Annotated in this window: 31 protein-coding genes; 20 read left to right on the top strand and 11 right to left on the bottom strand. The window is 72.4% G+C overall.

Features of this window, described 5'->3' with window-relative positions:
- The 4 genes from OO54_RS48430 to OO54_RS35260 all read left to right on the top strand — a co-directional run.
- Positions 1-99 (top strand): acyl-CoA dehydrogenase family protein (locus tag OO54_RS48430; RefSeq protein ID WP_155525297.1); only part of this gene is annotated, 99 nt, incomplete at its 5' end.
- Positions 100-227: 128 nt separating this feature from the next.
- Complete coding sequence (manB, locus tag OO54_RS35270) at positions 228-1,310, top strand: mannose-1-phosphate guanylyltransferase (protein WP_033210845.1); 1,083 nt, start codon at positions 228-230, stop codon at positions 1,308-1,310.
- A 136-nt stretch (positions 1,311-1,446) separates the two neighbouring features.
- Entirely contained in the window at positions 1,447-2,259 is an 813-nt protein-coding gene (locus tag OO54_RS35265) for a polyprenol monophosphomannose synthase (RefSeq protein ID WP_033210844.1), read from the top strand.
- Positions 2,260-2,294: 35 nt separating this feature from the next.
- Positions 2,295-3,848, top strand: coding sequence for a hypothetical protein (locus OO54_RS35260; protein WP_033210839.1), 1,554 nt, complete (start codon positions 2,295-2,297; stop codon positions 3,846-3,848).
- 80 nt (positions 3,849-3,928) lie between these two features.
- On the opposite strand, the gene OO54_RS35255 is transcribed toward OO54_RS35260, so the two are convergent.
- Positions 3,929-5,224, bottom strand: coding sequence for an LCP family protein (locus OO54_RS35255; RefSeq protein ID WP_033210836.1), 1,296 nt, complete (start codon positions 5,222-5,224; stop codon positions 3,929-3,931).
- Between the two features lie 130 nt (positions 5,225-5,354).
- Here OO54_RS35255 and OO54_RS35250 point away from each other — a divergent pair, with 130 nt between their 5' ends.
- Positions 5,355-5,900, top strand: a complete 546-nt coding sequence (locus tag OO54_RS35250; protein ID WP_033210853.1) for an acyl-CoA thioesterase — start codon at positions 5,355-5,357, stop codon at positions 5,898-5,900.
- Positions 5,901-6,219: 319 nt separating this feature from the next.
- Here OO54_RS35250 and OO54_RS35245 read toward each other — a convergent pair whose 3' ends face one another.
- Entirely contained in the window at positions 6,220-7,689 is a 1,470-nt protein-coding gene (locus OO54_RS35245) for an LCP family protein (protein ID WP_483414694.1), read from the bottom strand.
- Between the two features lie 126 nt (positions 7,690-7,815).
- Here OO54_RS35245 and OO54_RS35240 point away from each other — a divergent pair, with 126 nt between their 5' ends.
- A complete protein-coding gene (locus OO54_RS35240) occupies positions 7,816-8,853 on the top strand; it encodes a glycosyltransferase family 2 protein (protein ID WP_033210832.1) in 1,038 nt (345 codons plus the stop codon).
- 75 nt (positions 8,854-8,928) lie between these two features.
- Here OO54_RS35240 and OO54_RS35235 read toward each other — a convergent pair whose 3' ends face one another.
- The 4 genes from OO54_RS35235 to OO54_RS35220 all read right to left on the bottom strand — a co-directional run bounded on the left by OO54_RS35235 (position 8,929) and on the right by OO54_RS35220 (position 14,879).
- Complete coding sequence (locus tag OO54_RS35235) at positions 8,929-10,704, bottom strand: LCP family protein (protein WP_200146627.1); 1,776 nt, start codon at positions 10,702-10,704, stop codon at positions 8,929-8,931.
- A 50-nt stretch (positions 10,705-10,754) separates the two neighbouring features.
- A complete protein-coding gene (locus tag OO54_RS35230) occupies positions 10,755-12,473 on the bottom strand; it encodes an LCP family protein (RefSeq protein ID WP_033210831.1) in 1,719 nt (572 codons plus the stop codon).
- A gap of 258 nt (positions 12,474-12,731) precedes the next feature.
- Positions 12,732-13,937 (bottom strand): LCP family protein, encoded by a 1,206-nt coding sequence (locus OO54_RS35225; RefSeq protein WP_033210829.1) that lies wholly within the window; start codon positions 13,935-13,937, stop codon positions 12,732-12,734.
- Between the two features lie 189 nt (positions 13,938-14,126).
- The gene (locus OO54_RS35220; RefSeq protein WP_033210826.1) at positions 14,127-14,879 is read right to left on the bottom strand and encodes a TIGR03089 family protein; all 753 of its coding nucleotides are present in this window, start codon (positions 14,877-14,879) and stop codon (positions 14,127-14,129) included.
- Positions 14,880-15,015: 136 nt separating this feature from the next.
- On the opposite strand from OO54_RS35220, the gene OO54_RS35215 reads away from it, so the two are divergent.
- Both OO54_RS35215 and OO54_RS35210 read left to right on the top strand, forming a co-directional pair.
- The gene (locus OO54_RS35215; RefSeq protein WP_033210823.1) at positions 15,016-16,737 is read left to right on the top strand and encodes a peptidoglycan recognition protein family protein; all 1,722 of its coding nucleotides are present in this window, start codon (positions 15,016-15,018) and stop codon (positions 16,735-16,737) included.
- Positions 16,738-17,333: 596 nt separating this feature from the next.
- Positions 17,334-18,377 carry a DNA-3-methyladenine glycosylase family protein gene (locus OO54_RS35210; RefSeq protein ID WP_033210821.1) on the top strand — a complete coding sequence of 348 codons (1,044 nt, stop codon included), beginning with the start codon at positions 17,334-17,336 and terminating at the stop codon, positions 18,375-18,377.
- A gap of 139 nt (positions 18,378-18,516) precedes the next feature.
- Here OO54_RS35210 and OO54_RS35205 read toward each other — a convergent pair whose 3' ends face one another.
- The 3 genes from OO54_RS35205 to OO54_RS35195 all read right to left on the bottom strand — a co-directional run bounded on the left by OO54_RS35205 (position 18,517) and on the right by OO54_RS35195 (position 21,492).
- Entirely contained in the window at positions 18,517-19,824 is a 1,308-nt protein-coding gene (locus tag OO54_RS35205; protein ID WP_033210819.1) for a coenzyme F420-0:L-glutamate ligase, read from the bottom strand.
- Positions 19,825-19,879: 55 nt separating this feature from the next.
- Positions 19,880-20,836: a 2-phospho-L-lactate transferase gene (gene cofD, locus OO54_RS35200; RefSeq protein WP_017238347.1), complete on the bottom strand. Its 957-nt coding sequence runs from the start codon at positions 20,834-20,836 to the stop codon at positions 19,880-19,882.
- Between the two features lie 131 nt (positions 20,837-20,967).
- A complete protein-coding gene (locus tag OO54_RS35195; protein ID WP_033210817.1) occupies positions 20,968-21,492 on the bottom strand; it encodes a cysteine dioxygenase in 525 nt (174 codons plus the stop codon).
- Between the two features lie 757 nt (positions 21,493-22,249).
- Here OO54_RS35195 and OO54_RS35190 point away from each other — a divergent pair.
- The 3 genes from OO54_RS35190 to OO54_RS35180 all read left to right on the top strand — a co-directional run bounded on the left by OO54_RS35190 (position 22,250) and on the right by OO54_RS35180 (position 28,049).
- The gene (locus tag OO54_RS35190; RefSeq protein ID WP_015033978.1) at positions 22,250-22,513 is read left to right on the top strand and encodes a WhiB family transcriptional regulator; all 264 of its coding nucleotides are present in this window, start codon (positions 22,250-22,252) and stop codon (positions 22,511-22,513) included.
- Between the two features lie 239 nt (positions 22,514-22,752).
- A complete protein-coding gene (locus OO54_RS35185) occupies positions 22,753-26,493 on the top strand; it encodes a glycosyltransferase family 2 protein (protein ID WP_033210814.1) in 3,741 nt (1,246 codons plus the stop codon).
- Positions 26,490-28,049 (top strand): DUF5719 family protein, encoded by a 1,560-nt coding sequence (locus tag OO54_RS35180; RefSeq protein ID WP_033210811.1) that lies wholly within the window; start codon positions 26,490-26,492, stop codon positions 28,047-28,049. The genes OO54_RS35185 and OO54_RS35180 overlap by 4 nt, the downstream gene beginning before the upstream one ends.
- 273 nt (positions 28,050-28,322) lie before the next feature.
- On the opposite strand, the gene OO54_RS35175 is transcribed toward OO54_RS35180, so the two are convergent.
- Entirely contained in the window at positions 28,323-28,790 is a 468-nt protein-coding gene (locus OO54_RS35175) for a metallopeptidase family protein (protein WP_033210808.1), read from the bottom strand.
- Between the two features lie 299 nt (positions 28,791-29,089).
- On the opposite strand from OO54_RS35175, the gene OO54_RS35170 reads away from it, so the two are divergent.
- The 8 genes from OO54_RS35170 to OO54_RS35135 all read left to right on the top strand — a co-directional run bounded on the left by OO54_RS35170 (position 29,090) and on the right by OO54_RS35135 (position 38,628).
- On the top strand, positions 29,090-29,524 hold the full coding sequence (locus tag OO54_RS35170; protein WP_193384173.1) for a DUF3499 domain-containing protein: 435 nt from the start codon (positions 29,090-29,092) through the stop codon (positions 29,522-29,524).
- Between the two features lie 320 nt (positions 29,525-29,844).
- Complete coding sequence (locus OO54_RS35165) at positions 29,845-31,206, top strand: phosphomannomutase/phosphoglucomutase (protein ID WP_033210804.1); 1,362 nt, start codon at positions 29,845-29,847, stop codon at positions 31,204-31,206.
- Positions 31,207-31,822: 616 nt separating this feature from the next.
- A complete protein-coding gene (locus OO54_RS35160; protein WP_017238341.1) occupies positions 31,823-32,005 on the top strand; it encodes a Trm112 family protein in 183 nt (60 codons plus the stop codon).
- Positions 32,006-32,687: 682 nt separating this feature from the next.
- Positions 32,688-33,851, top strand: a complete 1,164-nt coding sequence (locus OO54_RS35155) for an SIS domain-containing protein (protein ID WP_033210801.1) — start codon at positions 32,688-32,690, stop codon at positions 33,849-33,851.
- A gap of 56 nt (positions 33,852-33,907) precedes the next feature.
- Entirely contained in the window at positions 33,908-35,059 is a 1,152-nt protein-coding gene (gene manA, locus OO54_RS35150; RefSeq protein WP_033210798.1) for a mannose-6-phosphate isomerase, class I, read from the top strand.
- Between the two features lie 66 nt (positions 35,060-35,125).
- Positions 35,126-36,091, top strand: coding sequence for a cation diffusion facilitator family transporter (locus OO54_RS35145; RefSeq protein WP_033210795.1), 966 nt, complete (start codon positions 35,126-35,128; stop codon positions 36,089-36,091).
- A gap of 309 nt (positions 36,092-36,400) precedes the next feature.
- Positions 36,401-37,858: an adenosylhomocysteinase gene (ahcY, locus tag OO54_RS35140; protein ID WP_033210793.1), complete on the top strand. Its 1,458-nt coding sequence runs from the start codon at positions 36,401-36,403 to the stop codon at positions 37,856-37,858.
- A 155-nt stretch (positions 37,859-38,013) separates the two neighbouring features.
- Positions 38,014-38,628, top strand: a complete 615-nt coding sequence (locus tag OO54_RS35135) for a hypothetical protein (RefSeq protein WP_017238336.1) — start codon at positions 38,014-38,016, stop codon at positions 38,626-38,628.
- Between the two features lie 28 nt (positions 38,629-38,656).
- Here OO54_RS35135 and OO54_RS35130 read toward each other — a convergent pair whose 3' ends face one another.
- Positions 38,657-39,622 (bottom strand): RDD family protein, encoded by a 966-nt coding sequence (locus OO54_RS35130; protein WP_106970160.1) that lies wholly within the window; start codon positions 39,620-39,622, stop codon positions 38,657-38,659.
- Between the two features lie 110 nt (positions 39,623-39,732).
- Between OO54_RS35130 and OO54_RS35125 the strand changes: the two genes are divergently transcribed.
- The gene (locus OO54_RS35125; protein WP_033210790.1) at positions 39,733-40,740 is read left to right on the top strand and encodes a stage II sporulation protein M; all 1,008 of its coding nucleotides are present in this window, start codon (positions 39,733-39,735) and stop codon (positions 40,738-40,740) included.
- The last annotated feature ends 328 nt before the right edge of the window (positions 40,741-41,068 follow it).

The raw sequence follows: 41,068 nt of genomic DNA, 5'->3' as shown, positions 1-41,068 counted from the left end.
TACCCCGTGGAGCGCATGATGCGCGACGCCAAGATCACCCAGATCTACGAGGGAACCAACCAGGTTCAGCGCATCGTGATGGCCCGCAACCTCCCGTAATCACCGGGCGCGGGAACGCGAACAGAAGTGTCGCCGGAGGCGGTCATCCGTGCTCGCCTCCGGTCCGCACGGACGCGCGATTGGGCTAGATTTAGCGCTTCGTACACCCGATCGTGTTAGGGAAGACAATGACGGAAGCGGTGCTGCTGGTCGGCGGACAGGGGACGCGCCTGCGACCCGTCACGGTCAACACCCCCAAGCCGATGGTTCCAGCGGCGGGAGTCCCCTTCCTGGCCCACCAGATAGCCAGGGCCGCCGACGCGGGTGTGACCCACATCGTCATGGCGACCTGCTACCTCGCCGAGGTCTTCGAGCCGTACTTCGGTGACGGCTCCGCGTTCGGCGTCCACCTGGAATACGTCATCGAGGACGAGCCGCTCGGCACCGGCGGCGCCATCCGCAACGCCGCCCGCCGCCTCACCAGCGGCCCCGACGAGCCCGTCCTCGTCTTCAACGGCGACATCCTCACCGGCCTGGACATCCGCGGCCTCGTCGAGTCCCACCAGGCCGCCGAGGCCGACGTCTCCCTCCACCTGGTGCGCGTCTCCGACCCCCGCGCCTTCGGCCTGGTCCCCACCGACGCCGAGAGCCGCGTGCTGGCCTTCACGGAGAAGCCCCAGACGCCCGAGGAGATCGTCACCGACCAGATCAACGCCGGCTGCTACGTCTTCCGCCGCTCTGTGATCGACACCATCCCCGAGGGCCGCCCCGTCTCCGTCGAGCGCGAGACCTTCCCCGGCCTGCTGGCCTCCGGCGCCAAGCTGTACGGCAAGACCGAGGACACGTACTGGCTCGACCTGGGCAAGCCCGAGTCCTTCGTCCAGGCCTCCGCCGACCTGGTGCGCGGCGTCGTCGCCTCCCCGGCCGTGCCCGGCCCCCGCGGCGAGTCCCTGGTGCTCCCCGGGGCCCAGGTGGATCCCGGCGCGAAGCTCGGGGACGGTACCGTGGTAGGAGCCGGTGCGCGGATCGAGGCCGGCGCCGTCGTCCAGGGCTCCATCGTGCTCGACGGCGCGACCGTCCGGGCCGGTGCCCAGGTGAGCGCCAGCCTCATCGGCGCGCGCTCGGTCATCGGTGAGCGCACCGTCGTCGACGGCTCGGTCGTCGGTGACGGGGCACGGGTCGGCGCGGACAACGAAGTGCGCGCCGGTGCGCGTGTGTGGTGCGAGGCAGAGCTGCCCGACGCCGCGCTCCGCTTCTCCTCGGACCGCTGACCCGGCCCTGAGTCTTCACGTGTCCCCGGGTCCGTCGGATCCGGGGGCGTCCCCCGGGCCCGGAGGGGCCCTCAGGTCCGCTCCACCGGATCTCCAACCTTTCAGTCGTCAGTGAGGCAGCAATCCAGTGACAGGTGTGTACCAGAACCCCGGTGCGGATGACGTCGCGACCGGCCGCGCGGGCTCTCTCCCCGAGTCGTGGGGCATGACCCCGCTGACCGTGGTCATGCCCACGTACAACGAGGCCGGAAACGTGCCGCGCATGGCCGAACTGCTCATGGATCTCGACATACCCGGCCTGCGGCTGCTCATCGTCGACGACTCCTCCCCGGACGGCACCGGCCAGATAGCCGAGGAGCTCGCCCAGAAGTTCCACGCCGAGGACGGCACCCCGCGCATGTCGGTCATGCACCGCACCGCGAAGGACGGCCTCGGCCGCGCCTACGCCGCCGGCATGAGCAAGGCCGTCGAGGACGGCGCGCGCTACGTCCTCCAGATGGACGCCGACGGCTCCCACCCCGAGGGCAAGATCGCCGAGATGCTCGGCGTCGCCCTCTCCACCGACGCCGGTCTGGTCGTCGGCAGCCGGTACGTCCCCGGCGGCACCCTCTCCGACGCCTGGGGCGCCCACCGCAAGCTCCTCTCCCGCTGGGCCAACGCCTACGCCAGCACCATCCTCGGCACCCGTGTGCGCGACATCACGGGCGGCTTCAACCTGTGGAGCGCCGACGCGCTGCGCGCCATCGACCTCGGCTCCGTCGGCAGCGCCGGCTACAGCTTCCAGGTCGAGATGAAGTACGCCGCGCTCCGCCAGGGCTTCCAGGTCATGGAGGTGCCGATCCACTTCGAGGACCGCACCGTGGGCGAGTCCAAGATGAACCTGGCCGTGCAGCTGGAGTCCATCGCGATGCCGTGGAAGCTGCGTGTGCGCTCCCGGGGCCGTAAGTGAGCGTCTCCTCCATACGCAGGGACTCCCCGGGGGACGTGGCCCGGGCAACGGCCGACAGGCCCGCCCGCCCGTCCTCCGAGGGGTCCTCGTGGCGCACCCGGCTCTTCTCCGAGAGCCGGGTGCTCGCGGCGGTGCACGGCGCGCTCCTCCTGGTCGTGACCGCGTTCGTCTTCATGGTGATACGCCTGCCCTGGACCGGTGACCTCGGCGTGCACGCCGCCACCATCCAGCGGCTGCGCCACGACCTGGTCCACCCGGGCAACCCGATGGTGGACTCCGCCACGGACAGCCCGTACTACTCGCCGTGGATGGTCTTCCTGAGCCTGGTCGCCAAGGCGACCAACCTCGACACCTTCCACATCCTGCGCCTCGCGGCCGTCCTGAGCCTCGTCCTGCTCTTCACGGGCGTCTGGTTCTTCACGAGGACCTTCACCGACCGGCGCGTCGCACCGCCGCTCGCGGTCCTCTGCGTGCTGTTCCTCTGGGGCACCAAGGGCTTCGCCTGGAGCGGCTTCCTCGGCTTCGGCTCGCTCGGCCTGATCATGTCCTACCCGAGCGTCTTCACGCTCGCCCTCGGCATGCACTTCCTGGCCCTGCTCCGGCTCGCCCTGCGGCGCGGCTCGGCCACCGGCTGGCAGTCGTACCTGGGACTCGGCGTGCTGTGGGCCGTCCTGATGCTCAGTCACCAGTTCTCCGGCGTCGTGATCACGCTCGGCGCGATCGGCGTCCTCGGCGGTGCCCGCCCGTGGCCCGTCAAGGAGACCTGGTTCAAGCTGATCGGCGCGGTCGTCGCCGGCCTCGCGGTGCTGGCCCTGTGGCCGTACTACTCGTTCTTCTCGCTGTTCGGCATCGGTGGCCTCGAGGACATCCACAAGGTCCTCTACAACAACCTCTTCCCGGTCTACGGCCTGGTCATGGTCGTGGGCGTCGTCGCCCTCGGCATGCGCTTCGCGCGCGACCGGCGGGACCCGCTGGTCCTGTGGTTCCTCGTCGCGCTCGCGATGGTCACGGCCGGCTGGTTCCTCGACAAGTGGTCGTACGGCCGCGTGCTGCCGGCCGTCGTCATCCCCGCGCAGATCGCCGCCGCGATCGCCGCCGCCGAGGCGGGCCGCAAGCTCGTCAAGGTCCTCTTCGGCACCGCCCTCGCCGTGGCCCTGGCCATGGGCCTGTGGGGGCAGCGCTCCGGCCTCGGCTTCATCCTCCGTCAGGACGCCCTGTCCACCACGATCACCGAGGGCACCTGGCAGCCGCCGCGCACGTACCACTGGGTCGCGGAGCACGCCAAGTACGGCGACGTCTTCATGACCGACTGGAAGGCCGCCCAGAAGCTGCCCGCCTTCGGCTTCTACACGGTGACCGTCCCCTACCCGGACTTCTTCCTGCCGGACGAGGACGAGCGCGTCGCCGACACGAAGCGGTACTTCACCGAGGGCACGTCCCGCGAGGAGAGGCTGGAACTCCTCCAGGAGTACGACGTGAAGTGGGTCCTCCAGTGGAAGGACCAGCCCGGCCTCCCGGAGGGCGACCCGGCGCTCCGCAAGGTGGAGACCGGCCCCAACGGCCAGACCCTGTACCGGGTCGTCGGCTGACGGACCACCGGACACCACGCACCGGACAAGCGGAGGCGCCCCTCACGATCGCTCGTGAGGGGCGCCTCCGCGTGCGCCGGTCAGCGGTTCGACGTCACCGTGACCTTCTCGTCGTTCTTGATCTGCTGGACCAGCTGCTTCACCTTCGGCATGTCCCACTTCAGGGAGCCCTGCGGCGCGCTGCCCGCGATCGGCATGTTCATCGACTTGCCGTCGCCGCTGTTGATGCCCTTCATCGCGAAGAACATCTGCCCGAGGTCGTACAGCGACATGTCCTCGTCCACGATCAGCGTGTCCAGACCGGCGCCGAGCGTCGGGTACAGCGCGAACGGGTTGAGGATCGTGCCCGGCGTCGCCGCCTGGTTGGCCAGGGCGGAGAGGAACTTCTGCTGGTTCTTCGTCCGCTGGAGGTCGGAGTCGGCGAACGCGTACCGGGTGCGGACGAACGCCAGCGCCTGCTCGCCGTTGAGGGTCTGCTTGCCGGCCTGGAAGTCGGCACCGGACTTCTTGTCCTTGAAGCCCTTGTCGATGTTCAGCTCGACGCCGCCGAGCGCGTCCACGATGTTGGCGAAGCCGGCGAAGCCGATCTCCGCGTAGTGGTCGATGCGCAGCCCGGTGTTGAACTCGACGGTCCGCACCAGCAGCTCGGGGCCGTCCATCGCGTACGCCGCGTTCAGCTTGGAGCCGCCGCGCGCCGGGTACGCCTTGCCGGACTCGGATCCGACGAAGTTCGGGATCGTCACCCAGGAGTCACGGGGCAGCGAGACCATCGTGTTCCCGCTGGAGCAGGCCGCGAGGATCATCATCGAGTCGGTCCGCTTGCCCTCCGCGGAGCCGGTGTGCAGCTTCTTCTTCTCCTCGGCCGACATGCCCTCGCGGCTGTCGGAGCCGACGATCAGGTACGTCGTGCAGTCGCCCTCCTCGGGCCGCTCGATGACCTTGGAGAGGTCGACCTCGTTCCGCATCTGTGAACTGGCCCACGCGTAGGTGCCGATGCCCCAGGCGAGGACGCCGACGACCAGCACGATCGAGCCCACCTTGGCGCGCTTGCGCCAGTCCGGCGCGGGCCGCCCGGGCCCCTGGGGCGTGTACGGCGGAGGCGTGCCGCGGCCGCCGCCCTGGGCCCCGCCCTGGGGCCCTCCGTAGACCTGGCCCGTGCTGTAGCCGGAGTCGTAGCCCTCGTTACGGGCCTGCGTGTAGTTCGGGTTGTAGCCCTGGCCCTGCCCCTGGGCGTGGCCCTGCCCCTGCCCCTGGCCGTAGCGGGGCTGCTGCTGCGGCGCCTGCTGGCGCTGCACATGGCTCATCCGGCGGGGTCCCTCGGGCTGGGAGTTCGCGTTACCGCGGCCGTACCCGCCGTCTTCAGGCCAGTCATTCATACGGACCAGTGTGCCGGGCAGGGCTTTCCGGGCGACAGCCCGGGTAGAAGATCGGACCGCTGCTGTTGCCAAGCTGATGCAAACCGGACCGAACGACGACCGCGACCAGACCCGGCATATGGTGGAGGGCATGACAGATCAGGGCGATATCCCGGACGAGATCCCGGGCAAGCCGACCTCCGCCTCCCGCACCACTCTCAGCCACATCATGACCAGCCACGACACCAACCTCCTCGGCACGGTGCACGGCGGCGTGATCATGAAGCTGGTCGACGACGCCGCCGGCGCCGTCGCGGGCCGGCACTCGGGCGGCCCCGCCGTCACCGCCTCCATGGACGAGATGGCCTTCCTCGAACCCGTCCGCGTCGGCGACCTCCTCCACGTGAAGGCCCAGGTCAACTGGACCGGCCGGTCCTCCATGGAGGTCGGCGTCCGCGTCATGGCCGAGCGCTGGAACGAGTCCACGCCCGCCACCCAGGTCGGCTCCGCCTACCTCGTCTTCGCCGCCGTCGACGCCGACGGCAAGCCCCGCCGCGTCCCCCAGGTCATCCCCGAGACCGAACAGGACAAGCGCCGCAACCAGGAAGCGCAGATCCGCCGCACCCACCGCCTCGCCCGCCGCCAGGCCATCAAGGCCCTCCGCGAACGCCGAGCCGCCGAAGGCTACGAGGACTAGAACCCCGCCCACCCCACCCCGTTGTGGGCAACCGCCCCGCAGAGCGGGCCCACCCCCACCCCCCGCCCGCCCACCTCGTTGTGGGCAATCGTTCCGCTGGGGCGGAACGGGTGGGCACAACGGAACGGCGCCCCTGCCGGGCCCAGGCTTCCGCGCCCGAGCCCGGCCCCAGCGCCCCGGCCCGCAAAAGGCTCCGGCCCCCAGCGGCCCCGGCCCCCCCCACGCCCCGGCCCGCAACAGGCCCCGGCCCCCAGCGGCCCAGGGGCCCCCACGCCCCGGCCCGCAAAAGGCTCCGGCCCCCAGGCACGGCCGCCCGCGGCTAAGGGCACACCACCTGGTCCCCGGTCACCGCCTCGAACGGCCCGCCCCGCCCCGCGTCCTCCGCCCGAACCCCCCGCACTCCCCGGTAGTCCCCGCCCACCGTCACCCGCAGTGTCCCGCCCCGACCCGCCACCGCCCGCAGCTCCGCCCCCGGCAGCGCCGCCGCGAGGGACTTCGCCGAGCGGTCCCAGCGGGGGTCGTACTCGATGACCGTGCGGGCGTGTTCCCGGCCGGCCCCCGTCATCGGGGTGCGGGTGGTGTCGAAGCCGCCGGCGCGCAGCGCGTCGTCGACCTTGCGGCCGAGCCCGTCCGTCCGCGTCCCGTTGTAGACCTGGACGCGGATCGTCCGCGGCGGCACGTCCACGACCGCGGCCTTCGGGGCCTTCGACGAGCTCGCCGCCTTCTGCGGGGCGAGCGGTTGGTCCTCCCGCAGCGCCTGGAAGAGCTTCTGGGCCTTGGCCGCGTCCCACTTCACCGTCGACCCGATGCCCTTCACGGGGAAGCTCATGTCCCCGATCGGCACGGACACGAACTCCGAGGAGGCCGGGGTGAACCCGCGCATCGCCTTCGCGAGGGCGAGCAGCTGGTCCGTGCCGAAGTCCTCGTCGGCCCGTACGGAGCTCAGCATCGTCGTGGCGACCTCGCGGAACCGCACCGGGTTGAGCAGCACCCCGCCGCTGGTGGTCCGCTCGATGAGCGCCGCCAGGAACCGCTGCTGACGCTGCATGCGCCCGATGTCGGCGGCGCCGTCGATGTGCCGGGAGCGGACGTACTGGAGGGCCTGCCCGCCGTCGAGTTCGTGGGTGCCGGCCGCGAGGTCGAGCCCGGTGTACGCGTCCTTGACCGCCCGGGTCGTGCAGATCTGCACGCCGCCGACGGCGTCGACGGTCTTCATGAAGCTGGTGAAGTCGACCTCCAGATAGTGGTCGATCTTGACGCCGGTCATCGACTCGACGGTCCGCACGGTCAGCGCGGGCCCGCCCTCCGCGTAGGCCGCGTTCAGCTTCACCGGGTGGGCGCGGTGCTTCCTGCCGCTGTTGAGGTCGGTGTGCTCGGGCATCTCGGCGTACGAGTCGCGGGGCAGGCTCACCACGCTGGCCCGTTCCCGGTCCTCGGAGATGTGGACGAGCATCACCGTGTCGGTGCAGTGGCAGGGCGCGCCGCCGAGCCGGTACTTCGCCCTCTCCTCCGGGGTGATCCGGTCGCGGCCGTCGGTGCCGACGACCAGCACGTTCATCCCGTGCCCGGCCTGCGGCCGGTTCTTCATGTCCTTGAACGGGTCGACCCGGGTGATCCCGGTGTCCAGACCGGTCACCACGGCGTGCCCGATGCCCCCCGCGGCGAGGACCGCCACGGACAGCGCCGTCGCCATCCGCATCCCCCACCGGGGGCGCCTCCGCCGCCGCCGGCGGACCGGTACGGGGCGGGCGGGGGACCGGGGACGGGGCGTGCGGGGCGGTGTGGGCACGGACGGACACCTCCGCGGGTGTGACAAGGGGAACCGTGAGCACCGTAGGCCCATACGATCAGCGTCAGGGCGCCCGGACCGCTCGGCGCGCACCGCTGTCCCCCATTCGCGGTAACGTGGCGGGCAATGAACGCCACGCCCCCCGTCTCCGTGATCATGCCGGTCCTCAACGAGGAGCGGTACCTGCGCACCTCCGTTCGTCACATCCTGGAGCAGGAGTACGACGGCGAGATGGAGGTGGTGATCGCCCTCGGCCCGTCCACGGACCGCACGGACGAGATCGCCGCCGAGCTCGTGCGCGAAACCGCCTCGGACAAGCGCCGCGTCCACACGGTGCCGAACCCGACCGGTCGTACGCCCGCCGCCCTCAACGCGGCGATCCAGGCCTCCCATCACCCGATCGTGGTGCGCGTCGACGGCCACGGCATGCTCTCCCCGAACTACATCGCCACCGCCGTCCGGCTCCTGGAGGAGACCGGCGCGCAGAACGTCGGCGGTGTGATGCACGCCGAGGGCGAGAACGCCTGGGAGGACGCGGTCGCCGCCGCGATGACCTCGAAGATCGGTGTCGGCAACGCCGCCTTCCACACGGGCGGCGAGGCGGGCCCCGCCGAGACCGTGTACCTGGGCGTCTTCCGGCGCGAGGCCCTCGAACAGCAGGGCGGCTACAACGTCGAGTTCATCCGCGCCCAGGACTGGGAGCTGAACTTCCGCATCCGCGAGGCCGGCGGCCTGATCTGGTTCTCGCCCGAGCTCCGCGTCCAGTACCGCCCGCGGCCCTCCGTGAAGGCCCTCGCCAAGCAGTACAAGGACTACGGCCGCTGGCGCCACGTGGTGGCCCGCTACCACCAGGGCTCCATCAACCTCCGCTACCTGGCCCCGCCGACCGCCGTCTGCGCCATCGCCGCCGGTCTCGTCGTGGGCGCCACGCTCACCCCGCTCGGCTTCGTGATCCCGGCCGGCTACCTCGCCGCCATCGCCGTCGGCTCCGTCCCGGCCGGCAAGGGCCTGCCCCTCAAGGCCCGCCTCCGGATCCCGGTGGCCCTCGCCACCATGCACATGTCCTGGGGCTACGGCTTCCTCACCAGCCCGCGCTCCCTCGCCAGGAAGGTCATCGCCAGCCGCCGCCCGGCGGTGAAGACCGGCGAGACCGAGTCGGTCTGACGACCGCCCCGCACACACGCCGACGGCCGGACCCCGGAAGGGGACCGGCCGTCGCGCGTTCGGCGGGGGAGCGGATCAGCTCTTTCCGTCCCACTTGTACGGGTCGAAGATGTACATGCAGTCCTTCGTGTCGGCCCGCAGCACCTCCGCGCCGTCCGGGATGTCGCCGGCCTCGCCGGCCGGCTTCTTGTAGACCGTTCCCTCGCGCCAGTCGGAGCCGACGATCAGCGTGATGCCCTCGGCCTGCGCGTCGGCCCGGACCGCCGAGTCGGGCAGCCCGAGCGCCTTGGCCACGGACAGGGCGTTCGCCTTGCCCTGGTCGGCTTCGGCCTTCGGGTAGGTGACCACGGTGTCGGCGCGGCTGCCGCCCTCCTTGGAGGAATCGGCCCGCGTGAAGCCCTTGCCCTGGAGGAGCTCGGCGACGGTGCGGGCACGGCCCTCGACGGCCGGCTCGGCGTCGCCGCCGGTGCCGTTGACGACCGTCACGCCGAGCGTGCCGGGCGACTCGGCCGTGGCCTTCGGCTTGGCGGAGGCGGTCGGCTTCGGCTTCGTACCGGCCGGGTCGCCGTTCTTGTCGAACGCGACGTCGTCGCGGAGCATCGCGAACATCTTGTCGGCCGACTTCTTGACCAGGACGTTCTTGTTCTTGTCCTGCGACCACTCGGTCGTCGGGATGTTCGCCGTGGTGAGGCGGTCCAGCTTCACGTTCTTGAGCTGCATCGACAGGTCGAAGAGACCCGAGACCGACTTGATCTCGTCGGAGACCTGGAGCGCCTGGGTGGCGGTCTCGGCCAGGCCCATGAGGCGTCCGGTGTCGGTCCAGGCGTTCTGCTTCTGGAGCTTCTCGACCATGCCGTTCATGTACATGTGCTGGGCCTTGGCCCGCATCTGGTCGCTGCCGAACGCGTGCCGGGTGCGCAGCCACTGGAGTGCCTGCTTGCCCTTGATCTCGTGCGTCCCCACCGGCAGTTTCAGGCCCGAGCCGCCGGGCTGAAGCTTGGTCGGGTGGTCGCTGACGCCGGACTTCACGCAGACCGGGACGCCGCCGACCTCGTCGGCCATCGCCACCACACCGGCGAAGTCGACCATGATCCAGTGATCGACGTAGACCCCGGTGAGGCTCTCCCACGTGGTGAGCGTGCAGCCCGGACCGCCGCGCCCCAGCGTCTCGTTGATCGGCTGGTTGGTGGTGGCCGGGAAGGTCTCCTTGCCGTCCGCGGACCTGCACTCGGGGATCGGCACGATCGTGTCGCGCGGGATGGAGACCACCGACGCGTTCTTACGGTCGGCCGAGACGTGCAGCAGCATCTGCACGTCGGCCAGCGGCTTGTTCTCCCGGAGGTTCTTCCCGCCGCCCAGGGCCACGTTCTTCGCGTCCGCCCGGCTGTCGGAGCCGATCAGCAGGATGTTCAGCGGGGTGTCGCCCAGCGCGTTCGGCGCGGCCTTCTTCACGCCGCTGTCGCCGCCGGCCCGCGCCCCGCCGCGGATGTTGTCGTTCAGGTGCTCGTAGTACAGGTATCCGGCGCCGGCCGTGCCGAGTATCAGCAACGACAGGGTGATCGCCGTCCAGCGCAGCACCTTGCGCTTGCCGGTCTTCTTGGCGCGCCGCCGTGCCGCGGCACGGCCCCCCGCGCCCTCACCGCCGCCCGTACCGCCGGCGGCGCCGTCACCGCGACGGCGCGCGGCCCGGCCCGAAGCGGGCGCGTCGGCGTCCGCCACCTCCTCGTCGGAAGGCTCGCGACCCGCGCCGGTCGCCTCACCGGCGCCGTACAGGTCGTCGTCCCAGCCCAGTTCACGGGCGCGCGGAACGCGTCCCCGCGTTCCCTCCCCACGCACGCTGTTCTGTCCCACCCCAGGTCCCCTCGTCAGTCAGGAGTGCGTCAAGCCCCGGTGTTTCCGGATCACTTGGCGCACACCTGCTTGTCAGCTGCTAGCTTCTCCAGATCCTTCGGCGCCTTTGCCGGTCCGGTGACGGGCACCCCCGCGCCCTTGAAGTCGGCGCCGAGGACGAGCGTCATGGGCTCGCGTACCCCGGCGTCCTGTGTGCCCGGCTTGAGAGCCGAGGCGGGCAGACCCATCATGTCCGCGAGTTTGCGGGCCTGGTCTGCCTGGTTCGGTGCGTAGGTGAGCGTGGTCTTCGCCGCCTTCTCGGGGGCGTTGCTCCGGTTGGTGGAGCGGCTCACTCCCTGCTCGTTCTGAAGCCAGTTGATCGTCGACTGGGCCGCGCCGCGGACGCCGCTGCCGTTGTAGACGTCGACGCGCACCTCGGAGGCGGTGGAGCGGGTGCCCTTGAGGAGCGCCGCCTCCGCCTGCGTCTGCGCGTTCTTGGCTTCCTGCTGCTGCTTCTTCACCTCGGTGAGCGAGGTGTCGGACTGGAGCATCGCGAACAGCTGCTGTGCCTGCGTCGGATGAGGCACGACGGTGACCGGGGTGGGCTCGTCCGGATTGTCGACCACGGGGATCGTCGTGAACGCGATGTTCTTCGTGTCGATCCCGGAGAGCTCCTTGGCCAGGTCCTGGAGCTTGCCGAGGGACCCTATGCCCTTGTCGACGGTGAGCGCGTTCGTCGCGGCCTGGGCGAGGTCGTACAGCTTCGACGGGCTGGTGAGCGTCTCGTCCGACTTCATCTGCCGGATCATCGAACTCAGGAACTGCTGCTGGATCTTGATCCGGTCCAGGTCGCTCTTGTTGCCGAAGCTGGAGCGGGTGCGGACGAAGGCGAGCGCCTGCTCGCCCTGGATCGTCGATTCACCGGCCGGCAGTTTCAGATGCGACTTCTTGTCGTTCACCGGCTTCTCCACGCAGACCTTCACACCGCCGACGGCCGTGGTCAGCTCCTTGACGGCGTTGAAGTCGACCATCATGAAGTGGTCGACGGTCAGGCCGGTCAGCTCCTTGACCGTGCGCATGGTGCAGCCGGGGTCGCGGCCGTCCTGGCCGAGGCTCACGTTGAAGCGGGCCTGCCGCTGGCCGGGGATGGTCAGGATCGTCCCGTCGGGCTGCTTCGACTGGCACTCGGGGATCGTCGTCATCAGGTCGCGCGGGATGGAGAGCGCCGTGGCGTTCGTCCGGTCCTTGGAGACGTGGAAGAGGATCGTGGTGTCGGCGTGGCCGGGACTGTTCTTGTCGCCGTAGCCGCTGTTGCCCTCGCCGGTCCGCTTGTCGGTGCCGATGATCAGGACGTTGAAGGCCGCGCCCTCGCGGAAGCCCGCGCTCTGGGCGCCGACGGGGTCGACGACGTGGATGTTGTCGTCGAGCTCCTTGTAGAGCATGTACCCCCAGGTCGCGCCGCCCACCAGGACGAGCGCCATCGTTCCGCCGGTCCACAGGAGGACCTTCTTCTTGCGGGACGTGCCCTGCTTGCGCTTGCGGCGGCTCTGGGGCGGGATCTGGCCAGTGCCGGTCTGTTCGGGGGCGCGGCGGCGGCGCTGACCGGGAACGGGCGCCTCGGTCGGCGCGGGCGCCGGTGCGGCGGAGGAGGGTCTGCGGGTGCGGGAAGGCGCCTGCGGATGCCCAGCGGAGCGGTCCAGTCGCAGTTCGTAATTGCCCGTCTGCGGGTTGAGAACCCACTGGTCGGCGGGGTCGATCTCGTCCGCCCGTCCACGGCTGTGCGCGTCCACGGTTACTCGAGTCCTCCGTCGGTGCCACGCGAGGCGCCTCCCCCACAGGGCGCCGCTCTCTCGGTCGTTCGATCCTTGGTGAGTGCGACCACGCGGTCGGGGTGCACCGGATCGCGTCACACTATCCGCCCAGTTCAGCGTGGGGCGACGTCCGTGACAAATTCCACGCCGCTTACAACTGGACAATTTGCCCAAACCTCATCGCAGCCCACCCTCCCCTTGAGTTGCCCTTTACTCGCCGTCCCCGTCGGTCACCCGCTATGAGCACACCGCTTCCGCCGCGTTCCGTCCCGTGAAGGTGGGGGTGGGCGACGGTGCCTGGGCGTCCGCGTCGTCGGGCTTCCCGTCCGCGTCGGGCTTCCGGTCGTCGTCCTCGGTGCTCGGCGCCACCACGACGGGCCGGTCCTCCCGCAGCTGCTTGAAGAGTTGACTCGCCGCCGGTTGCACCAGTTCGTCACGGTTCGCGTCATACGAGTACGAGCGCCGCGGCACCGTGAGGAACTGGACCTTCTCGGTCGGCACGGACCGCATGGCGCGCGCGAGGTCGTACAGGTCCCGCAGCGAGTCCAGTCCAGGGTCCGTGGTGATCGCCTTGGTCGCCGCGTCCAGGACCGGGTACAGCTTGGTCGGGTTGAGCAGCACCCCGTCGCTCTGCACCTTGTTGACGAGCGCGCCGAGGAACTGCTGCTGGCGGTCCATGCGTTCGGTGTCGCTGCCGTTGCCGAGCGACTTCCGGGCCCGTACGAAGCCGAGCGCCTGCTCGCCGTGGAGCGTCTGGCGCCCCGCGGGCAGCTTCAGATGGGCGTCGGCGTCGTTCACCGGCTCCTTGAGGCAGATCTCCACCCCGTCCACGGCGTCCACCATCTTCTTGAAGCCCCGGAAGTCGATCACCATGTGGTGGTCCACCCGGATCCCGGTCAGCTTCTCGACCGTACGGATCGTGCACGCCGTACCGCCGAACTCGAAGGCCCAGTTGAACTGGGCGAACTGCTCGCGGGTCCGGGTCCCGTCGGGTTTGCGGCAGCTCGGGATCGTCACCATCAGGTCGCGGGGGAGGGAGACGGCGGTCGCGCTCGCGTTCCCCGCCGACAGGTGCAGCAGGATCGTCGTGTCGGAACGCTGGGTGCCCTTGTCCCGGCCGTACTTCCGGTTCCCCTCACCGGCCCGGGTGTCCGAACCGATGAGCAGGATGTTCCGGGCCGTCGAGGTGCCCGCGGGCGGGCGCTCCTTCTCGTACCTCCGGAGCTCGTCGGCGGCCGTGGTGTCGGTGGTGATGTTGCCGTCGAGCTTCCGGTAGAACCACCAGCCGGCACCGGCCGCCGCCAGCACGACGACCGAGACGCCGAGCGCCGTCCACCGCAGCCAGTGGCGCTTGCGCCGCGGCTCCTCAGGCGCACCGGACACCGCCTCTTCTTCCGCTGCCGCCGGGTCCGGTTCGGCGGGCGTGCCTGCACGGTCCGTCACGTCTGGGTCCGTCCTTCATGGCGTCGGCGGCGCGACGGGCGGCCACCGGTCGTGAAAGGAGACGGCCGAGCCCGACGCATGGTTGTGCGGAAGGGGGCGAACCCCCCCTCGCCGATCATGTACCGGACTCGGCGTGCGGACCCGGGGACTCGGCGCGGTGCTGGTCCGACCGAGTGAACCGGCACCCGGTCAGAGCGCGCTGTGCGTGACGCGCTCGCTCTCCACGCGCTTCTCCAGGCCCTCGGCACCCAGCTGATCCAGGTTCCGGCACAGCACCACGGAGCCGCCCGCCGCCAGCGGGGCGTACAGCCCGGCCGCGAGGCCCTGCCAGTCGCCGTAGCCGAGACCGGACAGCAGCCGCGAACCCGGCGCGAGGCCCAGGGTCGCCGCCTCCGTGCGGGCCTGCTCGACAAGCTGCGCGCCGCTGCGTTCCGTACCGTCGACGACGAGGGCCGGAGCATCCGGATCGACCGGCGCGAACGGGGCGAAGCGGTCGCCCTGGCTCGGCACCTCGACCGCGTAGTCCGCGTACCCGGCGGGCGCGGCGGGGAACCGGCGGCCCAGCGGGGCCAGGGAGAGCGCGATCCGCTCCCCGGAACAGGCCAGGCCCGCCTCAAGGGTGTCGGGACCCGCGACCACCAGGTCGGCGTCCGCCGGATCGCCGCCGATCTCCACGGTCACCCCGACGGACGAGCAGGCCAGCAGCCACACGGCCGTCTGCCAGTGCGCCGGCACCAGCAGCGCGAGCCGGTCGCCCGGCTCGGCGGACAACTCGCCCTGGAGCAGGTTCGCCGTCTTGGCCACCCAATTGGCGAAGGTGGCGACGGACAATTCCACGCGCTCACCGGTGGCGTCGTCGTAGAAAGTGATCAAAGGGCGCCCTGGGTCCGCGGCGAGCGCGGATCGCAGCAGGTCGGCGGGGGTGCGGTCGCTGGCGTTCACGCCGGACAGCGTACGCGGACGGGCGCGCGCGGTCCGCCGTACCGGTGACGCCGTCCACCGGTCGGCCCGACGGCCCGTCAGTTTCCGGGCGGATTCCCGGCGCGCGGAACCACCCCGCGATACGGACGATCGGCCCATGCGTGCCTCACTCGCCTCCTCGATCGCCGTCACCTGCGCGGCGGCGCTCGCCCTGCCGGTCTCCCTCGCCGCCCCCGCGGCCGCGGTGCCCTCGGCACTCGGGCTGCCCCAGGCGGTCTCCGCGCTCCCGTCGACGACCCCGGCAGGGCCACAGCCGCTCTCCGCACCACCGCCGACGGCGCCCCACACGACCGGCGAGCTCCCGCCGACGCCCCCGGTGGCGCCACGACCGCTCCCCGAACTGCCGTCGACCTCCCAGGCCGCGCCACCGGCGGTCTCCGAGCTGCCGCCGACGTCCGATGCCGCGCCACCGGCGCTCCCCGAACTGCCGTCGACGACCCAGGCCGCGCCACCGGTGGCAGGGGGCTCGGCCGGTGAGCAGGCGTCGACGCGGCCCGCCGCGCCACAGGCGGCCGGCGCCCTGCCGCCCGCGCCCGACCTGCCGGGCTCCACCCAGTCCCTGCCGCTCGGGCCGCTGGCCGGTTCCACGCGTGCCGCGGGGGACGGGACGATCGGCGAGGGCGAGCAGGGGCTCACCCGACGCGACGTCAGGCCCTTCTCGCTCGTCGGCGTCGTCTGGGACGACCCGGCCGCCCCCCTGCACGGCACCGTTCAGGTCCGCACCCGGGCCACCGGCGGCGCCGACTGGTCGGCGTGGCAGGACGTGGAGACCCACAACGAGGAACACGGAGCCGACCCGGACACCCCGGAGGGCACCACCCGGACCCTCCGGGGCTCCACGGCACCCCTGTGGGTGGGCGACTCGGACGGCGTCGAGATCCGCGTACACGGTGAGGAACCGCTCCCCACCGGCCTGCGCCTCGAACTCGTCGACCCCGGCGAGGACCCGGCACCCGAGGCCCCCGCCGCCGGGGCCCCGCGGAACCGTACCGCCGCGGCACCCGCCGCCCCCGCCACTCCCGGCCTCCCGGCGGTCCTGGCCGGTCTGAGCGCGGCGGAGGCGGCGGCCAGCGGGGTCAACTCCCAGCTGGCGGCGTTCGGCGCGACCTGGATCCCCGCCCTGTCGAAGGAGAAGACGGAGCTCGCGATCCGACAGGCGCCGCCCCGGACCGTCGCGCACGCCCCCGTCGCGAACGCCGCCGCCAAGCCGTACATCGGCCCCCGCCCCAAGATCATCACCCGCAAGGGCTGGGGAGCCGACGAACGGCTCCGCGAGAAGGGCTTCGTCTACACGAAGACCATCAAGGCCGCCTTCGTCCACCACAGCGCCACCGGCAACAACTACAGCTGCCGCCAGGCCCCCTCCGTCCTCCGCAGCATCTACCGCTACCACGTCAAGAGCAGCGGCTGGCGGGACTTCGGCTACAACTTCGCCGTCGACAAGTGCGGCAACATCTACGAAGGCCGTGCCGGCGGCGTCGCCAAGCCGGTCCTCGGCGCCCACACCCTCGGCTTCAACACCAACAGCATGGGCATCGCCGTCCTCGGCACCTACAGCCGCAGCGCACCCCCGGCCGCCGCCGTCACCGCCATCGCCCGCCTCACCGCCTGGAAGCTCGGCCTCCACGGCGTCAACCCCAAGGGACCCGCCTACCTCGTCTCCGGCGGCGGCAACCGCTACCGCAAGGGCAAGACCGTCCGCTTCAACGCCATCGCCGGCCACCGCGACGGCTTCGCCACCGAATGCCCCGGCGTCCGCCTCTACAACAAACTCCCCACCACCCGCACCACCTCAGCCAAATACCAGGGCCGCCTCTAACCGCCCCCCCCACCCATCGTGGGCAATCGTTCCGCCGGGGCGGTGCCCACCCGTAACCCCGCCCACCCCGTTGTGGGCAATCGTTCCGCCGGGGCGGAACGGGTGGGCACAACGGACGGCGCCCCTTGCCGGGCCCAGGCTTCCGCGCCCGAACCCGCACCCATGCTCGGCGCACAACTCGGTGCGGGTCCAGGCGACAGGGGCGGAGGCGCCGCCAAGCGCGCCGTCCCGTGTGCCCACCCGTCCCGCCCCAGCGGGACGATTGCCCACACGGGGCGGGGCGCAGGCCCCCACGCGCGGGGGCCCATACGGAGGCGGAGGCGGGTGCAAGCCCCCACGCGCGCGGGCCCACACGGAGGCGGCTGCAGGCCCCCACGCGCGCGGGCCCACACACCGTCTGAGGGCGACAGCCCAGGAAGCCGCAGGCCCCACGGGGCGGGGCGCCACACGGCCCGCGCTCACACGAGGCAGGGCGACAGCCCACGCCGCGGGCCAACGAGGCACGGGGCGCAAGCCCCTATGGCGCGGGCCCCACGGGCCCGACCACAGGCCCGCACAGCCGCTTCCCACCCAAGCCGGCGAGCTACGCTCATCCCATGGCCGGCCGCTTCCACCCCAAACCCACCCGCACCACCATCCGCGGCGGCCACATTCCCGTACCCACCCCCCAGCCCCCCGCCCAGGGACAGGCCCAGCCCGAGGGACACACCCAAGCCGCGCGGCAGCCCCGGTGGCAGGCCCAGACCCAGCCGCACCCCACCGACCCGGACCTGGCCCTCACCCTCGGCCCCCTCCGCCGCGGCCCCTCCGACCCCACCTTCCGAACCACCCCCGACGGCTCGATCTGGAGGGCGACCCGCACCCCGGACGGCCCGGGCACGCTGCGCGTGCGTACCGCGCCGGGCGGCGGGATCGAGGCGGAGGCGTGGGGCCCGGGAGCGGAATGGCTCCGGGAAACCCTGCCGGCGCTCTTGGGCGCGGAGGACGACCCGACGGCCTTCGTTCCCCGGCACAAGCTGCTGCTGGCGACGCACCGCCGTCGTCCGGGGCTGCGTCTGACGAGGACCGGCCTGGTCCTGGAGTCGCTGATCCCGTCGATCCTGGAGCAGAAGGTCACCACGCACGAGGCGTACGGAGCGTGGCGCGTCCTGGTGCGGAAGTACGGGGAGCCGGCGCCGGGCCCCGCGCCGGAGGGCATGTTCGCGATGCCCGATGCCCGGACGTGGACGCAGATCCCGTCCTGGGAGTGGCACCGGGCGAACGTCGACGGCAAGCGCTCGGCCACGATCGTCCGGGCGGCGCGGGTGGCGGCCCGCCTGGAGGAGGCCGCGCAGATGGACGGACCGGCGGCACGCACGCGCCTGGAACTGATCCCGGGTATCGGGCCGTGGACGAGCGCCGAGACGATTCAGCGGAGCAACGGCGCCGCCGACGAGGTCACCACGGGAGACCTGCACCTGCCGGGCATCGTCGGCTGGGCCCTCGCGGGCGACCGTACCGCCGACGACGCGACGATGCTCGCCCTCCTGGAGCCATACGCGGGCCAGCGCCACCGCGCCGCCCGCCTCATCCTCCTCAGTGGCCGCGTCCCACCCCGCAGGGCGCCCCGCATGACCCCGGGCGACATCACCGCCCTCTGAAAGAGCCGCCGACCACCGGCCTCAGGCCGACCACCGCGGCTACCGACCACCGGCCTCCGACCACGGAACGCCACCACGCGCTTCGACGCCCCGCCCCGCCCGCCCTGCACCGCCCTGCCCTGCACCGCCCCGCCCGCGCTCAGCGCACCTCCAGGAACTCCGTGGCCACCCGTGCCGGCCGTTCCTTGGGCGGGGCCGCCGGGTGGCCGATGGCCACGGCGCCGAGCGGGTCCCAGTGGGCGGGGAGGTCGAGGACCTCGCGGACGACGTCGCGGCAGAACATGGTCGAGGAGACCCAGGCGGAGCCGAGCCGCTCGCCGGCGAGGGCGACGAGGAAGTTCTGGACGCCCGCGCCCGCGGCGACGACGAACATCTCGCGCTCGGCGGCGTCGCGGCGCGGGTCGCCGTAGTGGTGGGAGCCGTCCATGACGAGGCAGGGGACGGCCAGGTAGGGGGCGTTGCGCAGGACGTCCCCGCGCCGCACCCGCTTGGCGATGGAGTCCTCGGACTTGCCGTCCCGGCGGAGGTCGGCGATCCAGGCGTCCCGCATGGCGTCGAGCAGCCGTGTCCGGGACTCGGGGGACTCCAGGAGCACGAACCGCCAGGGCGTGGTGTGGTGCGGGGCGGGCGCGGTCACGGCCGCGGCGACGGCCCGCCGTACGGAGCCGGGGTCGACGGGGTCGGCGGTGAACTCCCGCACCGTCCGGCGCAGCGTCAGCGCCTCCCGTACGGCCTCCGAGGTCCCGAGCCGGAACATGTCGTCGGCGGGGTCGCGTACGAGGGCCCGGGCGCCCGGCTGTTCGTCGTCGGCGACGACGTGCGGCAGGCCGCGGACGACGGCGACGGGGAGACCGGACGCCTTGCCCTTCACGAGGTCGCCGGCGGCGGCGAGTTCGTCGGCGGTGGCGACGACGGTCGCGCTCAGCGGGTTGCCGTGCGCGTCGGTGCCGCCGCGCAGGTCGTCGAGGACCCGCACGCCGGCCGCGCCGATGGCGACGTCGGTGAGTCCGGCGCGCCAGGGCCGGCCGAAGGTGTCCGTGACGACGACGCCCACGTCGACGCCGAGCGCGTCGCGCAGGCCGGTCCGGATGCGGCGGGCCGAGGCGTCGGGGTCCTCGGGCAGCAACAGCACTGTTCCGGAGGGGGTGTTGGAGGCGTCGACCCCGGCGGCGGCCATGACGAGCCCCTGCCGGTTCTCGACGATCCGCAGCGGGCCGCGCCGCGCCACCACGCGTACCGTCTCGGCGTCTATCGCCGCCTCGCGGTCCTCGGCGGCGATCACCCGCCCCTCGGCCTTGCTCACGATCTTGGAGGTGACGAGGAGGACGTCCCCGTCGACGAGTTCGGGCGCCGCGGAGGCGATCAGCTTGGCCAGATCGTCCCCGGCGGAAACCTCCGGCAGCCCGGCGAGCGCCCAGACCCGGTACGAGGGGGGTGCGGCGGTCACGCGCGCACCTCCCCGGCGAGCGCCCGGACCCGGCACGACGAGGGGGATATGGCGGTCACGCGCGCACCTCCTCGGCGAGCCGCAGGGCTTCCCGCGCCATCGCGGCGGTGGCGTCCACGTCGGTCATCATCAGCGGTACGGCGCGGCAGCGGATGCCCGCCTCCTCGACGTCCGCGACGGCGCCCGCGTCCACGGTGTCGACGAGCCAGCCGTCGATCAGCTCGGAGCCGTAGTGCCGGGCGACCGCCGCGGCCGTGGACTCCACGCCCACCGCCGCGAGCACCTTGTCGGCCATGCCGCGCACGGGCGCGTCGCCGACGATGGGGGAGAGGCCCACGACCGGTGCCCCGGCCGCGACGACTGCGTCGCGGATCCCGGGCACGGCCAGGATCGTCCCGACGCTCACCACGGGGTTGGACGGCGGGAAGAGGATGACGTCCGCCGCGGCGATCGCGTCGAGGACGCCCGGCGCGGGCTTCGCGGTCTCCGCGCCGACGGGCACGATCGCCTTCGCGTCCACGGAGGCGCGCAGCTTCACCCAGTACTCCTGGAAGTGCACCGCGCGCTGCTCGCCGTCGACCTCGATCGCCACGTGCGTCTCGACGCGGTCGTCGGACATGGGGAGGAGGCGTACGCCGGGCTGCCAGCGGGCGCACAGCGCCTCGGTGACGGCGCTCAGCGGGTAGCCCGCGCCGAGCATCTGCGTACGGACGATGTGGGTCGCGAAGTCACGGTCGCCCAGGCCGAACCACTCGGGTCCGACGCCGTACGCCGCGAGTTCCTCCTTGACCGTGAAGGACTCGTCGAGGCGGCCCCAGCCCTGTTCCTCGTTGATGCCACCGCCGAGGGTGTACATCACCGTGTCCAGGTCGGGGCAGACCTTCAGCCCGAAGAGATGGATGTCGTCACCGGTGTTGCCGATGACCGTGATCTCCGCGTCCGGAGCGGCCTGCTTGAGGCCGCGAAGGAAGCGAGCACCACCGATACCACCGGCCAGAGCCACAATGCGCATGCGGACAGTCTGTCAGCCGCGGGCCGATCGTATGAGCGGTGGCACTCGGGTCTCGGACGAGTCCGCCGGTCCGCGGCTGCTCCGGAGCCCGCCGGGACGCGCGAGCCCGCTGCCGGTCACGGACGAGTCCGTCAGACCGCGCTCGCTCCGAAGCCGGCCGGGGCGAGGGAGGCCGGGGCGCAGCGGGCCTGGAGCGACTCGTGCATCGGCATCTCCGTGAGGCCGGGGAAGTAGACGTGCAGGCTCACGGCCGGTTCGAGGGAGTCGTTGACGACCTCGTGGATGTACCCGGGCGCGAAAACGCGCTGCGCGCCCCCGGTGAGCGTCCGCACGCCCCGGTCCGTACGCTCCGTCAACTCGCCCTGCAGGACGGTCAGGACGCCGGAGGAGACGCCGTGGTCGTGGAGGCCGCTGCCCTGGCCGGGCACCCAGGAGAGCAGCCACACCTCGTAGCCGGGTCCGGTGCGCAGCCGGTGGTACCAGCGGGTGGTGGCGTCGTACTCGACGTACGGGGCCCACTGGGAGCGGTCGTCGGCGATCGAGCGTGCGAGGCCGGCGAACTCGGCCACGGTGACGGGGTGGGCGCGCTCGGGCTGGAGGAGGTGCGGGACCTCGAGGATGTCGCCGGCGATCTGAAGGTCGCTGTCCATGTTCATGGGATGGGGAGGTTCCTCAGCAGAAACAGAAGCGGTGGAGGGCCACGGGAAGACGTGACGCGAGTGACGCAGGGTGACGCTGGGAGAAGAAGCTGGAGCTCTACGGCATCAACAGCTGGAACAACAACAGCAACAGCGCGCCTGGACAGCGCGGCGGAACCCACGGGCGTGGGTCGCGGCGGGCGCTGTGGTCGCTGGCATGCCACCAAAGGTGGCGGGAAGAGCACCCGACTGTCAACTCAATGCCCGATTTGGCGGTAATGTTTCACCTCATCCGGTTACAGTCCGCGGAGAAAGGTTTGTTCAGCCGTGGACCAGGAGAGATGGCGCTTCAACCGCGCCCGTAAACATGGCGGCGCCCGCGAGATCGGTCCCGGCCGGCTCGTCACGGTCCGTGATCGGACTGTGATCCGGGTCGCTTCCTCGGCTGGATCGCAACAAGATCCAAGTCTCGGACGTCCTCCCCTGTGAAGGGTCGACCCCCTGCTCCCACGGAGGGTCGAGCTCCTCTCTCGTGGAGGGTCGGTTCCTCCTCGCGGAGGGTCATGCAGCACGGCCAAGCCGGTGGCAAGTGTCACGTTTTTTGGTGATTTGAACACTTTCCGCATAGGCTTGGTTCCGCAGAGTGAATACGGGGCCCAATAGCAGATCTCCGCTTGACTCGCACAGAGCACAAACTTGTAATTTCACTCGTGTCGTTCGGCCGGGTTCGCAACGGCAACACCACGGGGACGCACAGAACAGACGAGGGGCGCACATGACCGAGTTGTTCCAGGAACTGCTGGTCGAGGACGCGGACGAGGAACTCGGCTGGCAGGAGCGCGCGCTGTGCGCCCAGACCGATCCCGAGTCCTTCTTCCCCGAGAAGGGCGGCTCGACCCGCGAGGCCAAGAAGGTCTGCCTCGCCTGCGAGGTCCGCTCCGAGTGCCTCGAATACGCCCTGCAGAACGACGAACGGTTCGGCATCTGGGGCGGCCTCTCCGAGCGGGAGCGCCGTCGTCTCAAGAAGGCCGCCGTCTGAGCGGCACCAGGCCCCGGACCCCTTCCGGGCACCCCGCGCCACGGCGCGCGCACCACGACATCGCGAACGGTCCGCCCCCTGTGCCTCATCCACAGGCGGCGGACCGTTCTGCGTGCTCTGTCCACAGGGCACCGTCCGCAGGGGCGGACCGCCCCGCGCGCAGCCGTTAGTGTGGGCCTCCGTCCGAGACGCTCCCCACGCCCATCACGGGCGACCCCGGCCGGAGGGCCCGTAGCTCGATGTCCTCAACTCCTGAGTTTCCGCGACACGTCGTCACCGCCGTGCTCGTCACCCACGACGGCGCCCGCTGGCTGCCGGACGCCCTCGCCGGGCTGCTCGCACAGGAACGCCCCGTGCAGAACGTGATGGCGGCCGACACCGGCAGCGCCGACGACTCGGCCCAGCTCGTCGCCGACGCCGTCGGCGCCGACCGCGTCCTCCACCTCGCACGCCGCACCGGCTTCGGCGCCGCCGTCGAGGAGGCCGCCCGCACCGCGCCCGTACTCGGACCCGAGGACCTGCCCTACCTGAAGCGCCCCAGCGGCTGGGACCCCGTCAGCCGGTCCTGGAACGACGAGGCGTACGACCTCCCCGAACTCCCGCACGGCGAACCGGTGCAGTGGCTCTGGCTGCTCCACGACGACTGCGCCCCCGAGCCCGGCGCCCTCGCCGAACTCCTCCGCGTCGCCGACTCCGACTCCGACGCCGCCGTCATCGGACCCAAGCTGCGCGGCTGGTACGACCGGAAGCAGCTCCTGGAGACCGGCGTCTCCATCGCCCGCAGCGGCCGCCGCTGGACCGGACTCGACCGCCGCGAGCAGGACCAGGGCCAGCACGACCAGATCCGCTCCGTCCTCTCCGTCTCCACCGCCGGCATGCTGATCCGCCGCGACGTCTTCGAGGAACTCGGCGGCTTCGACCGCCGCCTGCCCCTCATGCGCGACGACGTCGACCTGTGCTGGCGCGCCCACTCCGCCGGCCACCGCGTCCTCATCGCCCCCGACGCCGTCCTGCGGCACGCCGAGGCGTCCGCCCGCGAGCGCCGCACCGTCGATTGCGCCGGCCGCACCGCCGCCAACCCGCACCGCGTCGACAAGGCCGGCGCCGTCTACACCCTGCTCGCCAACAGCCGCGGCGCCGCCCTGCCGTACGTGTTCCTGCGGCTCGTCGTCAGCACCCTGCTGCGCACCCTCGCCTACCTCGTCGGCAAGGTCCCCGGCCAGGCCGTCGACGAGGTCATGGGCCTCCTCGCCACCCTGCTGCGGCCCGAGAAGATCCTGGCCGCCCGCAAGCGCCGCAAGAACCCGGCCGTCCCGGCGAGCGAACTCCGCCCCCTCTTCCCGCCGCCCGGCGCCACCGTCCGCGCCGCCGCCGAGCAGTTCACCGCCAACTTCGGCGGCAGCGAGGCCGACTCCGGCGGCTCCCGCCACGGCGTCGTCGAGTCCGGACCCGGCGGCGACGACGCCGACTACCTGGAGATCGAGCAGTTCGCCCGGCTCAAGAAGATCGCCCGCAAGCCCGGCCCGGTCCTCTTCGGCCTGCTGCTCCTCATCTCCCTCGTCGCCTGCCGCAACCTCTTCGCCGGCGGCTCGCTGGCCGGCGGCGCCCTGCTGCCCGCCCCCGACACCGTCTCCGGCCTCTGGTCGCGGTACGCCGACGGCTGGCACGCCCTCGGCACCGGCGGCACCCAGAGCGCCCCGCCCTACCTCGCCGTCCTGGCCGCGCTCTCCGCGCTGTTCCTCGGCTCCACCTCCACCGCGCTGACCCTGCTCCTCGTCTGCTCGGTCCCGCTCGCCGGCTTCACCGCCTACTTCGCGGCCCGCGGCATCGTCGAGTCCCGGCTCCTGCGCGCCTGGGCCGCCATCGCGTACGCCTTCCTGCCCGCCGCCACCGGCGCCCTCGCCGCCGGCCGGCTCGGCACCGCCGTCCTCGCGATCCTGCTCCCGCTGATCGCCCGCGCCGCCGTCGCCGCCCACGGCTTCAACCGGCCCGACCGAGGCAGCTGGCGTGCCACCTGGGCGTACACCTTCCTGCTCACGTTCGCGATGGCGTTCACCCCGATCGTGTGGCCGCTGGCCGTCCTCCTCGGCCTCGGCGTCCTCGCCGTGCGCCGCACCGACCTCACGGCGTACGGGCTCCGCTTCCTCGCCGCCGTCGGCACCCCGCTCCTCGTCCTCGCGCCCTGGTCGCTCTCCCTCCTGACCGGGCCCTCCGCCTTCCTGCGCGAGGCCGGCCTCGACGTCCGTACGGGCACGGCGAGCGCGCTCGACCTGCTCGGGACCAGCCCCGGCGGGCCCGGCACCACGGGCGGCCTCCTGCTCATCGGCCTCGTGCTCGCCGCCCTCGCCGGGCTGCTGCGCGAGGACCGCCAGGTCGCCGTCCGCGCCGCCTGGGCCGCCGCCCTCGCCGGCCTCCTCTTCGCCGCCGTCTCCAACGGCGCCGGCGGCACCGGCTGGGCCGGACCCGCCACCCTCGTCTACGGCGCCGCCCTCCTGGCCGCCGGCATGATCGGCGCCGAAGGCGGCCGCACCCGCGTCGCCGCCCACGGCTTCGGCTGGCGCCAGCCCGTCGCCGCCCTCATCGCCCTCGCCTGCGCCCTCGGCCCCGCCGTCGCCGCCGCCGGCTGGATGATCGGCGGCGCCGACGGCCCGCTGACCCGGCGCGACCCGGTCCAGGTCCCCGCCTTCGTGGCCGAGGAGAGCGGCACCCGCGACCAGCCCCGCACCCTCGTCCTCGGCGGCACCACCCCCGGCGAGGTCTCCTACACCCTGGTCCGCGGCTCCGGCGCCCGCCTCGGCGACGGCGAGCTGACGGCCGCCGCCGACGCCGATCCCCGCCTCGACGTCGTCGTCGCCCACCTTGTCGCCGGCTCCGGCGCCGACCAGACCGAAGAGCTCAGCGGCTACGCGATCCGCTACGTCCTCGTACGCGACGGCGCACCGCGCCAGGTCAGCCGCGTCCTGGACTCCACCCCCGGCCTCAGCCGCCTCAGCCAGCTCGACGGCAGCGCGCTCTGGCGCGTGGACCGCGAGATCGCCCGGATCATGATCGTCCCGCCCGCCGCCACGACGGAGGACGCCAAGCCCGCCGACGCCAAGCCCGGGGCCGGAGCCCAGAGCGAGACCGCCAAGCCGGTCGCCGTCGCCGCGGGCCCCGTCGAGGCCCACACCGAGGTCCCGGCAGGACCCGAAGGCCGCGTCCTGCGCCTCGCCGACCGCGCCGCCGACGGCTGGACCGCCACCCTCGACGGCAAGGAACTGAACCGCACCACCGTCGACGGCTGGGCCCAGGGCTTCCAGCTCCCCGCCCAGGGCGGCCGCCTCGACCTCACGTACGACGAGCCGCTCACCCACGCCGCGTGGATCTGGGCCCAGGTCGGCCTCGCCGTCGTCCTCCTCGTCCTCGCCCTGCCCGGGCGGCGCCGCGAGATCGACGACGACCTGCCCGAGGAGGAGCTCGCGATCCCCGCCCAGGCCATCGATGGCGACGGCCGCCGGGCCCGCCGCCTGCGCGCCGCCGCGGAGGCCGAGGCGGAGACCGCCGCCACCCCGGAGACCGAATCTGCCGCGATCCCCGAGCAGCAGACCCACGAGCCCCGCGAGTGGGACACCGGTCACGACCCGGCCTACGCCCAGACCCAGTCCCAGTCCCAGCCCCAGGCTCAGGACCAGACCCAGCCCCAGGCCCAGCCGTACGCCGACCAGGGCTACTACCAGGAGTACGCGGCCGACCCGTACCAGCAGCAGCCGTACGCGTACCCCCAGCAGGGCTACGAACAGCAGCCCTACGCGGACCAGGGCTACGCCGAGCAGCCCTACGCCGGCCAGGGCTACGAGCAGCCGCAGCAGCAGTACGACCAGCAGCAGGCGTACGACCCGCAGCAGTACGACCAGCAGGCGTACGACCCGTACGGCTACGGCTACGGACACCCCCAGGGCCACGAGACCGAGCAGCGTCCCGACGGGAGCAGCAACCAGTGAACCGCACGACCCTCTCCCTGATCGCGGGCGCCACGGCCCTCGCCGCCGTCACCGGCTTCGCGGCCCTCACCGCCCCCGCCGACACCGCCGCGCCCGAGGCGAAGGCCACCACCCGCCTCCCGGTGGAGCGCGCCGGCCTGGTCTGCCCGGTCCCGAGCACCTCCGAAGTGGCCGAGACCGTCTACACCTCGTACACCCCGCCGGGCACGGGCACGAGCACCGGTTCGGGCTCGGCCACCGGGGCCGGCTCGGCCTCGGGCTCCGGCAAGACCGGGCAGCCCACCGCCCGGCTGACACCCGCCACCAGCACGACCCCCTCCGGCGGCACCGCCCCCAGTGGGAAGAAGTCCAAGGCCCCCCAGGCACCCGCCACCGTCACCACCCCCGGCAAGCCCGTCACCGCCGAGGCGAAGGGCGCCGTCGTACCCGCCCTCACCGGTGCCGCGACCGGCACCCTCGCCCCCGGCTGGACCGTCCAGCAGACCACCGTCGTCGAGGCGGGCGGCGCGCGCGGCCTCCTCGGCCTCACCTGTGGCGCCCCCGACACCGACTTCTGGTTCCCGGCGGCCTCCACCGCCAAGGAACGCCAGGACTACGTCCACCTCACCAACCCGGACGACACGGCCGCCGTCGCCGACATCGAGCTGTACGGCCCCGAGGGCGCCCTCAAGTCCCAGTTCACCGAGGGCATCCCGGTCCCGCCCCGCTCCACGGTCCCGGTGCTCCTCTCCACCCTCACCGGCGAGACCGCGAAGCCCGACGTCACCGTCCACGTCACCACCCGCAGCGGACGCGTCGGCGCCGCCATCGGCGCCGCCGACGAGAAGCTCGGCAGCGACTGGATCGCCCCCGCGGCCGACCCGGCGAGCACTGCCGTGCTCCCCGGCATCCCGTCCGACGCCACCTCCGTACGGCTCGTGGCCTTCGCCCCCGGCGACGACGACGCCGACCTGAAGGTCCAGCTGGTCACCGCCGCCGGCACCATCGTCCCGGCCGGCGCCGGCTCCCTGCACGTGAAGTCCGGTATGACGGCCTCCGTCGACCTGCCCGACCTCACCCGCGGCGAGGCGGGCTCCCTGGTCCTCACCCCGAGCGACCCGAAGAAGGCCACCCCGATCGTGGCCGCCCTCCGCGTGGTCCGGGGCAAGGGCGCCGACACCGAGGTCGCGTTCATCCCGGCGACCGCGGCCGTCTCCGCCCGCGCGACCGTCGCCGACAACCGCGCCAAGGCCACGACCCTGTCCCTCACCGCCCCCGGGGCCGCCGCCCAGGTCAAGGTCACCGCATCGGCGGGCTCCGGCGCGGGCACCCCCGTCTCCCGGACCCTCACCCTCAAGGCCGGCACCACCACGGCCGTGACCGACCTCGTCCCCCAAGGCCTCAACGGCTCCTACGCCCTGACCGTCGAACCCGTCTCCGGCGGCAAGGTCTACGCCGCCCGCACCCTCGCCGTCCCCCAGGACGGCATCCCGATGTTCACCGTCCAGACCCTCGTCGACGACCGCGGCACCGTCGAGGTCCCCTCCGCCCGCCAGGACCTCGGCGTCCTCGACTGACCCCGCGCTCGACGGCTACAGGGTCGGGCCGGCCTCCAGGGGGTCGGGTTCGGCCCCTACGGGGTGGGGGCAGCCTCTAGGAGGTCGGGTTCGGCCCGTACGGGATCGGGCTCGACCTCTACAGGATCGGGCTCGACCTCTACAGGATCGGGCTCGACCTCTACAGGGTCAGGCTCGACCTCCAAGGAGTCAGGCTCGACCTCCAAGGAGTCGGGTTCGACCTACACGTGGTCGGGTCCGGCCTTTACTGGTCGAGTTTCGCCCTTACCGGGGTCAGTCCTGCCCGTACCGGGGGTCGACCGATTCGGGGGAGAGCCCCAGGAGCTCCGCGACCTGCTCGACGACGACCTCGTGGACGAGGAGCGCCCGCTCGTCACGGCTCTTCGAACGGATCTCGACCGGGCGCCGGTAGACGACGACCTTCGCCGGCTCGTTCTTCTCGGCGGGCACCGAACCGCCCAGCGGCACCGTCTCGCCGGGAACCGCCGGAGGCACCTCCATGATCATGAAGTCGACGTCGGCCAGCTGGGGCCAGCGGCGTTCAAGGCGCTCCACCGAATCCAGGACGAGATCGCGGAAGGTGTCGGCCCGGCTCGCGGAGAGCGGCACCTGCGGCGGCGCGACCGGTCCCCGCATCCCGCGGCCGTGCCGGTCGCGGCGGCGGACCCGGGGCTCCGCCGGAGGCTCCGCGGCGGGCTCCGTGGGGCGGTGCGAAGGGCTCGGCGGCACAGGACTGTCCATCACTGACGCAGCGTAACGCTCATCGGTCCCGGCGCACCGTGGCGCATCCTCGCCACCTCTCCGGGCGCCCTCGCACCACCCCCGCCCGAGCTGTCGAAACCTGAACATTCCGGCAAAGGCCGCGCCCTATTCGACGGCCCGTCGCGATCGGCCATCTGGCCCTGGTTGACCGGTTTTGTATCCCCAACTGTCCGGAACGCTCCCTGCCCGTACCGCCCCGTGATCCCTCCCTCGCAGGTCAGAGCAGCCATCGCGGGAAGGGAGGTGGCGGAGGTCACACCGCGACACGGTGGAGTGACCTGAGGGAGAGTCGTCGCGGCCCGGTCAAGAGTGCGGTACCGTCCAACGTCGTGAGCCCTGTACGTCGCTGTTCGCGCACCGCGTGCGGCCGCCCTGCCGTCGCGACACTGACGTACGTCTATGCCGACTCGACTGCGGTCCTCGGCCCGCTCGCCACCTACGCCGAGCCCCACTGCTACGACCTGTGCGCCGAGCACAGCGAGCGCCTCACCGCCCCGCGCGGCTGGGACGTGGTGCGGCTCACCGATCCCTCCGCCCCCGCCCGCCCCAGCGGCGACGACCTCGAAGCCCTGGCCAACGCGGTACGCGAAGCGGCCCGCCCCCAGGAGCGCGCGGCCGGCACCGGCGGCAAGGGCGTCGGCGGCCGCCCCGGCGACCCCATGGAGGTCGGCCGCCGCGGACACCTCCGCGTACTCCGTTCCCCCGACAACTGACCCGGCGCCGCGTACAACTGCCTCCGGCCCCCCGACAACTGACGGCGAACCGCACGGCGAACCGACGGCGGAGAACATCCGGCAGGCGGCCGACGGGCCATCCCGCAGAGGAACCCGGCGGCCACCCGGCAGGAGAGTCCGGCGGTCCGGCACCCGCCCGACACCGGCCCGGCATCCCGGGAACGTCGAAGCCCGGCCACCCGCGGCTCCTGGCGGGCGCGGTCACCCCAGACCATGGCACGCTGTGTCCGCCCAGGTAGTTTGGGCGGTCCTTGCACAGGCGCCGCAACCGCGTGCCGAGAACTCAGGAGGGTGGATCCGTGACTGTCGATCTGTCGCAGATCGTGAAGGCGTACGACATCCGCGGAGTAGTACCCGACCAGTGGGACGAGACGCTCGCCGAGCTCTTCGGCGCCGCCTTCGTACGGGTGACGGACGCGGACGCCATCGTCATCGGCTACGACATGCGCCCCTCGTCGCCCGGCCTCGCGAACGCCTTCGCGCGCGGCGCGGCCCGCCTCGGCGCCGATGTCACCCTCATCGGGCTCTGCTCCACCGACCAGCTGTACTTCGCCTCCGGCAGCCTCGGCCTGCCGGGCGCGATGTTCACCGCGTCGCACAACCCGGCCCAGTACAACGGCATCAAGATGTGCCGCGCCGGTGCCGCTCCCGTCGGCCAGGACACGGGGCTCGCCGACATCCGCGCGCTCGCCGAGCAGTGGACCGTGACGGGGGCGCCGGAGGCGGCCGCCACGCCGGGAACGATCACCGAGCGCGAGACGCTGGACGACTACGCCGCGCACCTCAAGGGCCTGGTGGACCTCACGGCGATCCGTCCGCTCAAGGTCGTCGTCGACGCGGGCAACGGCATGGGCGGGCACACCGTCCCCACCGTCTTCGCGGGGCTGCCGCTCGAGACCGTACCGATGTACTTCGAGCTGGACGGCACGTTCCCGAACCACGAGGCGAACCCGCTGGACCCGAAGAACATCGTGGACCTGCAGGCCCGCGTCGTCGCGGAGGGCGCCGACATCGGCCTCGCGTTCGACGGCGACGCCGACCGCTGCTTCGTCGTGGACGAGCGCGGCGAGCCGGTCTCGCCGTCCGCGATCACGGCGCTGGTCGCCGCTCGCGAGCTCGCCAAGCACCCGGGCGGAACGATCATCCACAACCTGATCACCTCGTGGTCCGTCCCCGAGGTCGTCCGCGAGAACGGCGGCGAGCCCGTCCGTACCCGCGTCGGCCACTCCTTCATCAAGGAGGAGATGGCGAAGAGCGGTGCCATCTTCGGCGGCGAGCACTCGGCGCACTACTACTTCAAGGACTTCTGGAACGCGGACACGGGCATGCTCGCGGCCCTCCACGTCCTCGCGGCCCTCGGCGGCCAGCAGGGCGCGCTGTCCGACCTGGTCTCCGCCTACGACCGCTACGCCTCGTCCGGCGAGATCAACTCCACCGTCGTCGACCAGGCCGCCAGCACCGCCAAGGTCAAGGCCGCGTACGCGGACGCCGACGGCGTCACCTTCGACGAGCTCGACGGCCTCACCGTCACCGCCGGCGACTGGTGGTTCAACCTCCGGGCCTCCAACACCGAGCCCCTCCTCCGCCTCAACGTCGAAGCCCGCGACGAACCCACCATGGCCAAGCTCCGCGACGAAGTCCTCACCCTCGTCCGCTCCTGACCCACCCCCGGCCGGGCCCCAAAGCCCGGCCGGGCCCCTCGCCGCCCCTGACCGGCATCCCGCCCCTCGGCGGTCGCTTCGCCTGGTTTGTGTCCTGGCCTCTCGGTGGCCGTTTCGCCTGGCTTGTGTCCTGGCCTCTCGGTGGCCGTTTCGCCTGGCTTGTGTCCTGGCCTCTCGGCGCCCGCTTCGCCTGGCCTGTGTCCCGGCCTCTCCGCCGCCGCGCCGCCCCTGGCCTGCGGCCCCGCCGCCCCGCCCGCGAAACCTCGACCGTTGTGTCGGCCCCCTTGCCGCTCCCGGCCGGTGCCCGGGCCCCGTCGCCGCCCCAGGGCCGGCAAATCCCGGCCCCTTCGCCCCTCCGCCGACCCGGCCGCCTCTCGCGCGACCCGGTGGACCAGCTCCGCGCCGGTCCCACGGCCCGGCCGCGGACCCGCGCGGCCGATCCCCTCACTGCGGCCGTACCCCCGTCGGGTGGCGACCGCCGACTCGCGCAACCGCCAAGACCGCGCCCCGGCGCGGATCCGGCGGCCGGTCGCCGACCCGCGCACCCCGTTTCCCGGCGGTAGGCTGACCTGGCCCGAAGGGCAGCACCATCATCGTTTGTTCGAAGGGACACCTCATGCCGCTCGAAGCCGGCCTCCTGGAGATCCTGGCCTGCCCCGCCTGCCACGCTCCCCTGAACGACCGCACGGCGGACGAAACCCCCGAACTGATCTGCACCAGCTCGGACTGCGGCCTGGCCTACCCCGTCCGCGACTCCATCCCCGTGCTCCTCACCGACGAGGCTCGCCGCCCGGCATAGGTCCGCGGAGCTCACCGCCGGGCAATCCGCTCGCCGAGCACGGCCGTGCGCCTGGCACGCCAGGCGCAGGACCCCACTCGACGCAGGGCGCACTGCCCGGCACCGGGCATCTCCCGACGCAGGCCGACCACCCAGCACCGGCCGCGCCGCGCGTGAACCCACCGCCCGGCGGTGACTCCCCGCAGACGCAGACGCAGACGCAGACGCAGGCGCAGGCGCAGATGTCGCAGGCGCAAGACGTCGCCTCAACGCCCACTCGCCGCCGGCAGGCTCCGCCCGGCCGGCGAGAGGGGTCCCGGCGCAGGGCGGGTCATCCCGTACAGGCGCCCCCCCGGGCCTCTCGGGAGCAGTCCCACGGGAGCAGTCCCACGGGAGCCGTCCCACGGGAGCCGGCACCGAGTAGAGGCCACCGACGAAGACTCCGCCCCCGACGGGGAGAGCCCCACAGAGCGCCCCACAGAGCGCCCCACAGAGCGCCCCACAGAAGAACCCCACCTCGGCCCACCCAGCACACGGGCGGTGCGGGTGGGAAGCGGAAAGGCCCGGCCGAAGGCAGGGCCCACCACCACACAGCTCACCCCCGCCCCGCAAAACCCCGCAAGGACACCGCAGGCCCCGCAAGGACCCCGCAAGCCCCCCGCCAGGGGAGGCCCGCCCCGTACAACCCGGGAGGCACCGCCACATGCTCGACGAGACCCTCCTCGACGCACCGGACGCCCTCGCCCTCGCCGACCGCCGCGGCCTCCTCCGCGGCGCGGCCGAGGCCGGCGCGAGGGTGCGGACCGCAGCCCGTCACGCCGCGGAGGCGGGCGTCGCGGACCTGCGGCCCGAGGGCCGGCCCCGTGCCGTCCTCGTCGCGGGCCCCGGCACCGCGGCCGCCGGCGTCGCCGACCTGATCGGCGCGCTCGCGGGAGCCGCCGCCCCCGTCGTACGCCTGCAGCCGACCGGCGTCGCGCCCGCGGCGGGCGCCCTGCGCTGGGCCCTGCCCGGCTGGGCCGGTTCGGTGGACCTGCTGCTGCTCCCGACCACGGACGGCTCGGAACCGGGCCTCGCCCTGCTCGCGGAGCAGGCCTACCGCCGCGGGATCACCGTCGTGGCCGTCGCCCCGAAGGCCTCGCCGCTCGCCGAGGCGGTCAACGGCTCCCACGGCCTGTTCGTCCCGATGGCCGTGACACCGAACGAGACCCCGAACGAGTTTGGCGAGAACCTCTCGGCCAGCCCCGGCGCGTTGTGGGCCCTGTTCACCCCGCTGCTCGCGCTCCTGGACCGCGTCGGCCTCCTCGAAGCGCCGCCCGAGGCGCTGGAGAAGGTCGCCGACCGGCTCGACCGCACGGCCGAACGCTGCGGCCCGGCGATCGCCACGTACAGCAACCCGGCGAAGACCCTCGCCGCCGAGCTGGCGGACTCCCTCCCGCTGATCTGGACGGAGGGCAACGCCGCCGGCCCCGCCGGCCGCCGTTTCGCCGCCGTCCTGGCCGAACTCGCCGGCCTGCCGGCGCTGGCCGCCGAACTCCCCGAGGCGCTGCCCGCGCACGGCGTCCTGCTGGCCGGCGACTTCGCCGCCGGCGCCGACCCCGACGACTTCTTCCGCGACCGCGTCGACGAGCAGCAGGCCCTCCGCACCCGCGTGGTCCTGCTCCGCGACCGACCGGGCGGCGCCCTCACCGCCGCCCCCGCCGCCCGCGAACTGGCCCTCAGCCACGACACGGCCATCAGCGAACTGGAACCGGAGGAGGGCGGCGACCTGGAGACCCTCGCCGAACTGCTCGCCGTGACAGACTTCGCGGCCGTGTACCTCTCGCTCGCGACGGCCGCCATCCTGCCGCCGTCGGCACCGTCCGCCTGACCCCTCGTCTCGCCCTCCCGTCCGTACGCGCCGCACCGAAAGCTGGAAGACCTCCCATGGACCGCCTCGTCAACACCGTTCGGCCCTATGCCTGGGGATCCACGACGGCCATTCCGGAACTGCTCGGTCTCGCCCCCACCGGCGAGCCCCAGGCCGAGATGTGGATGGGTGCCCACCCCGGTGCCCCCTCCTTCACCGAGCGCGGCCCGCTCAACGAGCTGATCGCCGCCGACCCCGCGGGAGAGCTGGGGGAGCCGGCCCTCGAGAAGTTCGGACCCCGGCTGCCGTTCCTGCTCAAGATCCTCGCCGCCGGCGCCCCGCTCTCGCTCCAGGTCCACCCCGACCTCTCCCAGGCGCAGGCCGGTTACGCCGCCGAGGAGGCCGCGGGCATCCCCGTCGACGCCCCGCACCGCACGTACAAGGACGCCAACCACAAGCCGGAGATGATCTGCGCGCTGACGCCGTTCGACGGCCTGTGCGGCTTCCGCGACCCCGTCGAGGCCGCCGACCTCATCGCCGGGCTCGGCGTCGACAGCCTCAAGCCGTACGTCGACCTCCTCCACGCCCACCCCGAAGAGGCCGCGCTCCGCGAGGTCCTGACGGCCCTGCTGACCGCCGACCCGGACGAGATGGCGCACACCGTGGCCGAGGCCGCCGCCGCCGCCGAGCGCCTCGGTGGCACCTACGCCCCGTACGCGGGCCTCGCCCACCACTTCCCGGGCGACCCCGGCGTCATCGCCGCGATGCTCCTCAACCGCGTCCTGCTCCAGCCCGGCGAGGCCCTGTACCTCGGCGCGGGCGTCCCGCACGCGTACCTCGACGGCCTCGGCGTCGAGATCATGGCGAACTCCGACAACGTCCTGCGCTGTGGCCTCACCCCCAAGCACATCGACGTCCCCGAACTCCTGCGGATCGTCCGCTTCGAGCCGGGCGACCCGGCCGTCCTGCGTCCCGAGGCCTCGGGGTCGGGGGAGGAGGTCTACGAGACCCCCATCGACGAGTTCCGGCTCTCCCGCTTCGTACGGGCGGAAGGCGGAGCCCCGACCGACCTCACCGCCTCCACCCCGCAGATCCTGCTCGCCGTCGCGGGCCGCCCGAAGGCGGGCGAAGTGGTCCTCGCCCCCGGCGAGTCCGTCTTCGTACCGGCGGGCGAGCCGACCGAACTGTCCGGTGCGGGAACGGTCTTCCGCGCCACCGTCGTGGCCTGATGCGAGAATGACCGGCCGAACCGCGGCGACCCAGCCGGAGCATCGACGAAGGGACCACGTACACCCATGAGCGCGTCAGGCGGAACAAAGGCGATCGTGGCGGCACTCGCCGCCAACCTGGCGATCGCCGTAGCCAAGTTCGTGGCGTTCCTCTTCAGCGGTTCGTCCTCGATGCTCGCGGAGAGCGTCCACTCGCTCGCCGACTCCGGCAACCAGGGACTGCTCCTCCTCGGCGGCAAGAAGGCCAAGCGGGAGGCGACTCCGCAGCACCCGTTCGGCTACGGCCGCGAGCGCTACATCTACGCCTTCCTCGTCTCGATCGTGCTCTTCTCCGTCGGCGGCATGTTCGCCATCTACGAGGGCTACGAGAAGATCAAGCACCCGCACCCCATCGAGGCCTGGTACTGGCCGGTCGGCGTCCTGGTCTTCGCGATCATCGCCGAGTCCTTCTCGTTCCGTACGGCGATCAAGGAGTCCAACGAGATCCGCGGCGGCCTCACCTGGACGCAGTTCGTCCGTCGCGCGAAGGCCCCCGAGCTGCCCGTCGTCCTCCTGGAGGACCTGGGCGCCCTGGTCGGTCTCATCCTCGCCCTCGGCGGCGTCGGCCTCGCCCTGGCGACCGGCGACGGCGTGTGGGACGGCATCGGCACGCTCTGCATCGGCGTCCTGCTCATCCTGATCGCGATCGTCCTCGCCGCCGAGACCAAGTCGCTGCTGCTCGGCGAGTCCGCCGGCGTCGAAGAGGTCAAGAAGATCGAGGCCGCCGTCGTCGACGGCGAGACCGTCACCCGCCTCATCCACATGCGCACGCTCCACCTCGGCCCCGAGGAGCTCCTCGTCGCCGCCAAGATCGCCGTCCAGCACGACGACACCGCCACCGAGGTCGCGAACGCCATCAACGCGGCCGAGGAGCGCATCCGCGCCGCCGTCCCGATCGCCCGGGTCATCTACCTGGAACCCGACATCTACAGCGAGGCCGCCGCCTCCGCGGGCGCCAACCCCGCCAAGAGCTCAGGCGCCGACGGCCACTGAGCCCCGCCCGCACCCGCTGAACCGACAGAGGCCCCCAGGACCGGAGACCCCGGCCCCGGGGGCCTCTCCGCACGCCCCGTACTTCCCGGATGAGTGTGGGGCGCCGCACCGATCGGTGTAGATTCGTGACTGCCAGACGTCGCTGCTGATGGCGGTCGGGCGGTCCATGTGGCCGGCCGAGGGAGAGAGGGCCTCCGACGACTGCACCGCGGGACACCCGGGCATTCGTATGCCGTCGCTGTGCCACACCGCGGTGTCAGGCGCTCCAACCGACCCTCGAACCCGAATCCACGAGGAGCAGCTCCAGTCATGACGACTGTCGCCAGCCAGCAGGACTTCAAGGTCGCCGACCTCTCCCTGGCCGCCTTCGGCCGCAAGGAGATCACCCTCGCCGAGCACGAGATGCCCGGCCTGATGTCGATCCGCCGGGAGTACGCCGAGCAGCAGCCGCTCGCCGGCGCCCGCGTCACCGGCTCCCTGCACATGACCGTGCAGACCGCCGTCCTCATCGAGACCCTGGTCGCCCTCGGCGCCGAGGTCCGCTGGGCCTCCTGCAACATCTTCTCCACCCAGGACCACGCCGCCGCGGCCATCGCCGTCGGCCCCAACGGCACCCCGGAGGACCCGCAGGGCGTCCCGGTCTTCGCCTGGAAGGGCGAGACCCTGGAGGAGTACTGGTGGTGCACCGAGCAGGCCCTCACCTGGCCGAACTCGCCCACCGGCGGCCCGAACATGATCCTCGACGACGGTGGCGACGCCACCCTCCTCGTCCACAAGGGCGTCGAGTTCGAGAAGGCCGGCTCCGCCCCGGACCCGTCCACCGCGGACAGCGAGGAGTACGGCCACATCCTCCGTCTCCTCAACCGCACCCTCACCGAGAACCCGCAGAAGTGGACCCAGCTGGCGTCCGAGATCCGCGGCGTGACCGAGGAGACCACCACCGGCGTCCACCGCCTGTACGAGATGCAGCAGGCCGGCGACCTCCTCTTCCCGGCGATCAACGTGAACGACGCCGTGACGAAGTCGAAGTTCGACAACAAGTACGGCTGCCGCCACTCCCTCATCGACGGCATCAACCGCGCCACCGACGTCCTCATCGGCGGCAAGACCGCCGTCGTCTGCGGCTACGGCGACGTCGGCAAGGGCTGCGCCGAGTCCCTCCGTGGCCAGGGCGCCCGCGTCATCGTCACCGAGATCGACCCGATCTGCGCGCTCCAGGCGGCGATGGACGGCTACCAGGTCACGACCCTCGACGAGGTCGTCGAGACGGCCGACATCTTCATCACCACGACGGGCAACAAGGACATCATCATGGCCGCCGACATGGCCAAGATGAAGCACCAGGCCATCGTCGGCAACATCGGCCACTTCGACAACGAGATCGACATGGCCGGCCTCGCCAAGACCCCGGGCGTCGTCAAGGACGAGGTCAAGCCGCAGGTCCACACCTGGACCTACCCCGACGGCAAGGTCCTGATCGTCCTGTCCGAGGGCCGTCTGCTGAACCTCGGCAACGCGACCGGTCACCCCTCCTTCGTGATGTCGAACTCCTTCGCGGACCAGACCCTGGCCCAGATCGAGCTCTTCACGAAGCCGGAGGAGTACCCGACCGACGTCTACGTCCTCCCGAAGCACCTGGACGAGAAGGTCGCCCGCCTCCACCTCGACGCCCTCGGCGTCAAGCTGACGACCCTCCGCCCCGAGCAGGCCGCCTACATCGGCGTCGAGGTCGAAGGCCCCTTCAAGCCGGACCACTACCGCTACTGATGCCCGCCCGGCGGCGCCGCGCATCCGACGCGTCGCCGCCCCGGACACCCGTAGAGGATTCAGGCAGGCCCCCCGCACCCCCGTGCCGGGGGGCCTGCCCCGTCCCGCCCCCCCCGCTATGGCACCCGCAAGCGCCCCCTCCCGAGGACCGACCCATGCCCCGCGGCCGATATTCGCTCCATGACCCGCACGACCACACCCCCCTCGGTGAAGAGCACTTCCACTGCGCCCCCGGCCCCTCCGGCTGGCGCTACGTCTCACAGACCACCACCCCCTCGGGTGATCACCGGGGCTCCGTCGACCTGGCCGTCGACGAACTGGGCCGCCCCATCCGCCTCGAACTCCACGCCGCCGGCTGGCAGGTCCGCGGCGCGGCCCTCGACGGCGTCACCTGGGTCCGCACGGACCCCACCGGAACCCACGCCACCGAAGGCAATGTGCGCGCCCACGCCTTCACCGGCACGTCCCCGGCGTTCCTCGTCGCCCTCACGCGACTCCTGCGTCTCACCCCCGATTCCCCCGAGACCCGCGTCAGGCTCGTCGCCTTCACGGACCCCGTGCTCGCCCCCCGTACGGTCGACCAGTCCTGGGCCTTGCTGAGAAGTGAAGCGCACGCCACTGACAACGGCCCGCTGATGGTGGACGAGTACCAGGTCAGCGCCCTGGACACCGGCGAACGCCACACCGTCCACATCGCCGGCGACGTCGTCCTCTCCGCACCCGGCATCGAACTCGAAGCCCTGGAGACCCCGCCCTCGCTCTTCCCCTGACCCCGCGGGTCAGGCAGGCGGCGGCAGCTCAGGCAGGCGGCGCGAACCCGCTCCGACGCACCCCCGCCTCCCCCGACGGCCCGCCGCCGACACCGGGCACGACGGAGGGAGGAGCGACCACGGGGGGAGCGGCCACGGGAGGCACAACCGGCGGAACCACCGGGGGAGCGACCGCAGGAGAAGCGAACACCGGCGGACCCGTCACCGCCGGAGGCACCGCACCCGACGCCACCGGCGCCGACGCGAACGCCCGCCGCGCGTCCCGCGCCTGCCGCTCGGCCACCACTCCCGCGAGAAACGCATCGGCCGGCACCCCCGGCGGCGGAGGCGTACCCGTCCGCGCCACCAGCTCGTCGGCCAACCGCTCCGCGAGCCGCCGCCCCACCACCGGATCCAGCTCACGCGCCCGCGTCAGGTACTGCCGCACCTCCAGCCACAGCGCCTCCGGCACGGCCGACAGATCGAGCCCGGCGAACCGTCCCACCAGCCAAGGCGGCGGCGGAGGCACGGCCAGGACCCGTGCCGCGGGTATCCGCTCCCGCACCACCAGGGCCCCCGCGAAGACGTCCCCGAGCCGCCGCCCGCGCTCGGACACCAGCGAGGCCACACAGGCGACGACCCCGAACGTCATCAGGATCTCCACCACCCCCATCGCGCCCCGCACCAGCGCGTGCCGGAACCGGATCGGCCCACCGTCGTCCCGCACCACCCGCAGCCCACAGGCCAGCTTTCCCAGCGACCGCCCGTGCGTCAGCGTCTCCACCGCTATCGGTGCCCCCACGAGGACGAGCAGGAACGACGCGATGGACACCGCCATCACCGCCGCCTCGTCCAGCGAGGCGGTCGCGACCGCCAACCCCATGGTGATCAGCAGATAGACCGTCCACACCGCGACGAGGTCGATCAGCACCGCCAGCGCCCGACTCGGCAGCCGCGCCGGCTGCAACCCCAGTACGACGGCGTCTCCCGTCACCAACCCACTCACGGCGCCCACCCTTCTCCGACCTTCCCGACCCCTCCGAACGCCAGTCTGCCAAGCTGACCCGCAGCGCGCCGCAGTAGTACGGACCCGTCCACAGCCAGTGCCTGGAGCAGCAGCCGATCATGGACCTCGACGTCTACGTGACCGCCCACCGCGCCGAGTGGGAACGCCTCGACCACCTCCTGCGCCGCGGCGGCAAGCTCACCGGCGCCGAGGCCGACGAACTCGTCTCCCTCTACCAGCGCGCGGCCACCCATCTCTCGATCGTCCAGTCCAGTACGCCGGACCCGATGCTCACGGCCCGGCTCACCCAGCTCGTGGCCCGCGCCCGCGCCGCCGTCACCGGCACCCGCCGCTCCTCCTGGCGCGACGCGGCCCGCTTCCTCACCGCCGGCTTCCCCGCCGCCGTCTACCGCTCACGCCACTGGTGGATCCCCACCGCCGTCCTGTCGACCCTCCTCGCCGTCCTCATCGGCTGGTGGATCAGCACGCACCCGGAGGTCCAGGCCTCGATGGGCGCCTCCGCCGACCTCCGCGAGATGACCCGCCCCGGCGGCCAGTACGAGACGTACTACTCCAGCCACCCGGCGGCCTCCTTCGCCGCCCAGGTCTGGACGAACAACGCCCAGGCAGCCGCCATGTGCCTGGTCCTCGGCGCGTTCCTGGGCATCCCGGTCCTCGGGATCCTCTTCCTGAACATGCTGAACCTGGGCGTCGGCATCGGCCTGATGTCCTCCGCCGGCCGCCTCGACGTCTTCCTGGGCCTGATCCTTCCGCATGGCCTGCTCGAACTGACCGCGGTCTTCGTGGCCGCCGGCACCGGCCTCCGCCTCGGCTGGACCGTCATCGAGCCCGGCCCCACCACCCGCCGGGCAGCCCTTGCGGAACAGGGCCGCGCCGCCGTCGGCATGGCCGTCGGCCTCGCCCTCGTCCTCTTCGTCTCCGGTCTCATCGAAGGCTTCGTCACCCCCTCAGGCCTGCCCACCTGGGCCCGCATCACCATCGGCATCGCCGCTGAGCTGGCCTTCCTCGTCTACGTCTACGTCCTCGGCGGCCGCGCCTCCCGCACCGGCGACACCGGCGACCTCGAAGAACCCGACCGCAGCGCCACCCTCCCCACCGCCGCCTGATGTGCGTACGACCCCGCTGACCTGCTAGTGTCCTCCGGTGCCCACAAAAGCTGTTGACACGGCGGACGTGGGGAGGTAGATTCAAACGGTTGCCTAGAACTGGACAGTTCGGCAGCGATCAACTAGAGTCTGACTCACTCCGGTCGGGAATTCGATTCCACGGAGTCACCCCGATTCTTATTCGAATCACGAAAGCCTCCGATTAGGTCGGCTCAAATGATTCTGATAAAGTCGGAACCGCCGGAAGGGCCCGGAGCGAAAGCGAAAGGGACCGGAAAGCACCGAGGAAATCGGATCGGAAAGATCTGATAGAGTCGGAAACGAAGGA

The organism is Streptomyces wedmorensis (assembly GCF_000716445.1).
Classification (GTDB): Bacteria; Actinomycetota; Actinomycetes; order Streptomycetales; family Streptomycetaceae; genus Streptomyces; species Streptomyces wedmorensis.
The sequence above is the reverse complement of the archived record's forward strand: the minus strand, read 5'-3'. Positions and strand labels throughout refer to the sequence as shown.

Coding starts and splice junctions, on each gene's coding strand:
- manB (WP_033210845.1), top strand. CDS start 228: ATGACGGAAGCGGTGCTGCTGGTCGGCGGACAGGGGACGCGCCTGCGA.
- OO54_RS35215 (WP_033210823.1), top strand. CDS start 15,016: ATGCGTGCCTCACTCGCCTCCTCGATCGCCGTCACCTGCGCGGCGGCG.
- OO54_RS35250 (WP_033210853.1), top strand. CDS start 5,355: ATGACAGATCAGGGCGATATCCCGGACGAGATCCCGGGCAAGCCGACC.
- OO54_RS35125 (WP_033210790.1), top strand. CDS start 39,733: ATGGACCTCGACGTCTACGTGACCGCCCACCGCGCCGAGTGGGAACGC.
- OO54_RS35185 (WP_033210814.1), top strand. CDS start 22,753: ATGTCCTCAACTCCTGAGTTTCCGCGACACGTCGTCACCGCCGTGCTC.
- OO54_RS35175 (WP_033210808.1), bottom strand. CDS start 28,790: ATGGACAGTCCTGTGCCGCCGAGCCCTTCGCACCGCCCCACGGAGCCC.
- OO54_RS35155 (WP_033210801.1), top strand. CDS start 32,688: ATGCTCGACGAGACCCTCCTCGACGCACCGGACGCCCTCGCCCTCGCC.
- OO54_RS35145 (WP_033210795.1), top strand. CDS start 35,126: ATGAGCGCGTCAGGCGGAACAAAGGCGATCGTGGCGGCACTCGCCGCC.
- cofD (WP_017238347.1), bottom strand. CDS start 20,836: ATGCGCATTGTGGCTCTGGCCGGTGGTATCGGTGGTGCTCGCTTCCTT.
- manA (WP_033210798.1), top strand. CDS start 33,908: ATGGACCGCCTCGTCAACACCGTTCGGCCCTATGCCTGGGGATCCACG.
- ahcY (WP_033210793.1), top strand. CDS start 36,401: ATGACGACTGTCGCCAGCCAGCAGGACTTCAAGGTCGCCGACCTCTCC.
- OO54_RS35190 (WP_015033978.1), top strand. CDS start 22,250: ATGACCGAGTTGTTCCAGGAACTGCTGGTCGAGGACGCGGACGAGGAA.
- OO54_RS35240 (WP_033210832.1), top strand. CDS start 7,816: ATGAACGCCACGCCCCCCGTCTCCGTGATCATGCCGGTCCTCAACGAG.
- OO54_RS35195 (WP_033210817.1), bottom strand. CDS start 21,492: ATGAACATGGACAGCGACCTTCAGATCGCCGGCGACATCCTCGAGGTC.
- OO54_RS35135 (WP_017238336.1), top strand. CDS start 38,014: ATGCCCCGCGGCCGATATTCGCTCCATGACCCGCACGACCACACCCCC.
- OO54_RS35210 (WP_033210821.1), top strand. CDS start 17,334: ATGGCCGGCCGCTTCCACCCCAAACCCACCCGCACCACCATCCGCGGC.
- OO54_RS35255 (WP_033210836.1), bottom strand. CDS start 5,224: ATGAATGACTGGCCTGAAGACGGCGGGTACGGCCGCGGTAACGCGAAC.
- OO54_RS35160 (WP_017238341.1), top strand. CDS start 31,823: ATGCCGCTCGAAGCCGGCCTCCTGGAGATCCTGGCCTGCCCCGCCTGC.